General features: G+C 45.6%; 56 protein-coding genes and 1 other annotated feature (2 of these 57 cut by a window edge). Of the genes, 21 read left to right on the top strand and 35 right to left on the bottom strand.

The annotated features are described in order from the left end of the window. A protein-coding gene (locus P403_RS0103845) for a DRTGG domain-containing protein (RefSeq protein WP_029331154.1) crosses the window boundary here: on the bottom strand, positions 1–1235 show its 5' portion. Its footprint begins 76 nt before the window's first position; the window shows 1235 of its 1311 coding nt (coding positions 1–1235); it begins with the start codon at positions 1233–1235; its stop codon lies off the left edge, out of view. Between the two features lie 155 nt (positions 1236–1390). On the opposite strand from P403_RS0103845, the gene P403_RS0103850 reads away from it, so the two are divergent. Next, the gene (locus tag P403_RS0103850) at positions 1391–2494 is read left to right on the top strand and encodes a M24 family metallopeptidase (RefSeq protein ID WP_029331155.1); all 1104 of its coding nucleotides are present in this window, start codon (positions 1391–1393) and stop codon (positions 2492–2494) included. Positions 2495–2561: 67 nt separating this feature from the next. On the opposite strand, the gene P403_RS0103855 is transcribed toward P403_RS0103850, so the two are convergent. Further along, positions 2562–3287, bottom strand: coding sequence for an SDR family oxidoreductase (locus tag P403_RS0103855; protein WP_029331156.1), 726 nt, complete (start codon positions 3285–3287; stop codon positions 2562–2564). A 152-nt stretch (positions 3288–3439) separates the two neighbouring features. On the opposite strand from P403_RS0103855, the gene P403_RS0103860 reads away from it, so the two are divergent. Further along, positions 3440–3877 carry a universal stress protein gene (locus P403_RS0103860; protein ID WP_029331157.1) on the top strand — a complete coding sequence of 146 codons (438 nt, stop codon included), beginning with the start codon at positions 3440–3442 and terminating at the stop codon, positions 3875–3877. A 91-nt stretch (positions 3878–3968) separates the two neighbouring features. Here the strand turns inward: P403_RS0103860 and P403_RS0103865 are convergent, their stop codons facing one another. From P403_RS0103865 to tpx, 4 genes are all read right to left on the bottom strand, one after another. Next, entirely contained in the window at positions 3969–4574 is a 606-nt protein-coding gene (locus P403_RS0103865; protein ID WP_029331158.1) for a 3D domain-containing protein, read from the bottom strand. Between the two features lie 522 nt (positions 4575–5096). Next, positions 5097–6308, bottom strand: a complete 1212-nt coding sequence (locus tag P403_RS0103870) for an acetate kinase (RefSeq protein WP_029331159.1) — start codon at positions 6306–6308, stop codon at positions 5097–5099. A 122-nt stretch (positions 6309–6430) separates the two neighbouring features. Beyond that, positions 6431–7339: a class I SAM-dependent methyltransferase gene (locus P403_RS0103875; protein ID WP_029331160.1), complete on the bottom strand. Its 909-nt coding sequence runs from the start codon at positions 7337–7339 to the stop codon at positions 6431–6433. Positions 7340–7442: 103 nt separating this feature from the next. Then, a complete protein-coding gene (gene tpx / locus P403_RS0103880; RefSeq protein ID WP_152638935.1) occupies positions 7443–7940 on the bottom strand; it encodes a thiol peroxidase in 498 nt (165 codons plus the stop codon). A gap of 167 nt (positions 7941–8107) precedes the next feature. On the opposite strand from tpx, the gene P403_RS0103885 reads away from it, so the two are divergent. After that, positions 8108–8923 carry an NAD kinase gene (locus tag P403_RS0103885; RefSeq protein WP_029331162.1) on the top strand — a complete coding sequence of 272 codons (816 nt, stop codon included), beginning with the start codon at positions 8108–8110 and terminating at the stop codon, positions 8921–8923. A gap of 248 nt (positions 8924–9171) precedes the next feature. Here the strand turns inward: P403_RS0103885 and P403_RS0103890 are convergent, their stop codons facing one another. Beyond that, the gene (locus tag P403_RS0103890; protein ID WP_029331163.1) at positions 9172–10737 is read right to left on the bottom strand and encodes an amidohydrolase; all 1566 of its coding nucleotides are present in this window, start codon (positions 10735–10737) and stop codon (positions 9172–9174) included. 67 nt (positions 10738–10804) lie between these two features. Beyond that, positions 10805–12511 (bottom strand): septation ring formation regulator EzrA, encoded by a 1707-nt coding sequence (gene ezrA / locus P403_RS0103895; protein ID WP_029331164.1) that lies wholly within the window; start codon positions 12509–12511, stop codon positions 10805–10807. A gap of 221 nt (positions 12512–12732) precedes the next feature. Here ezrA and P403_RS0103900 point away from each other — a divergent pair, with 221 nt between their 5' ends. From P403_RS0103900 to P403_RS0103910, 3 genes are all read left to right on the top strand, one after another. After that, complete coding sequence (locus P403_RS0103900; RefSeq protein ID WP_029331165.1) at positions 12733–13218, top strand: GAF domain-containing protein; 486 nt, start codon at positions 12733–12735, stop codon at positions 13216–13218. 225 nt (positions 13219–13443) lie between these two features. Beyond that, positions 13444–14043, top strand: a complete 600-nt coding sequence (gene rpsD / locus P403_RS0103905; protein ID WP_026827721.1) for a 30S ribosomal protein S4 — start codon at positions 13444–13446, stop codon at positions 14041–14043. A 146-nt stretch (positions 14044–14189) separates the two neighbouring features. Continuing rightward, positions 14190–14717 carry a biotin transporter BioY gene (locus tag P403_RS0103910; RefSeq protein ID WP_029331166.1) on the top strand — a complete coding sequence of 176 codons (528 nt, stop codon included), beginning with the start codon at positions 14190–14192 and terminating at the stop codon, positions 14715–14717. Between the two features lie 50 nt (positions 14718–14767). Here P403_RS0103910 and tyrS read toward each other — a convergent pair whose 3' ends face one another. Further along, positions 14768–16015 carry a tyrosine--tRNA ligase gene (gene tyrS, locus P403_RS0103915; protein ID WP_029331167.1) on the bottom strand — a complete coding sequence of 416 codons (1248 nt, stop codon included), beginning with the start codon at positions 16013–16015 and terminating at the stop codon, positions 14768–14770. A gap of 50 nt (positions 16016–16065) precedes the next feature. Beyond that, positions 16066–16268 (bottom strand) — a binding site (T-box leader). A 150-nt stretch (positions 16269–16418) separates the two neighbouring features. On the opposite strand from tyrS, the gene P403_RS0103920 reads away from it, so the two are divergent. After that, the gene (locus P403_RS0103920; protein ID WP_029331168.1) at positions 16419–18968 is read left to right on the top strand and encodes a transglycosylase domain-containing protein; all 2550 of its coding nucleotides are present in this window, start codon (positions 16419–16421) and stop codon (positions 18966–18968) included. Between the two features lie 527 nt (positions 18969–19495). On the opposite strand, the gene acsA is transcribed toward P403_RS0103920, so the two are convergent. Beyond that, the gene (gene acsA, locus P403_RS0103930) at positions 19496–21199 is read right to left on the bottom strand and encodes an acetate--CoA ligase (protein WP_029331170.1); all 1704 of its coding nucleotides are present in this window, start codon (positions 21197–21199) and stop codon (positions 19496–19498) included. Between the two features lie 145 nt (positions 21200–21344). Between acsA and P403_RS0103935 the strand changes: the two genes are divergently transcribed. The 4 genes from P403_RS0103935 (at position 21345) to P403_RS0103950 (ending at position 24687) form a co-directional block, all read left to right on the top strand. Further along, positions 21345–21977, top strand: a complete 633-nt coding sequence (locus tag P403_RS0103935) for a GNAT family N-acetyltransferase (protein ID WP_029331171.1) — start codon at positions 21345–21347, stop codon at positions 21975–21977. 12 nt (positions 21978–21989) lie between these two features. Beyond that, a complete protein-coding gene (locus P403_RS0103940; protein WP_029331172.1) occupies positions 21990–22622 on the top strand; it encodes an acetoin utilization AcuB family protein in 633 nt (210 codons plus the stop codon). Further along, on the top strand, positions 22619–23812 hold the full coding sequence (locus tag P403_RS0103945; RefSeq protein WP_029331173.1) for an acetoin utilization protein AcuC: 1194 nt from the start codon (positions 22619–22621) through the stop codon (positions 23810–23812). The genes P403_RS0103940 and P403_RS0103945 overlap by 4 nt, the downstream gene beginning before the upstream one ends. A 110-nt stretch (positions 23813–23922) precedes the next feature. Continuing rightward, on the top strand, positions 23923–24687 hold the full coding sequence (locus tag P403_RS0103950) for a FixH family protein (RefSeq protein ID WP_029331174.1): 765 nt from the start codon (positions 23923–23925) through the stop codon (positions 24685–24687). Between the two features lie 74 nt (positions 24688–24761). Here the strand turns inward: P403_RS0103950 and ccpA are convergent, their stop codons facing one another. The 4 genes from ccpA to P403_RS0103970 form a co-directional block, all read right to left on the bottom strand. After that, positions 24762–25772: a catabolite control protein A gene (ccpA, locus tag P403_RS0103955; RefSeq protein ID WP_029331175.1), complete on the bottom strand. Its 1011-nt coding sequence runs from the start codon at positions 25770–25772 to the stop codon at positions 24762–24764. Positions 25773–25928: 156 nt separating this feature from the next. Further along, positions 25929–27014 (bottom strand): bifunctional 3-deoxy-7-phosphoheptulonate synthase/chorismate mutase, encoded by a 1086-nt coding sequence (locus tag P403_RS0103960; RefSeq protein WP_029331176.1) that lies wholly within the window; start codon positions 27012–27014, stop codon positions 25929–25931. A gap of 185 nt (positions 27015–27199) precedes the next feature. Next, on the bottom strand, positions 27200–27763 hold the full coding sequence (locus P403_RS0103965) for a YtxH domain-containing protein (protein ID WP_029331177.1): 564 nt from the start codon (positions 27761–27763) through the stop codon (positions 27200–27202). Further along, entirely contained in the window at positions 27760–28332 is a 573-nt protein-coding gene (locus P403_RS0103970) for a DUF948 domain-containing protein (RefSeq protein WP_029331178.1), read from the bottom strand. The genes P403_RS0103965 and P403_RS0103970 overlap by 4 nt, the downstream gene beginning before the upstream one ends. A 140-nt stretch (positions 28333–28472) precedes the next feature. On the opposite strand from P403_RS0103970, the gene P403_RS0103975 reads away from it, so the two are divergent. Next, complete coding sequence (locus P403_RS0103975) at positions 28473–29585, top strand: aminopeptidase (RefSeq protein WP_029331179.1); 1113 nt, start codon at positions 28473–28475, stop codon at positions 29583–29585. 55 nt (positions 29586–29640) lie between these two features. Here the strand turns inward: P403_RS0103975 and P403_RS0103980 are convergent, their stop codons facing one another. From P403_RS0103980 to P403_RS0104010, 7 genes are all read right to left on the bottom strand, one after another. Continuing rightward, entirely contained in the window at positions 29641–30081 is a 441-nt protein-coding gene (locus tag P403_RS0103980) for a Dps family protein (protein ID WP_029331180.1), read from the bottom strand. A 114-nt stretch (positions 30082–30195) separates the two neighbouring features. Further along, positions 30196–30711 carry a DUF5698 domain-containing protein gene (locus tag P403_RS0103985; RefSeq protein WP_029331181.1) on the bottom strand — a complete coding sequence of 172 codons (516 nt, stop codon included), beginning with the start codon at positions 30709–30711 and terminating at the stop codon, positions 30196–30198. 163 nt (positions 30712–30874) lie between these two features. Continuing rightward, positions 30875–32170, bottom strand: coding sequence for a UDP-N-acetylmuramate--L-alanine ligase (murC, locus tag P403_RS0103990; protein WP_029331182.1), 1296 nt, complete (start codon positions 32168–32170; stop codon positions 30875–30877). Between the two features lie 78 nt (positions 32171–32248). Beyond that, positions 32249–33040, bottom strand: a complete 792-nt coding sequence (locus P403_RS0103995; RefSeq protein ID WP_029331183.1) for a hypothetical protein — start codon at positions 33038–33040, stop codon at positions 32249–32251. A gap of 37 nt (positions 33041–33077) precedes the next feature. Beyond that, positions 33078–33686, bottom strand: a complete 609-nt coding sequence (gene ytpR / locus P403_RS0104000) for a YtpR family tRNA-binding protein (RefSeq protein WP_029331184.1) — start codon at positions 33684–33686, stop codon at positions 33078–33080. 53 nt (positions 33687–33739) lie between these two features. Beyond that, complete coding sequence (locus P403_RS0104005) at positions 33740–34537, bottom strand: DUF1444 domain-containing protein (protein ID WP_029331185.1); 798 nt, start codon at positions 34535–34537, stop codon at positions 33740–33742. Between the two features lie 55 nt (positions 34538–34592). Beyond that, complete coding sequence (locus P403_RS0104010; RefSeq protein ID WP_029331186.1) at positions 34593–34901, bottom strand: thioredoxin family protein; 309 nt, start codon at positions 34899–34901, stop codon at positions 34593–34595. 126 nt (positions 34902–35027) lie between these two features. On the opposite strand from P403_RS0104010, the gene P403_RS0104015 reads away from it, so the two are divergent. Beyond that, positions 35028–35318: a hypothetical protein gene (locus P403_RS0104015; protein WP_029331187.1), complete on the top strand. Its 291-nt coding sequence runs from the start codon at positions 35028–35030 to the stop codon at positions 35316–35318. A 161-nt stretch (positions 35319–35479) separates the two neighbouring features. Here the strand turns inward: P403_RS0104015 and P403_RS0104020 are convergent, their stop codons facing one another. Next, entirely contained in the window at positions 35480–36493 is a 1014-nt protein-coding gene (locus P403_RS0104020; RefSeq protein ID WP_029331188.1) for a PTS sugar transporter subunit IIC, read from the bottom strand. A gap of 146 nt (positions 36494–36639) precedes the next feature. Further along, on the bottom strand, positions 36640–37710 hold the full coding sequence (locus tag P403_RS0104025; RefSeq protein ID WP_029331189.1) for a M42 family metallopeptidase: 1071 nt from the start codon (positions 37708–37710) through the stop codon (positions 36640–36642). A 123-nt stretch (positions 37711–37833) separates the two neighbouring features. Here P403_RS0104025 and P403_RS0104030 point away from each other — a divergent pair, with 123 nt between their 5' ends. Then, positions 37834–38136, top strand: coding sequence for a PepSY domain-containing protein (locus P403_RS0104030; RefSeq protein WP_029331190.1), 303 nt, complete (start codon positions 37834–37836; stop codon positions 38134–38136). Between the two features lie 57 nt (positions 38137–38193). Beyond that, the gene (locus P403_RS0104035) at positions 38194–38550 is read left to right on the top strand and encodes a DUF1304 domain-containing protein (RefSeq protein WP_029331191.1); all 357 of its coding nucleotides are present in this window, start codon (positions 38194–38196) and stop codon (positions 38548–38550) included. A 71-nt stretch (positions 38551–38621) separates the two neighbouring features. Here the strand turns inward: P403_RS0104035 and P403_RS0104040 are convergent, their stop codons facing one another. Both P403_RS0104040 and trmB read right to left on the bottom strand, forming a co-directional pair. Next, entirely contained in the window at positions 38622–39137 is a 516-nt protein-coding gene (locus P403_RS0104040; protein ID WP_029331192.1) for a hypothetical protein, read from the bottom strand. A 116-nt stretch (positions 39138–39253) separates the two neighbouring features. After that, positions 39254–39895 carry a tRNA (guanosine(46)-N7)-methyltransferase TrmB gene (gene trmB / locus P403_RS0104045; RefSeq protein ID WP_029331193.1) on the bottom strand — a complete coding sequence of 214 codons (642 nt, stop codon included), beginning with the start codon at positions 39893–39895 and terminating at the stop codon, positions 39254–39256. A 175-nt stretch (positions 39896–40070) separates the two neighbouring features. Between trmB and cydS the strand changes: the two genes are divergently transcribed. From cydS to budA, 3 genes are all read left to right on the top strand, one after another. Further along, a complete protein-coding gene (cydS, locus tag P403_RS16995; RefSeq protein WP_371816015.1) occupies positions 40071–40172 on the top strand; it encodes a cytochrome bd oxidase small subunit CydS family protein in 102 nt (33 codons plus the stop codon). Positions 40173–40336: 164 nt separating this feature from the next. Then, a complete protein-coding gene (gene alsS / locus P403_RS0104055) occupies positions 40337–42031 on the top strand; it encodes an acetolactate synthase AlsS (protein ID WP_029331194.1) in 1695 nt (564 codons plus the stop codon). Positions 42032–42046: 15 nt separating this feature from the next. Continuing rightward, entirely contained in the window at positions 42047–42760 is a 714-nt protein-coding gene (gene budA / locus P403_RS0104060; RefSeq protein ID WP_029331195.1) for an acetolactate decarboxylase, read from the top strand. Between the two features lie 163 nt (positions 42761–42923). On the opposite strand, the gene P403_RS0104065 is transcribed toward budA, so the two are convergent. The 6 genes from P403_RS0104065 to pepV form a co-directional block, all read right to left on the bottom strand. Beyond that, a complete protein-coding gene (locus P403_RS0104065) occupies positions 42924–43721 on the bottom strand; it encodes a phosphotransferase (protein ID WP_029331196.1) in 798 nt (265 codons plus the stop codon). Between the two features lie 51 nt (positions 43722–43772). Continuing rightward, positions 43773–45941 (bottom strand): type I pullulanase, encoded by a 2169-nt coding sequence (pulA, locus tag P403_RS0104070; RefSeq protein ID WP_235195167.1) that lies wholly within the window; start codon positions 45939–45941, stop codon positions 43773–43775. A gap of 38 nt (positions 45942–45979) precedes the next feature. Continuing rightward, complete coding sequence (locus P403_RS0104075) at positions 45980–46846, bottom strand: hypothetical protein (protein WP_029331198.1); 867 nt, start codon at positions 46844–46846, stop codon at positions 45980–45982. A 9-nt stretch (positions 46847–46855) separates the two neighbouring features. Further along, positions 46856–47371 carry an RNA 2',3'-cyclic phosphodiesterase gene (thpR, locus tag P403_RS0104080; RefSeq protein WP_029331199.1) on the bottom strand — a complete coding sequence of 172 codons (516 nt, stop codon included), beginning with the start codon at positions 47369–47371 and terminating at the stop codon, positions 46856–46858. Between the two features lie 6 nt (positions 47372–47377). Continuing rightward, complete coding sequence (locus tag P403_RS0104085; protein ID WP_029331200.1) at positions 47378–48523, bottom strand: MFS transporter; 1146 nt, start codon at positions 48521–48523, stop codon at positions 47378–47380. A 64-nt stretch (positions 48524–48587) separates the two neighbouring features. After that, positions 48588–49985: a dipeptidase PepV gene (gene pepV / locus P403_RS0104090; protein WP_029331201.1), complete on the bottom strand. Its 1398-nt coding sequence runs from the start codon at positions 49983–49985 to the stop codon at positions 48588–48590. A gap of 307 nt (positions 49986–50292) precedes the next feature. Here pepV and P403_RS0104095 point away from each other — a divergent pair, with 307 nt between their 5' ends. Together P403_RS0104095 and P403_RS0104100 are read left to right on the top strand one after the other, a co-directional pair. Beyond that, complete coding sequence (locus P403_RS0104095; RefSeq protein WP_029331202.1) at positions 50293–50511, top strand: DeoR family transcriptional regulator; 219 nt, start codon at positions 50293–50295, stop codon at positions 50509–50511. A gap of 110 nt (positions 50512–50621) precedes the next feature. Then, on the top strand, positions 50622–51254 hold the full coding sequence (locus tag P403_RS0104100) for an SDR family oxidoreductase (protein ID WP_029331203.1): 633 nt from the start codon (positions 50622–50624) through the stop codon (positions 51252–51254). Positions 51255–51329: 75 nt separating this feature from the next. Here the strand turns inward: P403_RS0104100 and P403_RS0104105 are convergent, their stop codons facing one another. Beyond that, entirely contained in the window at positions 51330–52049 is a 720-nt protein-coding gene (locus P403_RS0104105) for a pseudouridine synthase (protein ID WP_029331204.1), read from the bottom strand. After that, a complete protein-coding gene (locus tag P403_RS0104110) occupies positions 52036–53700 on the bottom strand; it encodes a putative polysaccharide biosynthesis protein (protein ID WP_029331205.1) in 1665 nt (554 codons plus the stop codon). The genes P403_RS0104105 and P403_RS0104110 overlap by 14 nt, the downstream gene beginning before the upstream one ends. A gap of 379 nt (positions 53701–54079) precedes the next feature. Between P403_RS0104110 and P403_RS0104115 the strand changes: the two genes are divergently transcribed. After that, positions 54080–55345: a BaiN/RdsA family NAD(P)/FAD-dependent oxidoreductase gene (locus P403_RS0104115; protein ID WP_029331206.1), complete on the top strand. Its 1266-nt coding sequence runs from the start codon at positions 54080–54082 to the stop codon at positions 55343–55345. Between the two features lie 61 nt (positions 55346–55406). On the opposite strand, the gene P403_RS0104120 is transcribed toward P403_RS0104115, so the two are convergent. Both P403_RS0104120 and leuS read right to left on the bottom strand, forming a co-directional pair. Next, on the bottom strand, positions 55407–56387 hold the full coding sequence (locus P403_RS0104120) for a hypothetical protein (RefSeq protein WP_029331207.1): 981 nt from the start codon (positions 56385–56387) through the stop codon (positions 55407–55409). Positions 56388–56519: 132 nt separating this feature from the next. Beyond that, positions 56520–57671, bottom strand: partial view of a leucine--tRNA ligase gene (gene leuS / locus P403_RS0104125; RefSeq protein WP_029331208.1) — the 3' portion only. Its footprint extends 1254 nt past the window's final position; only the last 1152 of its 2406 coding nucleotides appear in the window; its start codon lies beyond the right edge, outside the window — the gene reads right to left on this strand; it ends in the stop codon at positions 56520–56522.

Raw genomic sequence — 57671 nt, forward strand, 5'->3', positions numbered from 1 at the left:
TTACCGAACTTCCGGCCAACATCAAATACATTCGCCCGAATCGTAATCGTACTCTCAATCTGGACTGGCTTGATGAAATAGATGCTGACATTTTCGATGACGAGGTCACCCTTCTTCATATGCCGTAACATCCGTGTCGCCCCTTCGACGAGCAGCGTCGTCAAGACGCCACTCGACGCCGTCCCCATGAAATTCGTCATCTGGGGTGAGACTTCAAGCGACAGATACTGCCCACGATCATCTTCGGCCGTCTTGATTTGTCCGGTAATTAAATCGTCGAATGTTTCACCGACTTGCGGCTGGCGGTTAGCAAGCTGGAGCGCCTTCAAGACATCCTGCCGACTGATAATGCCGAGCAACCGCCCATACTGGTCGATGACGGGTAACATCTCAATCCCTTCCCAGACCATCTGATGTGCCGAGTTCGTCACGCTCGTCCGGATACCGACCGTGATCGGATGCCGTGTCATGACTTTTTCGACCGGCCAGTCGTGCGGTCGGTCGATGATGTCTTTCGCCGTGACCACGCCGACGACCTTCATTTGCTCGTCGATGACAGGGTACCGATTGTGTTTCGTCTGTTCGTTCAACTCATGCCATCTTGAGATCGGGTCGTTCGTCTGTAAATAAAACGTATCATGCAACGGAATCAAAATATCGGAAACAAGCAGAATTTCCTTTTTAATCAGGCGATCATAAATCGCCCGGTTAATCATCGTCGCAACCGTAAACGTATCGTACGACGTCGAAATGATAGGAAGTTCCATTTCGTCCGCCAAACGCTTCGCATCTTCCGTCGTATCGAAACCACCTGTAATTAAGACTGCCGCTCCCGCCTCGAGGACCAGTTCATGCGCCTTCTCTCGGTTACCGATGATGACGAGACTATCGACGTCGATGTAGCGCATCATCGCCTCTAACTTCATCGCACCGATGACAAATTTCGTTAACGTCTTGTGTAGACCGTTCCGTCCACCGAGAACTTGTCCATCCACGATGTTGACAACTTCCGCGAACGTCAATTTTTCAATGTTTTCCTTCTGTTTCTTTTTAATCCGGATCGTTCCAACCCGTTCAATCGTCGAAACAAACCCTAAATTTTCCGCTTCTTTAATCGCACGGTATGCCGTACCTTCCGATACCGTTAAGTCTTTCGCAATCTGCCGGACGGATATTTTGGCGCCAACATCGAGATCTTCAATGTGCCGGATGATCTGTTCGTGTTTCGTAGGCATGCTGTATCCCTTCTTTTTCCTATATTCTACTCTTCTGTCATTATACTGTACTACTCGAAAGAATGAAAAGTGTACTAGTCCGATTTGCGAGAAATGTTTTCAAAAAGCAACGGTGTTATACTAAAACGTGACTAGATTAGAGAGGTGGTAATCAGATGGTAGAACGTACGAATCAAATTAGCCATGTATTAAAGGAATCAGGGGTCGATGTGGCCTTGATTACTTCAAAAGCCGGCGTCTTTTATTTTTCCGGTGTTTACGCTGAACCACATGAACGTGTCATGGCAGTCATTGTTGACGCAGATGGAAAACGCGCACTCTTTTGCCCTGCACTCGAAGCAAGCATCGTAGCCGCAAGTCCATGGGACGGAGAAGTCGTCACCTACGCGGATCATGAAAATCCATTTGATAAAATCACGGAATTGCTTGCATCGTTCGCCGTATCAAACAACCGCATCGGTATTGAAGGAGAGCACATGACGTTCAGCCGCTTCAAGGAACTCGAGTCTCGTTTAGAGAATGCGGCGATTCTTGATGTCGGAGATAAACTTCAGGCGTTACGCCTGAAAAAAGCACCGGAAGAAATCGCGATTTTGCGTGAAGCCGCTCAACTTGCCGACGAAGCGATCGAAATCGGTAAAAATGCCATTCGTCCCGGTATTACGGAAATCGAAGTCATCGCTGAAATTGAATTCGAGATGAAGAAAAAAGGTGTCCGGGAAATGTCTTTCGACACCCTGGTCTTATTCGGAGCAAACAGTGCCGACCCACACGGTGTGCCGGGTGACCGCGTCATCAATGAAGGCGACTTCGTCTTATTCGATCTCGGTGTCGTCTGGAAAGGCTACTGCTCGGATATTACACGCACATTCATTTACGGTTCAGCCAGTGAAGAACAAGAAAAAATTTACCAAACTGTTTTAACGGCACTTGAAACTGCGACAGACGCAAGTCGCGTCGGCATCACACTCGGTTCACTCGACGAAGCGGCACGGAACGTCATCGACCAGGCTGGTTATGGCGAATACTTCACACACCGCGTCGGGCATGGTCTCGGAATCGACGTCCATGAATTCCCGTCGCTTGCGTCAAACAATCTCCTGACAGCTGAAGCCGGTATCGTCTATACACTCGAACCCGGGATTTACGTTCCTAACGTCGGCGGCGTTCGAATCGAAGATGACATCCATCTCACAACAGACGGTCCTGAATCCTTGACACGCTATCCGAAACACTTACAATCAATCAAAGTAAATTAAACGTGTTACTAAAAAGAGTTGTCGCATCCGAAGTCTCATTCGGAAGCGGCAACTCTTTTTTTGATGATTATTTTCGTGACTGGTGAACGACATTAACGCCACCTGTCACATCGAGAATCGCACCCGTAATCAGGCTCGCATCCTCCGCAAGTAAAAATGAAATCGCGCGGGCGATGTCACCACCGACACCGGTCCGGCCGACAGGCGTTTGATCGTCTGCGACTGCTTCATCAATCCACTTTGTTTTATTGTCGCCGACGATATTTCCGGGATTGACCATATTTGCGGTAATCCCATGCTCCGCTTCTTCTAACGCAACACTTTTCGTCAAACTGACCATTCCACTTTTCGCAGCAGCAAAGGCAGCCCGGTAGACCCAGCCTGGCGCCGTCGCACTTTCAGGAAAACCGTATGTGATGACTCGTCCATAATGTTGGTCGCGCATGATTGGAATGACTTTTCGCAGCAACCAAAAGCTTGCCGTCAAATTGCCGCCGACCACTTCGTTCCATTCATCATCGGAATAATCGACGAGTGCTTTCCGTTCGAAAACATAAGGTCCCGCATTAAGTATCAACGCATCGATTCGTCCATGCTTCTCCATCGCCCGATCAACTGCTTTAAGCAATTCCGCTTGTTCCGTCACATCCGCCTGGATCGTGTCTAAGCGTTCATGGGTAAACTCCGGTTTCGATCGGTGCAATGCCGTCACATACCATCCTTCATCTAACAGACGACGTGTCACCATTTCGCCGAGTCCTTTCGTTCCTGCCGTAATTAACGCGTGCCTCATCTTAGCATCGCCTCCTTTTATCTTGTTCTATCTTACGATGTTCACGATTGAAGAACAATTTTTACAACTCCATCAATGTTCAACACTTTCCTTTTATGGGAATGGTATAATAAGGACGTAGCATTAGTCGAATACGAAGGGATGGATTCATCATGGCAATCGTATATCATAACGTACTAGTAGCAGTAGACGGATCAAAAGAAGCAGAACGTGCATTTGAGACCGCAATCGACGTCTCACTTCGAAATGATGCGAAACTAATCATCGCCCATGTCATCGACACACGGACATTTGCAACCGTCGAAGCGTACGACCGGACAATTACTGAACGGGCCGAATCGTATGCAAAAGAATTATTAGACGAGTATGTCAAAACGGCGCAAGAACGTGGAGTCAAAGATGTCGAAGTCGCAATCGAGTACGGTTCACCGAAAGTCACGATCGCGAAGAAACTCGCTCCAAATCATGATGTCGATCTAATCATTTGTGGTGCGACCGGCCTGAACGCCGTCGAACGTTTCTTCATCGGTAGTGTCTCTGAAAGCATCACACGTTACGCCAAATGTGATGTTTTGATCGTCCGTCTGTAATTGAATTCATTATTTTCTCCGCACCTTCTCACGAGGGTGCTTTTTTTCGTAAAAAAAATCCATCGAGCCGATGCCCGATGGATAGATGTGCTTATTTAAATTTAACGGTGACGTTACGACGTCCCCAGCTGAATGCTTCTGAGCGCGAGTAGTACAAGATATCAAGTTTTTTTCCTTTGATGGCTCCACCTGTATCCGCTGCCGTGTACGTACCTTTTAATTTCCCTTTGTAATACACTTTAACCGTCGAACGAAGCGGGATGACACGTGGGTCGACCGCGACGACTTTCTTCTTCGAACTCTTGATGTTCCAACCAATCGCTGTCAAGTTGCCGCTGCCTGGATCGTACGGCGTGTAAGCTGTCGCACTGACGTTTGTTAGTGTTTTCCAACCGCTTGACGATTGTTTTTTAGAAGACGAGCTCTTGACGACCTTTGAGTAACGTGCGCTTAAGTATGCTGTTTTTCCTTTATAGCTTACTTTGTACCAGTTACCTGTTTTTGCTTTGTACGGTAATGTTTGATTTTTATAAAGAAGACCTAATTTTTTCGATGACGTGGTTGCTTTTTGACGAACAACTAGGCTATTGACCGACGATTTAACATTCTTTTTAGTAGCAGCTTCTGCTTGAAGACCTGCAAACGAACTGAGTGCTAACAACATTGCTAAAACACTAGCGAGTATTCGTTTCATCATGTAATCTCTCCTCCATAATTGTTCCCGATTTGTTAACTGAGATTAATATACATGACAAAAAGGGGCAGTGCCGTTACATATAGACCACAAAAAAATGTCGTTACTATTACTATTGTGTTACAAAAGGCTCATATTTATGTTTTCAAACCTTATTTACGACTTATTTTTGAAATGAAGACAGATTTCAGAACGTTATATGACAAAGACTGTAACATAAATAAAAAACAAGAACAAAAGTTCCCGTTAAAAAATCATTGTCTTAGCTTTATCAATACAAAAAAAGACCAGACATAACGTCCGGTCTTCAGGCTGGAAACAAAGTGCTATCGGGAGATAATGCGTCTTTATTCGTTGCTTTCCTCGGGCGAGGCGCGACGCTATTTAGGTAACATTGTGACGAAAAGCCGGGCATGCTGAGGTTTTAGAGCGCAATCCGTCTCGATATCGCATTTTACCGCTTCATAAGAGTTTATCTACGCGCAGAAGGCCGGACATGACGTCCGGCCTTCTGCATGTTAGTACTTACGCATTTTGTTCAATCAATCCACCGACACGAACTGTATCACGTGCAATCATCAATTCTTCATTCGTTGGAATGATGATGACTTTGACTGGTGAGTGCGGGTAGTTGATGAAGAGTTCTTCTCCACGCGCTCCGTTGTTAAGCGATGGATCCCAGTAGACGCCCATGAACTCGAGTCCACGGAGAACACGCTCACGAATCGAGTCAGAGTTTTCACCGACACCTGCCGTGAAGATGATGGCATCGACGCCGTTCATCTCTGCCGCATATTGTCCGATGTATCCATGAATCCGGTTCGCGAAAATACGAAGAGCCATTTCAGAACGGTGGTTTCCTTCCGTTGCTGCCGATTCAACGTCACGTAGGTCACTTGAAAGACCAGATAATCCGTAGATTCCTGATTCTTTGTTCATGACGTTCAAGACTTCTTCTGCCGACTTCCCTGTTTTCTCCATCAGGAACGGAATCAAGGCCGGGTCAAGCGAACCAGAACGTGTTCCCATCGTAATTCCTTCGAGTGGCGTGAAGCCCATCGTCGTATCGAGTGATTCACCGCCAGCGACTGCTGCGATCGATGCCCCACTACCGAGGTGACAAGAAATCAAACGAAGGTCTTTAAGCGGACGTCCGAGCAACTCAGATGCACGTTCCGTAACATATTTGTGACTTGTACCATGGAAGCCATATTTCCGAATGCCGTATTCCGTATAGTATTCGTACGGAAGGCTGTAAAGGAAGTTTTCTTCTGGCATCGTTTGGTGGAAGGCCGTATCGAAGACAGCCACTTGCTCGACTTCCGGCAAGATTGCTTGGAACGCACGAATCCCGATCAAGTTTGGTGGGATGTGGAGTGGACCGAGCTCTGTATAGGAATCGATATCTTTAATGACATCTTCCGTAATCACGACAGAATCCGCATACTTTTCTTTACCATGAAGGACACGGTGTCCAACACCTTTGATTTCATCGTAAGAAGAAATGATGCCAAACTCCATCAACTTTTCAAGTGAGAGTTCTACTGCTTCTTTATGTGTTGCAAGCGGAAGGACGTCTGTATACTTTTGCCCTTCACCATATTTAATTGTAAAGATTGCATCGTCTTTCCCGACACGCTCTACTAAACCGATTGCTACTAACGTTTCACTCGGCATCTCAAGTAGTTGGAACTTAAGCGACGAACTACCAGCATTTACCGCCATAATTTTTGCCATGATCTATTTTCCCCTTTTCCATTCAAAATCAGTAGACATTCACATCTGTGTGGGTGTTCTATTTTTTCTGTCTTACACTAGAATAGTCAAATTAACAATAGAATTCAATTACTTTTCACTTTTCATTTTAATTCTGTATTAATCCATTCATCAATCTGTTTCACCATTCCACCAAATGCACGTGCATCGGTGAATGACGGGAGTTCAGCAAGTAATGCTTGTTTTGGCATCGTCATTCCCGCTAGGTGATTTCGGACGATTAAATAACTTTTTGCTGCCTGTTCTTGCTTGAACATCGTTAATGGCAATTGCAAGATGCCGACGACATGTGCTTTCGTCTCAAAATACTGCTTCAATTTCCCATCTGTATCATGCTCAAATAATCCATTCGGAATGACGAAAACACCGAACCCGCCTGGTTTAACATAATTCATCGCCTGTTCAATCAAAAGAAAGTGGCTGTAACTCATTCCTTCTTCTCGTTTTAACACATACTCTTTTGATACTTCTTCGTCCGGATAATAACCAACCGGCAAGTCTGCCATCGCGAGATCAACCGGATCTAACAATAGAGGACGGAGTGCATCTTGATGCGTGTACGTGACGGGATAATTGAGTAATTCCGTGATTGAAGCCGATAACCGGACTAACGTTTCATCGACTTCGACTGCTTCTGCTGCCGTTCCCGTTGGAAGTTGACTCATGACGGCGTGAAGCATCCCACCCGTTCCACTACCAAGATCAAGTAGTCGAGCGTCGTCCTTCTTGATTAGTTTCCCGATTAAATAACCTGCAAACAATGCAACGCTGTCTGGTGTCGGCAAATGATTCGGTTGTGCCTGTTTCATTCCTTCAAGAACAGCAAGCGAAACAGCTTTCCGAACGACTTCCGGGTCGACTTTTTCAGTATGGCGGTCATTTAGGCGATCAATGACCTCCGTCAGCGCCTCTAAATATGGCATATCGAGGTCGCGTTCTAATTTTCTCGTTTGTTGCGTTAGTTCCTTATATAATTTTTCTAATGCTTCCATCGTCAGTTCATCCTTTCAAAACGAAACGGCCCCCCATATTTCCTGGGAGCCGTTCTTCTCATTACATCCATTGTATCTGTTTTACGTCGTTTGTAAACTATTCTTACTTCGCAGCTTTTGCCGCAGCGATCGCCGCATCAAAATTCACTTCGTCTGTCGATTCTGGCATGTATTCGACGTAGACGACTTGATTTGCTGAATCGATAACGAATACCGAACGAGCTAGTAAACGAAGTTCTTCAATCGCGACGCCATAGCTATGTCCAAACGATAAATCACGGTGATCTGATAAAGTCACGACATTATCAAGCCCGCTTGCGGCGCACCAGCGGCGTTGGGCGAACGGAAGGTCATTTGAGATTGTCAATACTGTTACGCCATCGATTTGTGCAGCTTCTTCATTGAACTTACGTGTTTGAGCGTCACAGACACCTGTATCGATTGATGGAACGACGCTAATCATACGAATTCCTTTGTATGTATCGCGCGAAACCGGCGAAAGATCGTTAGCGAGTACCTCGAAGTCTGGTGCTTGTTGTCCAACTTCAACTTGTGTACCAAGCAATGTAATATTATTTCCTTTAAACGTTGCCATGTGTATTCCCCATTTCCCCATGTTGTCTTTCAAATGCATTTCCAATCTTACTATAGGAATGTTCGACTTATAACGCAAGCTTTCTGACGAACTTCCTAGCTATCGGTTCCCGATTTCTGAAAAAACAGTTATAATGAAAGAGTACATGAAACGCTTTCAAGGGGGAATTGACCATGGCTCGAAACAATGTCTACCTGTATTACCGAAATAAACAAAGACACGAGACGCAGGTACGTAAACTAGTTGAAGTCGGCAAGCGATACGGATTGAATGTCGTCCAGGATCATAAACAAGCAAATATCATCGTTTCAATCGGTGGTGACGGCGCGTTTCTTCAAGCAGCTCGTTTTACAGGCTTCCGTGACGATGCCATCTATGTCGGTTTCGCAGAAGGTCCAAATTCCTTTTACTGTGACTTCGACATTAATGACCTGTCCTCCGTCGAGGCCATTTTCAAAGAAACAGGCGATCGCGTCTCGAATGGCGAAATTGAAGTCCGACGTTATCCATTGCTTGAAGCATCAATCAATGGCGGACCAGGTATGCTTTGCCTCAATGAATGTTCCGTTAAATCGAGCATCATTAAATCACTCGCAATTGAAGTCTACATTGATGGATTCTTATTTGAAACGTTCCGTGGCGATGGTATGGTCATTTCGACGCCAACCGGATCGACCGCTTATAACAAGTCCTTGTCTGGTGCAATCGTCGATCCATTGATTCACTGCCTCCAAGTTAGTGAAATCGCTTCCGTCAACAATAACCGTTACCGGACGCTCGGATCGGCTTTTCTCTTGAACCGTGGTCGTAAATTATCACTTCGCATCATCGAAGACGGAAACGACTATCCGATCATCGGGATGGACAATGAAGCGTTAAGCTTAAAACGAACGGACTCCGTCGACATCCAATTGTCCGATAAAGAATTAAAAACCGTTAAATTAACAAACAATACATTTTGGCATAAAATCCAACGGTCATTCTTATAAAACAAACAAAAACTTCCCTGTCCACTAAGGACAAGGAAGTTTTTTTATCACCTAAGGAACGTACAGAAAAGAGCATCTTGAATCGCTTTAAACCGCGAAAAGTGGTATCATCGGTCATTTGATTGATAGACGACGGAAACGTTCATCCTCGACTCCGAGGGGAAAGGAAGCGCGTCCGTCACAAGGGGTGGTGTTCATCTGACTATGAGTCATCCCCTTTTGAGGATTTACGGAACGAACACAACCTCTTAATTCGTTGTCAAAGATGCTTCCAAGCGATAGACCGTTTTTCCTTGTTGTACCGTTTCGACTAGTCGATTCGTAAGAATCTGTTCATCTGCAAGACGATAAAAATCTTCTTCGAAGATGACGAAGTCTGCATCATATCCAGGCAATAACATTCCTTTTCGTCCATGTGTCTCTGTTGCGACATGTGGATTTTTTGTGAATAACAATAAGGCTTCGTACATCGAAAGAACTTCGTTCGATTTATCAATCCGTCCTGCTTTCCCCACGGTCGCTGCATAGAGCGCTCGGCGAACATCGGGACTTGAAATCGGTGCGTCAGAGCCGCCACACATTAAGGCTCCTGTGCCCGCTAGCGACTTCAAGCGATAGGCTGAGTCGAGACGCTTCAAACCGAGACGTGCTTCAGCAAAATCAGCATCATCTAACAAGAAGACTGGTTGCACATCAATCAAGACGGGCAACTTCCGAACCCGTGCCAATAATTCAGGTCGTACGACCGTTGCGTGAATAATACGATCGCGCGTCCCTTTCGGAGCCGGATACTTTTCAAGCACATCCACAAAACGTTCGATTGCGAGATCTCCGATGACGTGTGCCGCGACCGTGAAACCGTAACTTCGTGCACGCTTCACGAGTTGTTCGAGTTGATCCTGCGAGTGAACTTCAATGCCACGCGTCGTCGGATCGTCCGAATAGCCACGATGCAATAATGCCGTTCTTCCACCGAGGGCACCATCGACAAATAATTTCATCGCTCCAATTGAGAGTGTGTCAGGGAGAACAGGATTTGCTTGAATGAATTCATCAAGGACGAGATGATGCACGAGAAGATGGGCATGGAAACCCGTTTCTTCCGTCACTTCTTTATAAGCTGATAAGACTTCGTTTAATTCACCGTGATAAGATAAATCCTCTGTATGTGCTGCTACGATCCCATGACGATGTAAGTCTTTGATCGCTGCACGTAATGATGATTTGTTTCGTTCCGTCGATCCTGCTTGCAACGCATAGAGCGGTTCCATTGCTGCATCATAAAGAAAACCATCTGCTTCTCCTGAATCAAGCAAACCGATTTTCCCGCCCTCGATGACCGTTGATGCTTTATATCCCAATTGTTCAAACAGCACGTCATTGACGAGTACCGTATGCCGATCCGTCCGCTTTAGTAAAGCTGGTTCTGTCGGGAACAGTTGATTCAACCAAGCTTTTGTTGGCGCTTGATCTAGCTTTGTCTCGTCGTAGCCTTCTGCGACATGAATTCCATTGATCGCTTCCGCTTTCAAAAAGGCCTGTCCGAGTTCTTCTAGCGTCATGTAACGCGAAGCATCGACACGACCTATCGCTTCACCATATCCAATGAGGTGGATGTGCGCATCGGTAAAGGCAGGATAGACGGCTTTGCCATTCAGATTCTCAATCGACTCGACGCGTTTTCCGAACCGGCGACGTAATTTGCCTTCGTCCCCCATACCGACGATCCGTCCGTTCTCGATAAACATCGCTGGATGAACATCATGTTCATGCGCCATCGTTCGAATGATTCCGTTTACATAAAGTGTTCCCATCTCAATCGCTCCTTTTTTTTACGAAAACAGGGTGACCGCAGCGGCCACCCTGAGTTGTCAGTGATGATTACATATGAATCGTTTCTTGCTTGGCACATGCTTGTTTGATTCGTTCAATTGATTGTGGATCAAATTGTTCGAGGACCCGTTCCCCTAGTAAAATCGCACGTTCGTAATCGCCAGCGAGGAACTTCGTCTCAGCAATCGTCAACGACATATGTATCTCATTATCATTGCGACGGAAACGATTCGCATACTGGACAAGTCGTTCTGCATAAGTGACTTCGAACACTAATGTATCTATCCGTTCTTGCAATTGTTTAAACGTCAACTTAACATCTTCGCTTTGCGAAACGATGTATCCGACATTAAACGGAATTTCCTCAAAACGTGCTTCGAGCGTCTGTAACGAACGACTCGCTGTCTGAAGTGCTTCTTCGACATCTTGCGGCATCTTCGGTAATCCGAGCCGCTTCAATCGTAACCGGGCACTAGAGAGCGCCTGACGCCATTCATTGATGCGTTCACGTACTTCCAGTTCTTCTTTGCGTAGCGCTTGAAGTTCGATACTGAACCGTTCATATTGAATCGTCAATTGTTCTTCCAGTCGAATCGCATCGCGCATCTGATCTTCTAACATGCTGAACGGAATGATTCGGCTAGCGATGGATTCGTCTAAATCCTTCGCTGCCCCAAACAGCATCTCTTCATCGCGCTGAATCGACTCGTAATGCTCTCCTAAGTCAGCTGAAATCTCATACTGCTCCCGGAGCGAACTAAATTCTTGCGCCAACTGATGAACTTTTTCACGCATCCGTAGTGCTTTTTGTTTCAAGACTTGATTTTCTTTTTTCACATGATGACGCGCATCAACTTCACGACGGAACGTATCGTACATTTGGTCGACGTCAGCCGAAAGTTGCTGGACGCGTTCCTCTAAATCGTCCATCTCTAGAAATTCAAGTTTTTTAACTAAGTTGAGACGTGTTTCCTCAAATCGTTTTATATCCGACTGCATTCCAAGCGGTTCAAGCGGATAACCATCCAGCGTCATTTCATTGTATCCGGCGCTCAATTGATCGATTCGTTGACGCAACTCATGTGCGAGGACTTTCCAATGATTCGGAATCACTTCGACGAGTTGACGCGTCTGTGTGACTTGTTCTTCCAGTTGAAGGCTCGTTTCATATGCTTTCGTCACTTCACCCGCTTCCTCAAAAGCAGACATTTCTGTACATAACTGATCGATTTCTTCACTGCGTTCTTCCAGTTTCGCTAATGCCGGACCAAACGACGTTGCTTGTAGGAGCAACGATTTTCGGACTTGACCTGAACCTGTCTCGCCTTGCGCCTTCAATGAGGTCAATGCAGATTGATTATTTTTAAATGTCTCCATCTCATGCAACATCTCATCGATTAACCCTTCAAGCTCTCCGATTAATTGTTCCGTTACTTCTAAATCATTCTTGACGGCAAGGAAATGATATTTATCGAGCCCTTCTTCCGCTCGATACAATGTTTCATCGATTTGCGCGACGTGGACTGTCAATAGTTCCTCCCAAGCCTGATGCCAGGAAGTGAATTTCGTCTCCGTCTCGCCCGCCATCGGAAGCTGCTTTAATTCTTGTAGCTCCTTCGGAATTGATGCGCTAATAATCCCCTGTTTGCGCATATCTAGCTCGTCAATTTTTGTATAATATTTTTTTCGACTAATCATGCTAAATAACATGACGAGTAATACGATGACGATGACACCAATCACCCATGCCCACATTTGTCACGACCTCCACCCTATCAAGCGATTCCATTTTTCAACAATTTCGCTTTTAATCTTATCCTTATAATAGTATAGCGCAACCGATTTGCATAGATTTACTAAGGCTTTTCCTGATTTCTTCCACAGATTACAGCGTCTCGTCGAGAAATCAATTGTTTGGCAGCATCTTTAAAACTCAGTTAAGATAGATTAAATATGATTTTCTAGGAGGAATCTTAATGTTTGAGACAACGACGTATGATGGTGACCGAACAAAACAATATGACATGCTGAATAAGCAACTGGATGCTTTACTGACCGGAGAAACGAATCAAATTGCCAATCTTTCAAATGCGAGTGCGTTACTTGGTCAATTTCTCGAACGAACGAACTGGGTCGGCTTCTACTTAACGGACGCGGAACAAAATCAACTCGTCCTCGGACCATTCCAAGGCTTACCTGCTTGTGTCCGGATTCCATTCGGTCGTGGTGTCTGTGGTACAGCGGCAGAAGATCAAACGACGCAACTCGTAATGGATGTCCATGCTTTCCCAGGACATATCGCGTGTGATGCGGCAACGAATTCCGAAATCGTCATTCCATTGATTAAAGATGGAAAAACGATTGGTGTCCTCGATATCGACAGTCCTGAACTGAATCGTTTTGACGAAACCGACCAAGCCGGCCTTGAAGCCTTTAGCGAAATTCTTCTTCGTCATATTTGATTGACAGCAGGAATAAGCAGACGTATACTTGTAAAAGTGCAGAAATGATAACGATAGCGGTCAAATCGCTTGCGTATCACATTTCATGACTCGGCTTTGCCGGAGGGGCATCGTGTAACTTTGCTATCAAGCGAGGGTGCCACACCATGAAATGGGCGTAACGTGGGTTTGATGGCGTTATTATTTTTATGCAAATAATAACGAACACTAAGGAGGAGTCTTATTATGGCTCGCTATACAGGTCCAGCTTGGAAACTTTCACGTCGTCTCGGTATCTCTCTTACTGAAACAGGAAAAGAAATCGCAAAACGTCCGTACGCTCCAGGACAACACGGTAACAGCCGTCGCAAAATGTCTGAGTACGGTCTTCAACTTCAAGCGAAGCAAACGCTTCGTCACATGTACGGAGTAAACGAACGCCAATTCAACCGTATCTTCAACGATGCTGGCAAAATGCCTGGTATCCACGGTGAGAACTTCATGTTCTTACTTGAAGCACGTCTTGACAACGTCGTTTACCGTATGGGTATGGCTCGTACACGTCGTGCTGCTCGTCAGCTCGTCAACCACGGTCACATCCAAGTTGAAGGCGCTCGCGTCGACATTCCTTCATTCCGCGTGAAACCAGGTCAAACGATCTCAGTTCGCGAAAAATCGAAGAACTTTGTCGTTATCAAAGAAGCACTCGAAGTTGCACCAGCAACTAAAGACTTCGTTACTTTCGATGCTGAGAAGCTCGAAGGAACGTTCGTCCGTCTTCCAGAGCGTTCTGAATTGAACGATCAAATCCAAGAACAACTCGTCGTTGAGTACTACTCACGTTAATCAGTTGTTTTTAGCACTCACTTCGGTGGGTGCTTTTTTTGTGCCTTTTTAACGTTTTTTTTAAATAGTAGTTGCATCATCCTCTTTTTGTGTTAACCTTTTATTTATATTGGTTAACACAAAAAGAAAAGAGGCTCTCATCCATCATGAAAACAAAAGATCTTACGTTTACAGCGCTCGGTGCCGCGATCATCTCGGCGGTCAGTCTACTCCCGCAACTTCAACTTGTCGGACCTGTCCCAATTACACTCCAGATGCTTGCCATCATGACCGTCAGCGCCATCCTCGGTGCGAAGCGTGGCGGTCTAGCCGTCTTGATTTTTTTATTACTTGCCGCTGCCGGTTTACCACTCCTCGGTGGAAAAGGTGGTCTTGCCCCGTTCGTCGGACCGACTGTAGGGTATTTAATCGCCTTCCCGATTGCCGGCTTCTTCATCGGCTATGTCGCCGAACGAACGAATCGCTTCATCCCATTGTTTTTTGGAATGGTCGTTTTCGGACTTGGTCTCGTTTACTTGCTCGGGACATTCGGTTTAATGCTCGTCCTACATTTATCATTCATGGATGCCCTCGTCATTAATGTCCCGTTCATCATCGGTGATACGCTAAAAGCGCTACTTGCCACGACGATTGCCGTCCGTTTGTTACCACTCCGTATTTTTAGAACAGCCTAAACAAAAAGAACGCTGACGAATGTTCGTCAGCGTTCTTTTTGTTATATCACTTACGCATGTTCAAGTACGAAGTATTTCTTTTTCCCACGGCGGATGATCGTGAAGTCACCAATCGCATCTTGCTTCGTGATCTCTTTCGTCAACTCTTGTTCACGGTCTCCATTGATGTAGATTGCGCCGTTCGTCACGTCTTCTCGTGCTTGACGCTTGGACGGACTGATTTTCGCTTCGACGAGTACGTCGACAAGGTTCGTTGCTTCACCAAGCGTAAAACGTGGCATCCCTTTGAACGCATCCGCGATATCAGCCGCCTGCAATGTTTTGACGTCGCCACTGAAGAGTGCTTTCGTAATTCGTTCTGCTTGTTCAAGTGCGTCGCTGCCATGGACAAGTTTCGTCATCTCTTCTGCCAGACGACGCTGGGCAATCCGTTTTTCAGGTGCCGTTTCTACTTCCGTTTGCAATCCTTCGAGTTCTTCGTGTGTCAAGAACGTAAAGTATTTCAAGAATTTGACGACATCAAGATCATCAACGTTGAACCAAAACTGGTAAAACTCGTATGGTGTCGTTTTTTCGGCATCGAGCCACACTGCCCCGCCCGCTGTTTTCCCGAATTTTTGCCCGTCTGATTTCGTAACGAGTGGCACGGTAATCCCGAATGCTTTCTCTTCGTGACCAACGCGTCGGATGAGTTCCATTCCCGCCGTGATGTTTCCCCACTGATCACTTCCGCCGACTTGGAGGCGGCATCCTTCGTTTTCGTATAGCTTCAAGAAATCAAATGATTGTAATAACATGTAGGAAAACTCTGTGAAAGAAATTCCGTTTTGAAGGCGTGAATCAACAGAGTCTTTCGCTAACATGTAGCTGATTGGGAAGTGTTTTCCGATATCGCGTAAGAAATCGATAATCGTTAAATCTTTTGTCCAATCCAGGTTGTTCGCAATCGTCACCGGGTTTTCACCATCGAGCGGTAAAAAGCGTGACAATTGTCCTTTGATGCGGTTCGCAAATTCTTCGACGATATCCGACGTGTTGAGTGAACGTTCTGTCGAACGCCCACTCGGATCGCCAATCATCCCGGTTGCGCCGCCGACAAGACCGACCACGTGGTGCCCCGCTTCTTGGAAGCGACGTAGCACGAGAATTGGTAACAGGTGTCCGATATGCAATGAATCTGCTGTCGGGTCGAATCCTGTGTACAGCGTTGTCGGACTTGCTAGGAGTTCTTTAATTCCTTCCTCATCTGTCATTTGGCTGATTAAGCCACGAAACTCTAAATCTTCAAGTAACGTCATCTGTTTTCCCCCTAAAAAAATTGTATAAAAAAACCGCCCCTTCGACTGAACGAAGGGACGGAATATTCCGTGGTACCACCCTAATTGCATGCAAGAACACGCCACTTAGATCGTCGATAACGGGACGGTCCGCCTGATTTCTCAAGAAGCTCCTGGAGACGTAATTCATGAACACGCTATGTCCTAGTTCGCAGCACCACTAGGTCTCTGATACAGGGAGCGTCCCATTACTAATTCCAATCACAGCAAAGGTTTTATATATTCTTCATAAGATGTTTCCATGATACGTCGAAGCAGAATCGACTGTCAAGTGTCATCGTATTCTTTCAGTTATGGTATAATACGTCTATCTGTGATTTAATGTTATTTCACACCTAAGTTTAAGATGTAAAGGAGATCATTTATGCGCGAGAACTGGTCCAAGTTTTGGAATCACCCCCGAACGAAAGCCGTTCGGCACTGGTCGAATATCACATATGACGTATCTTGGAATATCATTTTATTCCTCATCATTGCTGTCCTACTGATTGGGAGTTTTTCTGTCGGTGCAGCAGGCGGCTATTTTGCTTCGCTCGTCAAAGATACAAAAGCACCAGAATTAACGGAAATGAAGCAACAAGTCAATAGCTATGCCATCACGAGTGAAATTTACTGGGGCAGTGGCGAAAAGTTGACGAACATTTCAACAGATGAAGAACGTCAACCGGTCAACATCAAAGAAATTTCACCTTACCTGCTAGACGCTGTTCTTTCGACGGAAGATGTCGATTTTTATGAACATGATGGCGTCGTACCGAAAGCAACACTCCGGGCAGTCTTACAGGAGTTAACGAACTCGTCTTCTCGGACGGGTGGTAGTACGTTGACACAACAATTGATCAAAAACCAAATTCTAACGAATGAAGTCTCATTTGAACGAAAAGCAAAAGAAATCATCTTAGCACTTCGCCTCGAAAATGCGATGACGAAGGATGAAATTCTACAAGCCTATTTGAATGTCGTCTCATTCGGACGGAACTCACTTGGACGGAACATCGCCGGGATTGAAGCAGCCTCTCGTGGTGTCTTCAATAAATCAGCCAAAAAGCTGACATTGCCGCAAGCTGCCTTCTTAGCAGGGATTCCTAAAAACCCCTACTACTATACGCCGTACCTTCAGGGTGGCGTCGTCAAAGAAGATTTGACAGCAAGCACGAATCGGATGAAAACCGTCCTAAAACGGATGTATGTCGCAAAAAACATTACGAAAAAGCAATATGAGAAAGCAATCAAACATGATATCACAAAAGATTTCGCTAAAAGATCAACTCGGTCACGCGATACGTATCCTTACGTCTATGACCTTGCTGAAAAAGAAGCCTTGAAAATCATGACGAGCTATTTCATGAAAAAAGATGGTGTCAAAGAAGATGAAGTAAAACCGTCTGAGCTCGCAGAAGTCAAAGCGAACTACCGCGATCAGGCATTAGTCGCCATGCGCCAAGGCGGATATAAGATTCACCTGACGCTTGATAAGAAAATCCATGAAGCGATGCAAGTACCGGCAAAAAATAATGCTAACTTCCCTGCTTCGCCACAATACAAGCAAGTCGTTAATCCGAAAACGAAAAAGACGGTCTCGAAAAAAGACCCAGAAGAAACGGCTGCTGTCATGATTCAAAATGAGACAGGTCGTATCTTAGGCTTCGTCGGTGGACGTTACACAGATGGAACGGCGGATGATTTCAACCGTGCCTTCCAGGCAAAACGTCAAATCGGATCAACTGCCAAACCAATTCTTGTTTATTCGAACGGTATCGAAAACGGTTTGATTACACCGGCTTCGACCGTTAATGATGAAAAGTATTATTATCAAACAGTTCCACGTCAACCAGGTGACAACCCAATCAACAATGAAGGCGGACGTTACCGAGGTAATGTGACGGTCCGTGAGGCATTGGAACTTTCACTCAACGTTCCAGCCGTGAAGATTTACGAAAAAATGAATATGTCGAACTCGATTCAAAAACTAGTCGACATGGGTATTAAAGTTCCGGACAGCATCCGGTACGCACCATCTGCTGCTCTTGGAACGATGGAAATCACACCCGTTGAGCTTGCTGGTGCTTATGCGATGCTCGCGAACTACGGTGAATACGTCGAACCGTATGTCATCTCGAAGATTACGAAAGACGGGAAAAGCATCTATAAAGCTAAATCGAAAAAAGAACAAATCTACGAAGAACGTACGGCTTATTTAACGCTTGATATGATGCGTGGTGTCTTTGATAACGGGACAGCTCGTTATGCGAACTCGTTATTAAAAGTACCTGGTGATTGGGCCGGTAAGACCGGAACGACGAACGAAATTAAGGACTCTTACCTCGTTGCTTCAACACCAGGGGTTACACTCGCGGTTTGGACGGGGCATGATCAAAACAACTCATTGATGGGTGCAACGACATATTACCAACGTACCCAAAACCTGTGGGCACAGATGGCAAATGCAACGTATGCTGCGAACAACAGTTACTTCAAGTCAGGTGCCCGCTTCAATCAACCGGCTTCAGTAGACGCAGATGACTTCAAGAACTCAGGTTCATTCAAAGAAGAAGACAAAAAGAAAAAAGAAGCGGAAGCGAAGAAAAAAGCCGCTGAAGAAAAGAAAAAAGAGGCTGAGGCAAAAGCGAAAGAAGCTGACGCGAAGAAGAAAGACGACGCTGAAGCGCAGGCAAAAGCTGACGCTGAAAAGAAAGCTGCTGAAGATAAAGCAAAAGCTGATGCAGACGCGAAAAAAGCGGCTGACGACAAGGCGAAAGCCGATGCGGAGGCTAAGAAAAAAGCGGCTGACGACAAGGCGAAAGCCGATGCAGAGGCTAAGAAAAAAGCGGCTGACGACAAGGCGAAAGCCGATGCAGAGGCGAAGGCTGATGCTGAAAAGAAAGCAAAAGAAGACGACAAAAAAACTGAATGAAGCCATTCAAAAAAACGAAGTTCACGTAACAGTGAGCTTCGTTTTAGCGTATAGACAAACTCTTATGAAGCGTGAACATGATGTAACGAGAAGCAATCCGTCCGCGCTTTCCTGTTTCGCCTTGTCTTCAAAGCGGCAAGGTCGCGACCGATTTTTCGCGCTTCTAATACGATTCAAGACGGATTGCGCTCTAAACCGTCTGCGTGCCTGGATTTCTGTCACGGTATTACCTGAAAAGTGTCATGTTTCGTTGACTCCTACGGGAAAAAGTGCGTTTTTCAACGCACTTTCAGAGGCAGGCAAGACCCTGCTCGTTGTCCGCTAGGATCCAAGGAGCAATGGCTTGCGCCTCGCCCGAGGAAAGCAACGAAAACAGACGCTTTCTCTCCCGATAGCCCTTTGTCTACAGTCTGAAACGAAGTTCACGTAACAGTGAACTTCGTTTTTTTGTTCGTATTAAAAAACTACCAACGAAGCATCGTTGGTAGTTCAAGAACAGTCAATCCTATACATCACTTACTCTGACATCATTCTTCCATCGTCGAGAGGTCACCCGTTTCAAGATTTAGTTCCCACGCCTTCAAGACACGGCGCATGATTTTACCACTCCGGGTTTTCGGAAGCTTGTCTCGGAAGTCGATCTCACGTGGCGCCGCATGTGCTGCAAGCCCTTCTTTGACGAACGCCTGAATTTCTTGTTTCAATTCTTCAGTCGGTTCATAGCCGTCTCGTAACGAAATGAAGGCTTTGATGATTTCACCACGTACTGGATCCGGTTTCCCGATGACACCGGCTTCTGCAACTGCCGGGTGCTCGACAAGACGACTTTCAACTTCGAACGGTCCCACCCGTTCTCCTGCCGTCATGATGACATCATCGACGCGTCCTTGGAACCAGAAGTATCCTTCATCATCCATATATGCAGAATCTCCTGAAACGTACCATCCTTTGAAGAAGTACGATTCATACTTTTGTGGATTATTCCAGATTTGCCGCATCATGGATGGCCACGGTGTTTTTAAAGCTAAATTGCCCATTCTAAACGGAGGTAACTCATTCCCTTGATCATCGATGATTGCAGCTTTTGTCCCAGGAATCGGTTTCCCCATCGACCCTGGTTTGATGTCCATCGATTTATAGTTGCAAATCATCATTGCCCCTGTTTCCGTCATCCACCACGTATCATGGATGCGTTGGTCGAATGCTTCTTTTCCCCAACGAACGACTTCTGGGTTGAGCGGTTCTCCGACGGATAACACGTGCCGTAAGCTCGACAAGTCATGCTTTTGTGCGACGTCTGCGCCGGCACCCATCAGCATCCGGAAGGCGGTCGGTGCACTATACCAAACCGTTACCTTGTATTTTTCAATGACACTGTACCAAAACTCCGGATTGAACCGACCACCGACGATGACATTCGTCGCACCATTTAAGAACGGTGCAAAAATCCCATAACTCGTTCCCGTCACCCAGCCTGGATCTGCTGTACACCAATAGATATCATCTTCCTGAAGGTCAAGAACCCAACGTCCGGTCATCATGTGTTGAATCATAGCATTCTGAGCGTGTAAGACCCCTTTTGGTTTTCCCGTCGATCCCGACGTATAATGTAAGATGAGACCGTCTTCCCGGTCGAGCCAAACCGGTTCGAACACATCTGACGCGGACTCGAATGCTGCGCGGAAATCCAGTAGCCGATCCGTCGTCTCAATGTCTTCATCGACTAAAAAGACCGATTCGAGTGTCGATAACTCTTCAAGCGGAACACGTGGTAATAATGCTTTCGTCGTAATCAACATCTTTGCTTCAGAATCAAGCAAGCGGTCGCGTACAGCTTGTTCCATGAAGGCTTCAAACAACGGACCGACGATTGCTCCGACTTTCAAGGCACCGAGCAACGCAAAATAAAGTTCTGGCGAACGGGGCATGAAGATAAAAATTCGGTCTCCTGCTTTGATTCCAGCATCCGTCAAAACGTTTGCCGCTTTGTTCGTCAAACGTTTCATGTCAGCATACGTAAAAGTTTGCTCCGTCGTTCCATCAAAGTAAATCAGAGCTTTTTTGTTCGCTCGTTCACCTTCAGCATGACGGTCAATTGCTTCATGGGCCATATTGACTTTCCCCGTCGTTGCCCATGAAAAATATTGTTCCGCTTCTTGCCAATCGTATGACGCCGATTCATTATAGTCGGATAACCAATGCTTACCCGGAAGCGCTTTCAAAACTTTCATCTCTCGTTCCTCCCCTTCTCTATACTCCTCTCCATTATAAGCTAGTTATGGTGTAGTTCAATCGATTGCCGTTAATTTGTTAAAAAATCCCTCTCTTTCCGCAACTCGCTTCGGCTATAATAAAGAGAAAGGTGGTGACGCTTACATGTTTGAAAAACAATTCAATCATCGTACTCATGAAACATCGCTCGGTCCAGTTGAAATCGAAGGACCTGTCGCGAGTAAACAACTCGCCACTTACCTCCTCGATGACGGTTTAACTGCCTTCAGGCAACCGAAAGAGCAGCATCAAGCGCTCCTTGAAATCGCGGATTTAGATGAAGGACGGATCATTATCGCTAGGCAAAATAAAGAAATCATCGGCTATGTCACATTCCTTTACCCTGACCCCTATGAGACATGGAGCGAAGGAAATAATCCATATATTTTAGAGTTAGGTGCGATTGAAGTGTCTGCTCGTTTTCGCGGTCAACAGATTGGTAAAAAGCTTCTCGAAGTACCGATGCTCGATCCGGCCATGGAAAACTACTTAATCTTGACGACCGAGTATTACTGGCATTGGGATTTAAAAGGCAGTGGACTGTCTGTTTGGGATTATCGAAAAATCATGGAGAAGATGATGAACCACGGGGGTCTCGTTTTTTTCCCGACCGATGATCCAGAGATTGCATCGCATCCGGCTAATTGTTTAATGGCACGTATCGGGAAACATGTCGCACCAGAAGTCGTCGCTCATTTCGATGCTTTACGGCTCCGCCGTCGCTTCATGTACGATTAAAGGAGGAATAGCATGTTAATCGAACAAATCATGAAGACGAAGTGTATTACGATTCAACCAACAAATTCTATTGCGCATGCCGCAGAATTGATGCAACGTCATGAGATTCGCCATATTCCCGTGACAAACGCCCGTCATGAACTTGTCGGTCTCATCGGTCTAAAAGAGCTCCAAAGTGCAAGTAGTGTCTTTCATCCAGATACCCTTCACGTTGATCAACAAAATTCCGTTTCTAGTATCATGCAACAAACTCCTATCACGGCACACCCACTTGATTTCATCGAAGACGCCGCGATTTTATTTTATGAGCATCGCTTATCTTGCTTACCGATTGTTCGGGGACGGCGTCTCGTCGGTTTAATGACAGAAACCGATTTGCTTCGGACATTCGTTCAATTAACAGGAGCGCTCGAACCGAGCTCACAAATCGAAGTCCGCGTTGAAAATACAGCGGGTACATTAGCAAAGATTGCGAATTTACTCGCCAAAACGAATATCAATATCTTAAATGTCCTCGTTTATCCTACACCTGATCCGTATGTCCGCATCGTCGCTTTTCGTGTCCAGACGATGAATCCGATTCGAATCATCGAAAAGTTACGAAAGGAAGGATTCGATGTACTCGGTCCCGACGTCAGCCGATGAAAGAGTTTGCTTATATTTACAGTGAGGAAGAAACGAACTATCGTTTTTCCGATATACATCCCTTCAACCCAATTCGACTGGACTTGACCGTCTCTCTCTTAGAGACGATGGGGGCACTCAAGGACGTCGACTGTATCGCACCACGTCGCGCAACGGATGAGGAGTTACGACTCGTACATGATGCCGATTATATTCAAGCCGTCAAGCTGGCGGGTCAAGGTGAACTGACACCAATGAAGGCACAGATGTATGGGCTAGGAACAGAAGATACACCCGTCTTCCCTGACATGCATGAAGGTGCCGCACTACTCGTCGGTGGAACAATTGAGGCTTGTGAACTTGTCTTGTCCGGACGGTATAAACGGACGTTTCATATCGCGGGTGGTCTGCACCATGGTTTTCGTGGTCGTGCTTCAGGATTTTGTATCTACAACGATACAGCAGTCGCCATGGCGGCGATGATTGAAAAATATGCGTGTCGTATTCTTTATGTCGATACCGATGCGCACCATGGCGATGGTGTCCAGTGGGCTTTTTATAATCGCTCCGATGCCATGACGCTGTCACTACATGAAACAGGACGTTACCTCTTCCCGGGGACAGGTATGGTGACAGAACGCGGATCTGAAGAGGGTTACGGCTTCAGTTGGAACATTCCATTTGATGCCTTTACGGAGGACGCTTCGTTTTTACTCGCCTATCGGACTGCCTTGTTCGAAGCCTGTGAGTTGTTCCAACCTGACTTGATCATTACGCAAAATGGTGCCGATGCCCACGCGCTCGATCCATTGACTCACTTGTCGCTCACAATGAAAAGTTATGAACAGATTCCGCAAATCGCTGTCGAAGCAGCAAACCGTTATACGAAAGGCCGGATTGTCGCCTTAGGCGGAGGTGGGTACGATTGGTACCGGGTCGTTCCCCGCGCCTGGAGTCAAGTCTTCGCAGCACTGACAAATCGTGCACCATTTAGTGGCGACCTCCCGAAAGACTGGATCGAGCGATGGACAAAACAGAGCACGACGGTTCCGACCACGTGGGCAGATCAAATGCCACTGTATCCTTCGATTCCCCGTCGACCTGAAATCGAAGAAAAAAACTGGGAGACCGTCAAGCGACTCCTTTGGCCGTTTGTCGATGATGTGAAAAAGGAACAGTTATCAGACGTTTCACCCTACTCAATCGATTAAAAAATGTTTTATTCTTTTCACATATACTTCGTTCCGATTTCACAAGTTATTGGTATACTAATTAAGGTTTCGATACTTTATATAGTAAATGAATAATTGGGGGATCCGACATGAAGAAAAAAACGTTAGGAATGAGCGCCGCACTGATGGCAACCGGCATCTTTTTGGCAGGGTGTAACCATAGCGACGAAAAGGCGATGGACCATGACGCGATGCAAGGTAGTGGGAAGCCGAGCGTCGACGTCAAAGTAGACGTACCTGCGAAGACGATGGAAGATGACAAGGTCATCTTCCAAGCAACTGCTGTCGAAGATAAAAAAGCAGTGAACTTAGAGGATGTCACGTTCGAGATTTGGAAAGCCGATGAAAAAGACGCAGCGCATAAGAAGATTAAAGCTACTTTGAAAAAAACCGGCTCGTACCAAGCAGAAGCAACACTCGCTGAGGGCGAATATGAAGGTCTCTATCATATTAATGATAAAAAAGGTCTACATCATATGGATAAAATTTCTTTCACTGTGATGGATCATTCGCATGAAGAAGCTTCACATACTGATACTGATGCTGAGCATGATCATGCTTCGAGCGAAAACCTTGCAGTCCACTATATGGGGGCAACGAAAGTCACGGCTGGTGCGACGCTCCCTGTCTCGTTTCATATCTTTGAAGATGGAAAAGTCTTAAAAGCAGACGTTCAAGTCGAAGTCATCGAAGAAGGCGTCGAAAAACATACCTACATCCCGTTGACGCTGAAAGACGACATGTACGTCGGCCAAGTCAAGTTAGCACATGCTGGTCAAACGACGGTCCGACTCCACGTCGAGAATGATCAGTTGCATCACCATCAAGATCAACTTATTACCGTGACACCTTAAATAATTTAGAACAAAACAAAAATCGTCTTTTTTCCTAGAATCGACTAGGAAAGAGGACGATTTTTGCTTGAACATCATGAACGTGTAGAATCCCGATGCTCAATCCGGTGCGGTAATGTTACATCATTTGTTTCAATTTCTTCTTGATTCAAGATTTTAGTCAACAGACGCATCGAAACTGCTCCGATATCATACATCGGTTGCACGACTGTCGTCAGCTTCGGACGAATCATTGTCGCGAGACGTGTATTATCATGTCCGATGACTTCGAAGTCTTCAGGAACACGGTGACCTGCGTCCTGTAAGGCATGAATGACACCGAGGGCCATTTCATCCGTCCCAGCGAAGATTGCACGTGGGCACTCCTCACCGAGTTCAAGCAGTTGGTTCATTGCCTTCATGCCTGAATCATACGTGTAGTTTCCTAAAACGACATTTTGTTCGTTAAATGGAAGATTGGCTTCTTCCAAGGCATGTCGGTACCCGGCAAATTTCTTTTCACCATTAATCTGTTGCTCGAGTGGACCGGTAATGAAACCAATCCGTTTATGTCCATGATCAATCAATGATTTGACGGCGTCATATGCCGCACTCTCGTAATCGATGTTGACGGCAGGAAGGTCATAGTCCTGATTGAGCGTCGCTGCTAATACGATCGGCACAGGGGATGTTTTGAATTCACGGACTAAATCTTCATGAAGGCGTCCACCCATGAAAATGATGCCATCGACTTGTTTTCCGAGTAACGTATTCAAGAGATGGATTTCTTTTTCACGATTTTGATCGGAGTTACATAAAATGATGTTGTATTTGTACATCGTCGCGACATCTTCAATCCCACGCGCTAAATCGGCAAAGAAAATATTTGAGATATCCGGTACGATGACTCCGACCGTCGTCGTTTTTTTACTTGCGAGTCCACGTGCGACGGCATTTGGGCGATACCCGAGTTGATCGATTGCATCCTGGACTTTCTTGCGCGTTGATGGCTTGACGTTCGGATTTCCGTTAACTACCCGGGAGACAGTCGCCATCGAAACAGCGGCTTCGCGTGCTACATCATAAATCGTAATATTACTGTTCAAAGCAAATTCCTCCTTATTTAAACAATCATTTCGTTTTCATTCTCATTTTCATTTTTAGACAACACGAAAGGAAGACAGGAAAAGATATCTTTCTTTTCCCATTCTTCCTTCATTGTAAAACGTTTTCATTCGCTATAGGTTACCCTTTTTACAAAATCATTGAACGTTTAGTGCCGGAAAAGTTGACGTTAAGTTTTCGACGAACGCATCGAATTCTTTAAAATCAAGTTGTTGATTCGCATCAGACAGTGCCAATGCAGGGAATGGATGAACTTCGACCATGACGGCATCCGCCCCAACAGCATATGCAGCTTTCGCCGTTGGTAAAAGAATATCTTTTCGTCCTGTCGAGTGTGTGACATCGACCATGACAGGAAGATGCGTTTCTTGCTTCAGGATGGGAACAGCAGAAATATCAAGTGTATTCCGTGTCGCGCGTTCGTAAGTACGAATACCGCGCTCGCATAGGATGACTTGATCGTTCCCGCTCGCCATGATGTATTCAGCTGCGTACATGAACTCTTCGAGTGTTGCTGAAAGACCACGTTTTAGAAGAACGGGTTTGTTCGTACGCCCGACTTCTTTTAACAAATCGAAGTTTTGCATGTTACGTGCACCGACTTGAATGATATCAACATATGGTAAAGCAGATTCAACGGCACTCGGCGTCATAATTTCAGTGATGACATGTAAGTTATGCGCATCTGCTGCTTTTTTTAACATCTTCAATCCTTCTAAACCGAGCCCTTGGAAATCGTAAGGCGATGTCCGTGGTTTGTATGCCCCACCACGCATGAAGCGAACACCATGCTTTGCAAGCTGTGCGGCTACTTCAAAGACTTGTTCCTCACTTTCAACGGCACAAGGTCCAGCAATCAGTTGTTGGGATCCGTCACCGATGACATCATCTCCAACACGGATAATCGTATTCGTTGGCTTTTGTTTACGTGACACCAGCAATTTACGTGTCCGGTCTTCCCCCTGTAATTCAAGTGACGCTTTAAAAATCTCTTTGAACATATGCTGAAGGCGTCCTGTTTCGAACGGACCATGGTTATTTTCGGCAATCGATTCAAGCATCTGACGTTCACGAACCGGGTCGTAACGGTCGAGCCCTTGCGCACGTTTTACTTTACCGATTTCGACGGCGATTTCGCCCCGCTTATTAATTAATTCTAGTAAATCAGCGTTTACTAAATCAAGTTCATCGCGTAAACGTTTTAGTTCTGCTTGTTGATCCATCTGTCTACCACTCCCTAATCAGCATATAGCTCGTAATAGCAACTAATTATAGCCGACTTCATTCTGATTGTACATGATAGAACTACCTGAACCCACGCTTTTTTTTAACATCCTTTTTTTTAATAGAATTTAATCAAAAAAATAAAGCGTATCAGCTACTAAAAGTAGCTAATACGCTCAGTAAATTACTTCTTCGGCTTTTTCTCGTTTGCCATGTTTGCTTGCGGATCGTTTTCCTCAGCCTCATCTTCTTGATCTTCTTCTAAACCTTCACGCAGTTCTGAAAGATCAGCGACAGTCTCTGTATCAAGTTGTTCCGCAACAGCAGCTCCGTCGACTTCTTCACCGATTTCTCGTTCGATGTCTCGCACGAGTTGTTCTGCTTCTGCAAGTGCTGCGTCAATGCTTGCCTGGTCTTTTTCAAAACCAGCGTATTGCGCCGCTTCTTGAACAGTTGAATTTTTTTTCGCTTTTTCGATGACAGGTGCTGCTTTATCTTTTGCCAGTTGAATCCATTCGCCGACGAGCGGCTCCGCTTTTTCACGGACCACTTGTGTTTGTTCATTCAAGCGTTGGCGTGCAGGAGCTGTACGCTCGTCGAGCATGCCACGCATCTCGCTTCCTGACTTTGGGCTTGAAAGTAATGCAGCGGCTGCACCAATCAATCCTCCAACGATGATGCCTGCTAAGAAGCCGCCACCTTTTGAAGAATTTTGGTCCTGGGCTTGGTATGGGTGTTGTTTTGTCATGATTTACGATCTCCCTTCAATTCATCTGGAATACTTTCAACATCTGGCACTGACACGACTTCTGGTGTCACCGGTGTATCTGCCTGTTTACGGAAACGGCGGCGTTGTTTTTTCTCCACCGTTGTTGTAGCCGTACTAGAAGATGAAACAGGTTGACCTGATTCCGGTTTATTCTTTTTAAAGAGTTCAACAGCGACTGAGCCCCAACGAACCGCTTGAGCAATCTGTTCTTTGTTCGTATCTGCTGCCCCTGCTACTGTATCAGAAACAGTTCGAACAGAATCCGTCACTTTGTTTAGCGATGTTCCTAACTCTTCAATCGAGTTCGCGACCGGTGCAAGGAGCTCTGTTTTTTCTTCGATCGTATCGACAAGACGATTCGTTTTATGTAGCAACGCCGTCGTCTCCATCATAATTCCGTCCAGCTGGCGTTCTAGCCCTGCTGTTGTGTCTGCGACATTATTTAGTGTCTTGCTTGCTGCACCAAGTACGCGCGCTAGAAAGATAACGAGCACTACGAATGCGATTGCAGCGACTAGTCCGGCGATACCGCCTAATGTGATTTCCATGATTCATGCCTCCAATTTCTTTTGCTAGTGTCTTGTTGGTAGTTCGACGTATCTCGAGTCGTTCCTGCTACTCCAATTGGTTTATTTCCGTTACAATGATAGATGAAACCTACATACGCAAATTAGAGGGGGAACTATTCATGCGCGATCCACGTCTTACACAACTTGCAACGAACTTAATTAATTATTCTGTTGCACTGGCTCCTGGTGAAAAAGTTTTAATTGAAAATTTCGGAATTGAGCGCGAATTGGTCGAAGCACTCGTTGATGCTGCCTATGAAGCAGGCGGACTTCCATTCGTCCTGTTGAAGGATAATCGTATTCTACGAAAATTATACCGAAATGCATCAGAAGAGCAACTTCAATTGATGGCTGACATCGAGCAAAAGCAGATGCAAGCGATGGACGCTTATATCGGCTTGCGTGCCGGCGATAACATCAATGAATTATCTGACGTGCCATCGGACAAAATGAAGTTATACGGACAAACATTAGGGAAAATGCATACCCAAGATCGTGTCAAAGGAACGAAATGGGTCGTCCTCCGCTTCCCGACAGCTTCGATGGCTCAACTTGCCAATCAATCAACAGAAGCGTTTGAAGACTTCTACTTCGATGTCTGTACGCTGGATTATGAGAAAATGGGAACCGCGATGGAACCACTCGTCGAGCTCATGAATCGGACTGATCGTGTCCGCCTCGTCGGTGAAGGAACAGACTTGACCTTCTCCATCAAAGACATCGCCGCAATCAAGTGTGCCGGTAATGCGAACATTCCTGACGGTGAAGTCTTTACAGCACCAGTCAAAGATTCCGTCAATGGTGTCATTTCTTACAATACACCATCACCTTATCAAGGCTTTACGTTCGAAAACGTCAAACTGACATTCGAAAACGGAAAAATCGTTGAGGCAACTGCAAATGATACAGACCGCATCAATCAAGTGTTTGATACAGATGCCGGTGCACGTTTCGTCGGTGAATTCGCGATTGGCGTCAATCCATTCATCCAACATCCGATGAAAGACATTTTATTTGACGAAAAAATTGATGGCAGTTTCCACTTTACGCCGGGGCAAGCTTACGCTGAAGCCTATAACGGAAACGATTCTTCGGTCCATTGGGACTTGGTCAACATTCAACGCCCGGATTATGGCGGCGGTGAAATTTGGTTCGACGATGTGTTGATTCGTAAAGATGGACGATTCGTCCTTCCTGAACTCGAAGTCTTGAACCCGGAAAATCTAAAATAAGTAGAAAACGGATGGCCGAATCCTCTAAGGATGCAGTCATCCGTTTTTTGATTGCTTATTTTTTTAATGTCGCACGCAACATCCAAATTTGTTTTTCGATTTCTTTTGCTTGAGCGAGCAAATCATCTTCGACCGTCACATCTTGCGCTTCGAGATGTTCGATCGCTTCCAGCATTTCTTTACGTACTTGTTGGAAGTCGCTGATGACGGATTCAACCATCTGATCGGCAGATAATCCAGATTTAGCTTCTTCAAGCGTCGTCTGCTCTAAATATTCTTTCATCGTCGCTGACGGATTCCCATTGTTCATCAATAGTCGTTCCGCGACCACATCATACTGTTCAGAAACCCATGTATACAATTCTTCTAGTTTGACATGAAGCGTCAGGAATTCCGGTCCTTTAATATACCAATGGTAGTTATGGAGTTTGACGAACAACACACCATAGTTTGCGACCTGTTGGTTTAAAGCTGTCTTCGCGTGATTACTAATCATTTTCAATTTCCCCTCTCACAAAATGTAATCTGTCCTATATCATCTTTATCCTTAAATAACATAGAGTAAACATCTTTTTGTGGGGATTCCCGTGATGTTCTTCACAAACTCTCATTACTTTTGACGTTTTAACCCCTTCAGCATGTATCCCCCTTTAAAGTCGACTGAATCGAAAGCAACGAGGAATGCTTTCGGTTCATATTCTTCGACTAAACCACGCAATACTTTCATCCGCGTCCGTGCTGCAAGTACATCGAGACGGTACCGGACGCCGTCGCGTCCCTGTCCTTGGTAATGGGTGACACCAAATCCGTTATCGCGGATGACTTGAATCAGTTCAGCCGGAAATTCTTGTGTATGGACTTGAATCATGTTGTAGCCAATCGCAAGTTTTCTTTCGACGAAGCCTCCAATTAAAATACCGAGTCCGAATCCGAGTGCGTAGACGACCATCCCGAGTGTCGTCAAATCACGGAAGACGACGCCTAAAGCAAAGATATAAATTAACGTTTCGACCGTCCCGAAGATCCCGGCGATGACGGTCCGCCCTTTGACGAGCATGATTGTCCGGAGTGTCAGGACAGGCACATATATAAGTTGCAATAATAAAATCAAGAAAATTTGTCCCATGTGATTGATTCCTTCCTAAATTAACATACCCCCACTATTCCAAAATTCAATTCAAGATGCAACAAAAAATTATCCAGAGTACGTCATCTTTTTTTACCTTCACGAAACCGACAAAAAAGCATGGATGCCTGAATGCACCCATGCCTTTTACTGATGAAACATTTTATCTTTTTCCTTCATACTGCTGTTGGTATGTTTGGATATCCCCCGCGCCCATGAACAACAGAACGGCATTGTCATGTTTACTCAAAATCGAGACGTTATCTCGCGTCAAGATGTCAGCGTTCGGAATCTTCTCTTGAAGATCCTCAATCCGAACTTGCCCTTCTTGTTCTCGAGCCGATCCAAAGATTTCACACAGGTACGTAGCATCCGCTTCACGAAGCGATGTTGCAAAATCATCCATGAATGACTTTAAGCGCGTGTACGTGTGCGGTTGGAAAATCGCGATGACTTCCCGATCCGGATATTTTTTACGTGCCGATTCAATCGTTGCACTGATTTCTTTCGGATGGTGTGCATAATCATCGACTAAAACTTGTGATCCGAAATTCGTTTCACTAAAGCGACGCTTAACTCCTCCGAATGAAGACAGACGTGCTGCGACATCCTCTTTATTCAATCCTTCATATTGACAGATTGCGATGACCGATAAAGCATTCAAAACATGGTGTTGACCGAACCCTGGAATCAAGAACGTACCGTAAAAGTCGTCCCGTAAATAAACATCGAATGATGTTCCGTCTGGCGTCGACTTGACATTCTCTGCCCGGAAATCATTATTTTGTCCAAAACCATAATACAATACAGGCACATTCGCTTGAATGTTTTGAAGATGTTCATCGTCTCCACATGCAATGATGGCTTGCTTGACTTGCATCGCCATCTCCTGGAATGCTGAAACAACGTCATCAATCCCCGTAAAGTAATCCGAGTGATCAAAATCGATGTTCGTCATGATCGCATAATCCGGCTTGTAGTATAAAAAGTGACGCTTATATTCACATGCTTCAAATACAAAAGCTTTCGCCTCTTCGACGCCAGCCCCTGTTCCGTCACCAATCAAAAATGCGGTCGGCGTGATTCCGCTTAAGACATGTGACAACAGACCTGTCGTCGATGTTTTACCATGTGACCCTGTGATTGCAACTGAACGATATTCGTCTGCTAGATGACCTAAAAAATCGTAGTAATGATAAATCGTTAAACCAAGTTCATTTGCCCGCGCGATTTCTGGGTGTTCATCACCAAACGCATTTCCTTGAATGATGATTTGATCTTCTTCGATGTTGTCAGCGTTAAACGGGAAAAACGGAATTCCTTTGGCCCGTAAAGCGTCCTCAGTAAAGATGTGTTTTTCGATATCTGAACCTTGTACTTGATGGTTCATCTCATGTAATACTTGGGCAAGTGCACTCATTCCAGTCCCTTTAATCCCAACAAAATGATACTTTGTCATATAAAAGCCCTCCAATTCACGTTCCGGTTCGTACCATCGGGCTTGGGTACAAAACCTGTACCATTATAGCAAACCGACTTATTTTTTACCATGTAAATTATTTTGTTCACGTCGTGCACGATACATCGCCATTAAGTCTTTAGTTGTCATCACAACGTTGACGGGCGGACCCACAGGTTTCTTGACTGCACTTGACTGTACTTGTGTTTTTTCTTCAGTTGCTTCTTCAGCATGCGTTTCCGTGAAGATCTGTCCGTCTTGTACAATTTCCGTCTCAAGGACATGTTCGACGGTGTTTTCCGAAGAAAGTGCATCCTCGTTATGGACAAGAGGTTGTACCGTGTCTTCACTTAAAGATGTCATTCCTAATGATTCATCTTGTTCTTTTAATTCAGTAACTGGTTCTTCTTCAACTGGCTCTTGTTCCGTTAGAGCTGAATCAAGAACTTCTACAGCAAATGCTTCAGTTGATGACTCGATTGATGGGTCAGGGTTGAGTAGTTCAGAATCCGTCACTGGAACAAGACCTGCGTCTACTTCGGTTAAATCCGTCTGTTCCATCGTCTCGATCCCTGACGCTTCAATTGTTTCATCTGTCATGTTCTCAAGCGCCTCATCGGTTTTTCCCTCTTCTGATTCACTTGAAACGTCCATTTCCGATTCAATCGAAGTTACATCTTCTTGGATCGACCGTTGCTTTTTAGGCCGTTGGAATCCGTAAATAGGCGATGGAACATCCGTCAACACGAAGCGATCTTCTCGCTCTTCCTTTTTCGGTCGTTCGACTGGAGTCGTCTCTTTTTCGCCCGCTAATTCCCGTCGAATCCGTGCCGCTTGTTCCTTCAATGACTGTTCGTAACGATTGCTCATTCCTTCACCCCTCCATCTTGTTAAAAAATCGGCCGAATCAACGGCCGATTAAGAATGCCTCTCCAGTATGTGCTGAATCCTCTAATACTAGAATTCCTTTTTCTTGTGATGCGTCTGGTAATGCGAGTTCACGGGCAGAACAAAGCATCCCGCTTGACGGTATACCACGAAGTGCAGAAGGTCGAATGATTAAACCGGATGGCATGACCGCCCCAGGCTTAGCAACGACAACTTTTTGTCCTTCTGCGACGTTCGGGGCGCCACAAACAATTTGAAGTGTGTCTCCATCCACTTCGACTTGGCAAATCGATAATTTATCTGCATCCGGATGTTTTTCACAAGAGTTAACGTATCCAACAACGAATTTAGGTGAGTAATCGATGTCATCGATTACAAGCTCTACGCCATTGTCCGCTAACACGGTTTGAATTTTTTTGACGAGTTCGGGTGTCAGTTCAACTGGTCCGACTGCACTCAATTCAAATTGCTGTGACGCTTCAAAAATATTGTATCCAATCACACGTTCATGATGGAAAATCGTCGCGACAGCACCTGCACGTTCAGCTGTAACTTCCGCTCGTGGTGCATCTGCTAGGATGACCATCAAGACGTCACCAACACCTTCTTTATTATAAAACACATTCATTCAATCCATGACTCCCTTCAGACTTTCTCACAATGCTTATTGTATCAGATTATTCAAGGTTTCGGATGCTTGTTTTTCGCAAGGACGAAGACCGGTTCAAGATTTCCGTCTTCATATAGGAACGGGAGTGCTGTAACTGGTACACGTCCATTTGTGAAGAAATCAAACATCAGCTGTTGCAAAACATCATAGCCTGCGTCATTTCGGATATCCGCAAAAATTAAGACGTCTTGATGCGGAATCCCAATCGAAAATTCGCCTGTCACTTTGTCTGCATAATCGGCTAACAATTGTTTGTTGAGGACGCGGCTGGCCTCATAACCATCTCCTGTACTCAAGAAATAAAAGACATTTCCTGCGACTTCATCGACTTTGAATGGTGCTTCGAGCGACTTCAAGTTGAAACGTGCTGCTTCAGACAAGTGTTCAGTCGTCCATCCCGCCTGTTCAACTAAATCTTCATCAATCAAGCGATAGGTCGCTCCTAAGTCAAGGGCATACATGATTTTTGTTTCACCCGTATGCGGCGTACTGATGATTCGTTTGCCATCTTTCGTTTCGTCAGCGAACGACTTCGCTCGAATGACTGGTAATACTTTTTGTTCATTTCCGACTAATGAGACAGGCCCCGTTTGTTCCAGCACCGCTTTGATGTACTCAATCGTCTCCTCTACAGCAATGACACCGCGGCGCTTTGCCTTTGCGACGAGTGGATTTAATCCAAGATCTACGCCCGTCCGGTCTTGTTTTCGTTCAATCCGAAGGACCGATTTTTCACGATCAAAGTACGTCGTATAATGTTCTTCTTCAAATGCTTCCGTCACCATGCGGCGAATTTGTTGCAATTCCATGAGTCATTTCCATCCTTTCTTAATGAAAAAAAGCGAGACAGCGCTCGCTTTCGTGTCAGACTGTTTCTAAAAATTCGGTCACTTGTTCAGGTGTTTTACGTTCTTTTCCGACGTAACGTCCTGTTTCTTCGTTTCCACGATAGGCAACGAAACTCGGAATGCCGAAGATGTCCATTTCCTGGGCAATTTCCATATGTTCATCACGGTCGACGTAATAAAATTCAAACTCACTGAATTTACTTTCGATTTCTGGCATGAACGGATCGAGAAAGCGGCAGTCCGGGCACCAGTTTGCTGAAAAGAGAAAAACAGCATTTCCTTGCTTCGCTGTTTCAAATAGTTGTTGAGAATCAAGTTTTTTCATGATAGTTCCTCCTTCGATTACTTCTTCATTTCATTGGGTACATCATAGCATATTCGAATGTTTCTGTGCGTTTTCACGCTCTGTTTGCTATACTTCAACTAGAAAATGCCTTGAAAGGAAATCACTATGACGGACCAACCTATTAAACATCCATTCGAACGTTTCGTCGGCTTCGTCGGAATGACGAGTTGCCTTCGCTACGGTTACTCTTTTATCGATTCTGAACGAGGATTACCTGAGATTTTAGCATTCTTAGTTATCGGGTTTGCGATCATCCTTGTCCTTGAAGCACTCGGGAAACGTGTCGCCCGAAAGTTACCAGTCGTCCGGATGCGTTACTTGACACCCCTCTATTTAATTTATCTCTACGTATTTCTGACGAGTTTCTACTCGAGTTCGTTCGGTTTTTCTTTATAATGACAAAAGGGACGGACTCAAAAGCGGGAACGACTCTCGATTAATTAGAAATGGCCGACGATCCCGTAAAAAGTGGGATCATCGGCCATTTGATTGATGGAGAACGGAAACGTCCGCCACAAGGATTGTTTTTTGACTTATGAGTCAGTCCTTTTTTAGATTCAATAGTCGATTTTTAAATCGCCGTCCTTAATACGTCCATACCGGTACAATACCCGGTAAATTAGATAACTGATGATTGCCGGAGCAACGAAACATAAGATGCCGACAGCAAGATAATATTCTGTCGTGAAGCCCATCGTCTTCAGTACCATCAATGGACCAACTAATCCGCTCGTCCCCATTCCAGAACCTGCCGGATTACTCTCGAGACTGAACAAGACTGTGGCGAATGGTGCCAACAATGCCCCGGCAAGCGTTGGTGGAATGATCGTCCACGGATTACGGATGATATTTCCGACTTGAAGCATCGATGTCCCTACCCCTTGTGCAATCAATCCACCAATCCCGTTATCACGATAACTGATGACACCAAAACCAATCATTTGGGCTGCACAACCGATCGTCGCTGCCCCTGCGGCTAATCCATCCAGTCCTAACATGATGCCTAAAGCAGCACTTGAAATGGGCGCCGTTAACGCGAGCCCCATGACCGTCGCAACAAAAATTCCCATCAGCAGCGGTTCGCGTTCCGTTCCCCAGCGAATAACTTCTCCGAGATCCGTCATCAACGTTCCAATCCAAGAACCGATATACTTCCCACTGAAAAAACCGATTAACAGTGTGACAAGTGGTGTGACGATGATATCAAGCCGCGTCGTTTTTGAAAACAGTTTTCCGAACTCTGTCGCAAGTAGTGCCGCGATGTAACTCCCGGCAGGCCCGCCTGCCTCATATCCGAATGCCCCGACTACGACAGCTGCGAATAAAATCAAGGGTGGCGCTTCTAGAGCAAAGGCAACAGCGACACCGATGGCAGGACCGGTCAATGCGATTGCTTGTTCACCGACTGTGACCAGCATCGTTGCCTCGATGCCCCGAGTCAGCAACCCCTCTCCAATCGTTTTTAGAATCAATCCCATAATCAACGAGCTAAATAATCCAAGCGCCATATAACTGAGCACTGTAATGAAATAAACCCGCGGGCTTAGTGAAATCCCTTTTTCCTTTAACAATTCGTCACGTTCCTTTCCTTAAACCAAAATTATTATAACAAATTTCTCAGAAAAGAAAACACAAATGTTATTTCATCTGACAAGACAGATGTTTCGTGAAAAAAAGGTGACTTTGCCTATAGAGACAAATCCACCTTCCGGATTACTTACTTCACTTGTAGTGTCGCGAGCGTCGTCGCATCCAATTGCGTGACGAGTTTTTTCAATAATTCTTTTGCTGCATCGTAGTCATCCGTGTGCATGATTGAAGCATGCGTATGGATATAACGAGCCGGTAGGCCCACGACCGTCGTCGGAATCCCGTTGTTCGAACGATGGATAACGCCACCATCCGTCCCGCCTGCCCCGACGTAATACTGATACGGAATCTTGTTCGACTCTGCCGTATCGAGGACGTAATCCGTCATCTCTTTCGAAAGAATCATGACGCTATCCTTGATGCGGAGCAATGGTCCTTGTCCGAGCTGACCGAATTCGGTTTTGTCACCAGAAGCATCGTTCGCTGGTGAAGCGTCGACAACAAATGCGACATCCGGATCAATCATATTCGTCGCCGTCTGTGCTCCGCGTAATCCCACTTCTTCTTGGACCGTCGCACCTGAGAATAAGACATTCGGATGATCGGCTGCCTTCGTCTCTTCCAACAACTCAATCGCCATACCGACCCCGTACCGGTTGTCCCAGGCTTTCGCCATGATTTTTTTCGGATTCGCCATCGGTGTGAACGGGAAAAATGGAACAGCCGGAATTCCTGGTCGGACGCCAAACGATTCTGCTTCTTCTTTTGAGTCCGCCCCGATATCGATGAACATGTCTTTGATCGCCATTGGTTTATTCCGCACTTCCTCTGTTAAGAGATGCGGCGGCGTCGATGCGATGATTCCTGGAATGATTCCATGATCGCCACAAATCGAAAAGCGTTGTGCAAGTAAAACTTGACTCCACCAACCACCGAGCGGCTGAATCCGAAGCATCCCGTTCTTCGTGATTTGTGTGACCATGAAGGCAACTTCGTCCATATGACCTGCGACCATCACTTTCGGACCATCGGCCTGACCCGTCCGTTTACCGAAAATCGATCCGATACCATCTGTAACGATTTCATCCGTCACCGGTGTAATCCGCTCCCGGACGAACTGTCTGACTTCATGCTCAAACCCCGGAGCACCGTTCAATTCCGTCAATGTTTTAAATAGATCTTTTGTCTTTTCATTCACTATGTATCGCCTCCTATTTTTCTATTATACAAAAAAATGCTTCAATCACTTAAGCTTTTGTTTCTATCTTGACGAATTATTTGGTACAGTAGGTATAGAAACCTGTAAGGAGGGGAAATTTTAATGAAAAAACGCTATTGGATTATCGGTTTGGCAGCAGCTGTCGTTGCAACTTTCGCAGTTAAGAAGGCTGTCGACAACAAACAACTATCTGCCGAGGAAGCTCTCGAAATCACGAAACGCACATTTTCAGCAAAAGGACGTGTCCAAGGTGCATGGATCTCTGCAACACCAGAGGCGTACGCATATGAGTCACGTGACTACCAAAGCTACAAAGGTGGCATCTCGGTTCTTGAAGGTGACGATGAAAAAACGTATCAATTCACAGTTGATGCAGAAACAGGCGCTTTACTCGAATACGCATAATACCGGGACCATACTTCGTCAGTCGAAGTATGGTCTTTTTTTAAGGAGCGAACTTTCATGAACCTACTGGGAACAATTCTTGTTTTACTTGTTGCCCTTGAACATTTCTATATTTTAGCTCTTGAAATGTTTTTCTTATCTTCAAAACCGGCGCTTCGTACGTTTGGACTAACGAAAGAAATCGCAGCAGATCCACGCATCAAGACATTGTTTGCCAATCAAGGATTATACAATGGCTTTCTTGCTGCCGGATTGATTTTCGGTCTCGTCCTTGATTCGTCTGTCATTCAACTGTTTTTCTTAAGTTGTGTCATCATCGCCGCCCTGTACGGTGCAGCGACAGCAAATGTCTCGATTCTCTATAAACAAGGACTGCCTGCCATTCTGGCATTTCTCGTCGTATTATTTTTTTAGTTCAAAAAAACACCCACCTCTTCGGAATCTTACTTCCTCTTAGGCGGGTGTTTCGTTTTGTCCGACAACGATTAACGTGGGTTATCGTTACGTTCGTAGATCGGGTTCATGTATTCACTTGTCGAATAAAGACGTGGTACGACGACATAAAGTACGATTGCTGGTACGGCAATCAACAAGATCATCAATAACATCGGTAACCAGTAGACTACTTTCTGCTGTAAGTTGTTCGAGTTTTTGTCGATGTATTCTTTGACGCCATCTACTTTCGCAGCATCTGCATTCGTCAACATCTCTTTACTCTCCGTGTTATAGAAGTGGATTTCACGTTTGATTGTGATAAAGATGCCATCACGGACTGTCTCGATAACAGCGATTCCGCCGATGATTTCTTCACCTTTTTCACCAGTGAATGTTTTCGGGTCCTCGATTTCTACAGAACCTTTTTTATAATCGTAATGCGAACTCTTTAATTCCTCGTCGAGAGCCTTTTCCATTGCTGACGTATCAATCGCAGCGAATACCGATTGACCGATACTCAGCGCGAGAAAGAGTGCTGTTACGAAGGCTAAGCTTTTTTGCCACATCCCCAAATTCCCCCTTTACCTGTAAGTACAAGTTCTTCAGTCAACAACATTGTACCAATTAATAAGAAAAAAGTGTGAAAGAAATACCAGGAAAATAAGAAAACTTTTTGTCTAAATCATTTTCCGTACGTTGCTTCCATCCGATAAATCGGTTGACCAAGTGCTGAAAAACGTTCTTCGTACTCCGTTCTGACGTTATCTTCCGGCTCATTGACGTGTAAATCAAGCGACATCCAATCGAATGTCATACCGTAAGCTGACATCGTCATCAGGCTCGATTCAAATAGTTTACGGTTATCCGTCTTAAAGTGAATCTGACCTTGCTCCGGCAAAATGTCTTCGTACGTCGCGAGGAACGTCTTATATGTGAGACGTCGTTTCGCATGACGCGACTTCGGCCACGGATCGGAGAAGTTCAAGTAGACACGAGTGACTTCTCCCTTTTCAAAGAAGTCACGTAAGTCTTTTGCATCGACCGTTAAGACACGGACGTTAGGGAGTGGCTCTTCGACCAATTTTTGAACGATCGCAACCGCAACACTTTCAAATAATTCAATCGCGATGAAGTTGATATCCGGGTGTTGCTTTGCCATACCCGTGATGAATGCTCCTTTTCCGGAACCTACCTCAATGTATAGTGGATGTTCATTTTTAAATTCTTCTGCCCAGTTTCCTTTTAAGGTCGCCGGGTCCGCGATATAGATGGATGCCTGTTCTTTCATATAATCCAGCGCCCAAGGCTTGTGGCGTAAACGCATATTGTTCATCCTTTCAATTCTTAAATTATCCGCAGATAAGTTTATCATGATTCGGGTAATTATATAAGATGTTATTCGTTTAGCAGAGTCGAATGTTCAGCAGATCGTCACTTGAGAATTACTGAGCAATCTACTACACTTACTATACGGACTATCCCTAAAGGAGGTTTTGACATTGGAAAATTTCTTAATCATGTGGGCATCACCGATCGTTCTCGTCATGGGTGTGACTGCTCTTTTCGTTTGGGCGACATTCGGTAAAGTTGACGCTAAATAATCGCGATTCAGTAGGCATCTTGTGTTCTGTCACAAGATGCCTTTTTTACTTTCTAAAGGATTATGGTTGGTTTCTGACTAAAACAGATGTATAATTTCGATGAAACAGTTTTTATATTACAGCTATCAATCGACAAAATACGTTGATAAAGAAGGAGAATTGTAATGAACAAAAACGAAAACAGCGAAAACGAAAATTTAGTACAGAAAAAAACAGGAGCTGATTTGGTCGTTGATACGTTAATCGAGCAAGGGGTCGAATACATCTTTGGAATTCCCGGAGCAAAAATCGATTCTGTTTTCAACGTCTTACAAGATCGTGGTCCTGAATTAATCGTCGCACGTCACGAACAAAATGCCGCCTTCATGGCTCAAGCAATCGGACGTTTGACAGATAAACCAGGGGTCGTCCTCGTTACGTCTGGTCCGGGCGCATCAAATCTCGCAACAGGTCTCGTGACAGCTAACTCGGAAGGCGATCCGGTCGTCGCGATTGCTGGTGCCGTCTCACGTGCCGATCGACTCAAACGGACGCACCAATCGATGGACAACCAAGCACTCTTTACACCAATCACGAACTTCAGCGCGGAAGTTCAAGATGCGGATAATATCCCAGAAGTCCTCTCGAATGCTTTCCGGACAGCGGAGACGACGTCCGGTGCTGCTTTCGTCAGTATTCCGCAAGATGTCGGTTTGAACGAATCAAACGTCACGTCCTTTAAAGCCGTCCCGACACCAAAACTCGGGATTGCTCCAGAAGAATGGGTCGAAGAGACGGCCACACTGATCGAACAAGCGAAACTCCCTGTTCTCTTGCTCGGTATGCGTTCCAGTCAACCGGACGTCGTCAAAGCGATTCGCGCTTTATTGAACCGTGTTTCGATTCCCGTCGTCCAAACGTTCCAAGCTGCGGGGACGTTGTCACGTGACTTAGAATCTAATTTTTATGGTCGTGTCGGTCTATTCCGCAACCAACCAGGTGACGCGTTGCTCGCTGAAGCGGATCTCGTCTTATCCATTGGTTATGACCCGATCGGCTATGATCCGAAGTTTTGGAACAAACCAACGAATGAACGGACATTAATTCATATCGACCAAATGCGGGCTGAAATTGATCACTTCTATCGTCCTGATCGCGAGCTTGTCGGTGACGTCGCGAAAACGATTGATGCGTTATCCGATCGTCTGAAACCACTCGCCTTGTCAACAAGCACGGATACATTCTTGAACGGTCTTCAACAACGGCTCGTCGAGCGGGACGTCCCACCGGTCGTCGAAGACTCGCTATTGACGCATCCACTTTATTTCATGAAGACATTACGCGAACAGATTGCAGATGACGTTACCGTAACGGTTGATGTCGGTTCACATTATATCTGGATGGCGCGTCATTTCCGTTCATACGAACCACGTCACCTCTTGTTCAGTAACGGGATGCAGACGCTTGGTGTTGCATTACCTTGGGCCATCGCAGCGACACTCGTCCGTCCTGGTAAAAAAGCCGTCTCGATTTCAGGTGACGGCGGGTTCCTTTTCTCAGCGATGGAACTTGAGACAGCCGTCCGCTTGAATGCTCCGATCGTCCATTTCGTTTGGCGTGACAGCGGCTTTGATATGGTCGCGTTCCAACAAGAAATGAAATATAAACGAAAATCAGGCACATCATTCGGCGATGTCGATCTTGTGAAGTATGCAGAAAGTTTCGGTGCAAAAGGTTTACGCGTCAATCATCCGTCTGAACTCGTTGCTGTCATGGAAGAAGCTTGGAAAACAGAAGGACCTGTCATCATTGATGTTCCAATCGATTACAGCGATAATGCTGCGCTCGGAAAAGAAGTACACTTGGATCAATTAAACTGATAAGGAGATGAGCAGATGACGAACGATGATACGTTACTTCAAATCTCGACGATGATGGCGTTACTTGACGGCGTCTTCGAAAGCGAGGTCAGTTATGCGTCCGTTCTTGACGGGCGCGACTTCGGAATCGGCACCTTCGACCATCTCGACGGAGAAATGATTGGTTTTGATAATACCTTTTATCAATTGCGTTCTGACGGGAGCGCCCGCCCGCTCGACCCTGAAACGACGACACCGTTTTGTACGTTGACTCGATTTACTCCGACACAGTCGATTCAAATCGATCAAGAAATGACGAAACAAGACTTCGAGCATTGGCTAAGCACGCAACTCGCAACCATCAACAGCTTTTATGCCGTGCGAATCGATGGAGAGTTCACGGAAGTCAAGACACGGACGGTCGCGCGCCAAGAACAACCATTCGTCCCGATCACGGAAGCCGTTGCGACACAAAGTGCACGGACGTTCGAACAGACGGAAGGGACACTTGCCGGCTACTATACACCACGCTTCGGTCACGGGATTGCCGTCGCCGGATACCATCTACACTTCATCGATCAAGCCCGCGAAGGTGGCGGGCACGTCTTCGATTACACGGTCAAGAACGTCACCGTCTCATTCGAAGAAAAACCACGCCTTGATTTACGTCTACCGACGACAGCTGCTTACCGAGAAGCAGATCTTGAAAGTCATGACATCGAACAAGAGATAAAAATTGCCGAAGGTTGATGCCTTTTTCCTAATAAAAACCGCCAAAGCGCTTCATGCGCCTTGGCGGTTTTTCTATAAAGCCATTTTGAACAACTAATCTGCAGTAACAAAAAAAGATGGAGCATCACAGATACCTGTGACCTCCACCTCACTTGGTTAATTCTTTAAGCAACCACTATTACTAAAATTCATTCTCAAGTAATTGCGTAAGGAACACATAACTTTCTGGCGCATCCGGATGCTGTGCATCTTCATACCAGTAAATCGACAAAATCGCTTGTGCCACCACGTACCAATGCATGCGCTGTTTTAATTCAAGGGTCAACGGATGACCGTAACTCGCAAACCATTCTGGCCAGTATTCCTCGTCAACATAACTATAGAGCATCATCCCTAAGTCATAAGCACGATCGGCGATGATCGCATCATCCCAATCATTTAAATAGAGATGACCATCCGCCCCCGTCAACCAATTGTTGTGATTTAAATCTGAATGACAAACGACTTGCTCATCCGTTCGGACAAGCGCTAAATGCGTCTCTAAATAACCAATCGCCTGTTCAATCAACTTTGGTTCACGTAGTTCTGCCGGTTGAAAATAGAGCCGGCATTGACGCAATAGCTCATCTGGTTCAATTGGTCGTTGATCAAGTTGTTGTAACATGAACAACAACTCTTTTGAATCATGTATTTTCCCTAGTAATCGGGCCACCTCTGGACGCTCCATCATTTCCGGTTCGAGTTCGTTTCCTTCAATGAATTGTTGCGCACTGATGACATCCCCACTGTAAATTCGTTTAGTCCAAAGCAACTTCGGAACGATTCCATCCGCCGATAAAATGGCTAAGAACGGAGAAGAGTTCCGCTTCAAAAATAATTTCGACTGCCCAGTCGAAGCGACGTACGCTTCACCTGTAATGCCGCCTGCTGGCGTAAGCGTCCAGCCTTCGCCAAGCGCATCTAAAATATCTAATTCCATCATAATCCGCTCAACTTTTTAATAGATTTGCCATAAGGCACAATGAATATCTTAACATGTCGCAATCGTCGTTGACAACGGAAGCACTTTAATCTTGGCGACGCCTTTTTCGATTGGGGTGACGGATGCTTCATCACCTTGAACATGAAGATTCCACATCGGATGATCGAGCGCAATCTCGATTGTTTCATCCGTCACATTATGCACGACGAGTGTTCGCTGCCAGGCATCATAAGAGTGAATTGCATCCACTTCGTAAGCGATGACACCCGGTCGCATCGGTAAAAAATGAAGCGATTCTTGAATCTGATTCGCCCGGTGCAAACGGAAACCACCGTGCATCCGTCTAATCTGTAAAATATTTTTAATATAGTCGACCATCTCAAAATGACGATCCCGTAATGTCCAATCCAATCGATTGATGGCGTCCGGAGCATTATAACTGTTTTCGACACCTTGTTTCGTCCGACCAAATTCTTGCCCGGCATGAAGAAATGGAATTCCCTCTGCTAAAATCACGATCGTTTGTGCAAGGCGACTCATGTGCAGAAGTTGTTTTTCATCAAGATCCGGTCTAGCAAGGCTCAATTTATCAAACAGCGTATGATTGTCGTGTGCTTCGACGTAGTTAATCGAGTAGGTCGGCTCTGGGAAGCGACCGTACGTTTGATTCTCAAGCGTCACACTTCCGGCTATTCCGTTTCGAACCTCTCCTTCTTTCCAAAGATCGCCCGACACAAATCCACGGTCATGTTCATTAAACGTTGATCCCTTCAGTGCATCACGGAAGACATCGTTAAAATGACCAATCCCAGGCATCCGTGCAGCAGATGCACTGGTAGCTTTCCGTCGATCCGGTAGCGGTGTCGAAAGATCCCATCCTTCCCCATAGATAAGGATTGTCGGATCAATCCCATCAAACGCTGTCCGAAGGCTGTTCATCGTCTCCACGTCGTGAATTCCCATCAAATCAAATCGGAAGGCATCAATTTGGAGTACCTCCGCAAAATAGGTCACACAGTCAACAATCAATCGTTTCATCATAAAACGTTCTGATGCTGTATCATTCCCGACGCCCGTTCCATTCGCTAGCGTCCCGTCGAGTTCATAACGGAAGTAGTAACCAGGAACAAGATGTTCGAGTGCAGCCTGCTCACGAATATAGACATGATTCATGACGACATCAAACGTGACCCGGATTCCCGAAGCATGCAGCTGATCAATCATCTCGACGTACTCGAAAATCCGCGTCCGCGGATTTGTCGCATCACTCGCATAGCTACCCGCTAGTGCGAACCAATTTACAGGGTCGTACCCCCAATTGTATGGTGAACGTGTAATTTCATCCGTCGAACCGAAAAAATGTACCGGTAGAAGTTGAACGTGTGTCACGCCCAAGTCAAGCACATAATCGAGTCCTGTCTTCTTCCCAGCCGGAGAACGCGTCCCTCGCTCGGACACACCCAGGTATTGTCCCGGGTGCGTCGATCCTGATGTCGCATCAATCGTGAAGTCCCGGATATGTGCTTCATAAATTACTGCATCCGTTGGTTTCACGAGAATCGGACGTTTTTTCCGCTTCGGAAATCGCTGCCTGATTTCTTGGTCGACATCTGACAGGACGCCGAACTGCCCGTTCGCCGTCACTGCTTTCGCATATGGATCGACGATTTCGGTCGTCCCTAAGTACGTTGTCACGCGATAACGGTATCGGGTGTGTTCATATTCACGAGCTAACGTAATTTGATAAACACCACGATCGCCCCGTTTCATCTCGCTCGTTTTCAGAACTGATTCTGTTGAATCGTAGACGACACATTCGATACGTTCCGCAATTGGTGACCAGACAAAAAGTGATAACATCCCATCATCCATCATGACGCCCAGCGGCCCTTCGTAACTATATTTACGATCGAACAACGATGTTTGAACAACACGCCCCGGAAAGATTCGAATCCGGCCTTGTGTCGCACTCACTAATTCATACACACTCTCTAACTCAATCGCTCCCTCTACTTCCAAAATGAGACGTTCGACTCCACCGTCTTGTTGTTGCGAAATGACAGCATAATCGATGATTGTCTGATTTGAAACTAACTGCACGTCTTCTTTAGTGAATGACTGTTTCGATTCGACCAAAATCGTTTGAAACGTCAAAAATTCCGCTGAAATTAATTGTGGGTGCATCAGCGCTAGTTCGCTACTTTTCATTTTCGTCATATTTGCGCGACAACATCAAAATTTTTGCCGCTCCCTCCTCACGTCTGAATCCGCTCATTCTCTTGATCATTGACCGCCATTTGAAACGTGATCGATGACGTTTCTTTTAGTATCTTTTCACAAACGCGCATTTGAAAAGCTTTTGTATAGGGGGCGGATGTATTCATTTTGTGTAACCAGTGTGCAAAATCGACTTTACTTACATAAGTAGTTTTCGACTCTTTCGGCAGTTGATCAAAATAACCTTTCGACGCGATGACGACTCGTTCGATTGGTAGTTCAAGTTCATTTCCTAAAACAAGCCGTAAAATATCTTCTGTCCGTTTCAAACTGATCAACGGATTCAGAATGTTTTTTGTCGGTGCCTTAAATGGCTGTTCACGCCATAATTTCTCTCGTTTAATATGATAGATGCTCTCTTCTCCATCCAACCAATCGAGTAGATAAATCGCGGATGGGCCGACGACAAAGGAACTTAACTCGACTTCTCCTTGTTGATAATGAATGACAGCACGATAAAACAAACCGTATTGATCATTTAACAGATGGACCATTTGATAAAAGTCGAGGTGTCGCCGAAGCGGCAATTTCCATATCTCATCTTCAGTTGCCCCGCCCGCTACATAAAGCAGCTTTTGAATCTCGACTCGTTTTTTATACCATTTATCAAACGCTGGCTTTGAGATTTGTTTCCCTGGTAACTGGACGACGACAGGAGATTTGAAGAATTGCCACCATTTCTTAGGACGGACGATTGTCTCGCCCGGGAACAATTCCCCAGCTTCCCACTTATGAAATAGATTCTCATAGTCTAACTGCCGTTGCTCTTTGTAGCGTTTTGAGACTTCGAGCGGGTTCTTCTCATACTTACTCTCTAAATCATATAATTTCATCAATAACGCCATGAGATCACCTCACTGTTCTTTCCCGCATCTAGCTAAGGTATTGATTCGATATCTCGGACGATCAGCTGGATGGATTTCATATAAAATAAGTTCCGTGACATTAATTTTCGCTTGTAGTGTCATGTCTGGCAATGGTTCTTCACAGTCTGCATTCCAGCGTTTCGCAAGTGTGATATGAGGAACAAACGGTTTATGTCGTTCCGGAGCCAGTTGATTCGCGAGTCGTAATAAAGAAGTCGTCTCTTCCACCCCCGCAGCGAAAACGCGTGGACGGTCCTCGTTACCGAACGTAACGAGATGATTGATTGTCAAAGTGAATGGCTGAACAGTAGCTGCAATTTCTTTAAGACGACATTGCCACTCATTCAATTCGCGCTCCGTCAACCCACCTAAGAAATGTAATGTCAGGTGAAAGTCTTCCTGGCCGTAGACCTGTTGATAGTAATGGTTAAGATTAACCGCTTCAGATAACTGCTTCAACTCGAGGAGCGGTACAGGAATCGCGATAAAATAATGTCGTTCCAAAATCAATCACTCCTTGATTTTCCCACTGATCACATAGAGCACTGCCCCAATCAGGCTACTACCTGTATATACCCAAAAGACAGCATAGATTGTCCAATGTTGAAGGACAAATCCACTCATTAAGTTAAAAGCTGCTGTTGCCAGACCGGTTGTCGTCGCCATGTATGTACTGACGGCAGTCGCCACAATCGATGCTGGGACAAGCGAACGAACATAATCTAATGCAACGGGAATCAACAAACCGACGATCCCCCCTTGAAGTGCTGCTAATAACCAAAGCATAAAGATGGGTGGCTCTAATGCTAACATACCTGTCCGGACGGCAGATAAAATCGATACAAGAACGAGCACGGGAATCGCGCCAAATCGCATCAACATCCGCGTCGCAATCCGCATGAACGGGATCTCGCAGAGGACAGCTACAAAAAATAAGGTTCCGACGAGTGCCGTCGATTCGCCTCGAATCGTAACATAACTTCCGAAATAATAATTGTTCGCAAAAATCGGACCAAAGACGAGACTTCCACCTGCTAAAAATAATAAGAAACGTTTGTTTGAAAACAGACGGGAAATCGGCACACGATCCATGACCGTAACGCTTACAGGTGATTCTTCAACACCAATCAAGACGATGAAAGCAAGCACGAGAGCGGCACCACTCGCAAAAAATATCGCTCCGAGTGCTCCACCTTCTGTCACCTGTCCAAGTATGAAAACAGCAAGTGCGAAACCAGCCGAGCCAAATAGACGTAACGCACCATAATCGACTGACTTCCGTTTCGAAAATTCGATGGCGAGTGTATCGACTAACGGAATATGCGCACACTGGAACAATGCCCAGAGACAAGCAATCAGTAGTAACAATAAATAAACGGATGTTACTAAATAACTGACCGTGAACCCTGCTGCCGCGAGGAGCGCAACGAGCAACAGCCGTTTCGGTCGTCCAATCCGGTCGGCAGCGATTCCCCATAACGGTTGGAGTAAAATCGATAAAATCGGACCAATCGAAACAATCGTTCCAATTTCAGTACCAGATAATCGAAAGGCATCATTTGAAAAATAAAGCGTTAAATACGGAATGAGTGCACCTTGCCCGAAGAAGATAAAAAAGTAGAGCGCCTGAAAATGATATTTTTGACGGTTAATCACGCAAGATACTTCCTTTCAAGAATCAATCCCCCGTCATCACTGCGCCGGGGGATTCATGTCCTTATTATTTGGCTAGTTCATAAATCGCTTCCGCATAAATCGCGACAGCTAACAATAACTCTTCAAAATCAACGTATTCATCGACTTGGTGCGCGACTTCCGGACCACCCGGGAAAACTGGACCGAATGCAACACCTGCTGTTAATGAACGGGCGTACGTGCCCCCACCAATTGCAATCAAGTCCGCTTTTTGATTCGTGTGACGTTCATAGACAGCACTGAGCGTCTGAATTAATTCATGTTCTGGATCAACATGGTGCGGTGGCATGTGCGTCCGCGTCTGAAGGTCGAAACCATAGGCCAAAGCCGCTTCCTTAATCAACTGTAGACGCTCCGTGAAATCAGCGCTGTGCGGATAACGAATATTGAGTGACGTCGTCCCTTGCCCCTCTTCATAACGGAAGACACCACCATTGATCGTTAAATCTCCCGTTTCATCTGATGCCGCTACACCCAATGCAACCCCGCGTGAATCACGGAACATATGCATGACGAGTTCAATGTAACGCCGTCCATTGTAGTCAAGGTGAAGCGTACTTAAGAAACGAGCAAGGTGTAATGCCGCGTTTTTACCATTATCCGGCTCCATCGCATGCGCTGCTACTCCGAAGACGTCAAAGACAAGACCTTCTGCCGTTTGCTTCACTGTCCCTGTCAATCCTTGCTCTTCCAGGTAGGCATGGAATGAAGATTCAATCGATCCGTGTTCAGCTACATGGACCGTCGCTGTCGCATGACCCGGTACCATGTTCGGACGTTCTCCGCCTACGAACGTTACAAGATGATAACCTGTGTCTGCAGTTCGTGCTGGTTTCCCTTGGATCAAGAGGCCATCATATAATCCTTTTTCAGCATTGATGATTGGAAAATCAGCGTCTGGTGCAAATCCAATCGTCGGCATCTCTTCATGCTTGAAGTAGTGATTGACACAACGCCATTCGCTCTCTTCATCTCCACCAGCAATTAAACGAATCCGTTTCGATAACGGTAACCCTAACTCTTTGACGATTTTTAACGCATAGTATGCCGCAATCGTCGGTCCTTTATCATCAATCGCACCACGTGCATATAGTTTCCCGTCCGCTAGCGTCGGATTGAACGGTCCATACGTCCAGCTGTCCCCACCAGCAGGAACAACGTCGAGATGGCAAAGAATCCCGAGCAGCTCTTCACCTTGACCATATTCAAGGTGCCCTGCGTAACCGTCGACATTTTTTGTTTTAAACCCATCGCGCTCCCCAGTCGCTAACATCCAATCAAGTGCACGTTTGACTTCTAAACCAAACGGCGCCCCTTCTTGAATCGTTGTTTCATCAAGTATACTCGGTATGCGTAACAACTCTTTTAAGTCCGTCAACAGTGCTTCGCGTCGCGCCAAAACTTCTTCTTTCCAATTTACCATATGACACCTCTCCCTTATCCGTTAATACGTTCACCTTTTTAGTATAGCGAATGTTCGGCAATTACGAACATCCAAAATCTTAATTCTTCCATTTCTCTTATTAAGACGAACATTAAAAAATAATAAAACGATTACATTCGTTATTCAATGTTCAATTTGTATGTTTTTTTCAATAACGTTCGGTTAAATTACTTGCATTCTATACTGAAAGAGTTATACTAAAGACGAAACAACTTGATATATCACCGTCTATTGTCACCCGAAGTTTTAGAACACTATTCTATCCATTGGGGGAGTGGTTATACCAATGAAAGATTCTACAGACCGTATGTTGACCCGAATTAAGTCGATCTATCTCTTTATCAACGAGAACGGAGCTACTACGACAGCAGAGTTGGTTGAAGAGTTTGGCATCACATCAAGGACCGTTCAACGGGATTTGAATGTGCTCGAATACAACAATCTCATTGTGAGCCCAAGACGCGGTACTTGGACATCAAGTAAAAAGCAACGACAAGCCGGTTAATCAAGCAGTTTCAACACTATTTTTCTTTTACGACGCGAATCTTTCGCGTCTTTTTTTGTTTTTTTTTTTAGCAGACGGGTATACCTACTTTAGAGAAGGAGATGATTTGAATGAATATCATTATTATTGGAGCAAACGGAACAACAGGTCGAAAAATGGTTGAATTGATTGCAAAACAAGGACAACATCAAGCGATTGCTGTGGTCCGAGAAGAAAATCAAATTAACGATCTAATCGCACTTGGTGCATCTGAAGTACGAATCGGTGATTTAACAGAGGACATGTCGAATGTCGTTAAAGATGCTGACGTTACGATTTTCGCAGCAGGTGCCGGTGGAGCATCGGACGAATTGACTCGCGCTGTCGATAAAGATGGAGCCATCAAAGTCATCGATGCATCAAAAGCAAATGGAATTGAACGCTTCATCATGCTCAGTTCTGTCGGTACGGATAATCCGCGTGGCGAACTAAAAGTTTACCTCGAGTCAAAAGCCGCTGCCGACGAACACTTAAGAGAGAGTGGACTCGATTACACGATCGTCCGCCCTGGTCCATTGAGTGATGAAGATGCAAGTGGTACAGTCGAAATCAAAGAACACTTTGAATCGTACGAAGATCGTAAAGTCCCACGTGCCGATGTCGCGACACTGCTCGTGACATTAGTCGATCACAAAACACAATCACGTCAATTCGAAGTATTGAGCGGTCCTTTCCCAATCGCGGAAGCACTCCGGAACGTTTAATCTACTCTTCAATTGATGGAATCTAAATAAAAAAACGCTTCTGCCAAGTGCAGGAGCGTTTTTTTGACACGTCACTTATTCCGGTGTCCAGTCGAACAGCGCTAACTCGCCACGCGTCAGTTCACGGTACTCACCTGGTTCGAGTGTTGAATCAAGCGGCAATTCACCAATCGATAGACGTTTTAAATACGTCACTTCTTTTCCTAACGCCAGCATCATCCGTTTGACTTGATGGAACTTGCCTTCTGTAATCGTCAGTTCCAGCGTCGATGTCTCATCCGTTGCCTCTAAGATCACGAGTTTCCCCGGTTTCGTTTTATATCCATCCTCCAACGTGACACCTTCTTGTACTTCAATCACGTCTTCTTCCGTCAACGTACCGATGACTTCTGCATAGTACGTTTTCGCAACATGTTTTTTCGGTGACATCAACGCATGATTAAATGAACCGTCGTTCGTTAACAGTAATAAACCTTCCGTGTCTTTATCCAATCGCCCGACCGGAAACGGTTTGAAGTACGTCACGTCCTCGAACAATAACTCAATCACTGTTTGGTCCCGCTTGTCTTCCGTCGCACTGATTACACCAGGCGGTTTGTTCATCATCAAGTAGATATACTTTTGGTAAACGACAGGTTCACCATACATGAGAATATCTTGTGTCTCGACATCGACATGCTGTTTCGGGTCGAGTACAATCTCCCCATCTACTTGAATCGCACCGGATTTTAAGAGTTGTTTTACTTCTTTACGGGAGCCTGCCCCCATATTGGATAACAATTTATCTAGCCGCATTGCCACGTCCTCGTTTCATTGAAAATTTTCTTCCTAATACTGCTTCTGCCAGTCCGGTCCAAATGGCTAATCCGGCAAAAATCACGATGCCGAGTCCCGCACCGACGATTAAAATCGCAAGTGACGCAAGTGTCGTTTCTGGCAAGAATGCAACCATTCCCCATTTCACGAGTCCAACACCGATGCCCATGATGGCACTGATGATCATGATTAACGATGTCCGGCGCAAGACACTACTAAACGGAAAATCGACCGTTTGGGTGATGCGGAAGAACATTAATCCTGTCGCGACGAGATAACCAAGAATCGTTGCATATCCAGCGCCCGTTCCGTCACCTGTCAAATGAATCAACGGTGCGTTCAACAAATACTTTGTCAGTAGCCCGGCAAGTGTCGCAATGATTGTAAAGTATTGGCGATTGATTCCTTGTAAGACGGCTGCTGTTACAGAGTAAAGCGCTAGGAACAGCGCACTTGGAGCATAACTTAAAAGATACACCCATGCCTCCTGGTCTTTCGGGAAGAGGACATGGAATGTCTCTTGACTCAATAAAATCATCCCGACGACGGCTGGAATCGTGACGAAAAATGCCAATTGATAAATTTGTGAAATTTGTTTTTTAACTTTTTTCATGTTGCCTTGCGTGAATGATGCTGTCAACAACGGCGTTGCCGACAACGACAATCCGGTTGCGACCGAAACAGGGATCAAGACGATTTTATGACTGTCGGCAATTAAATACGCTGTCGCGTTACCCGCTGCCTCAAGTGTATACCCGATACTTTGCAAGGCTGCGTTCATCGTATTTTGATCGATGACTTGATAAAGTGGCGTCGATAACCCGACCATGACGATCGGAATCGCATATGTCAAAAGTTCTTTGTAGAGATCTGTTAACGGCCGTTCCGGTGATTGAACCGTTTGACTGTCACGTAATTCTTGTAACCCGGGAGCACGCTTCCGGAAATAGTAAACGAGGATTGCCACACTGCCGATTGCTCCAATGAATGCACTGAAGGTCGCGATTGTCGCGGCCCATGCTGCATCCGCATCGAAGATATAAATCGCAATGCTAACACCTGCCAGTAAAAACACAATTCGAACGATTTGTTCAAGAATTTGCGAAATCGCTGTGGGTCCCATTGATTGGTGACCTTGAAAATATCCGCGCGTCATGCTCATCGGTGGGATGAGTAATAAAGCGAAACTGACCCCGCGAATCGTCATCGTCACGGCATCGATGTAAGAAGCCGAATTGACATCACCGCCAGGAATTGCCCGATGTGCAAGATAGGGGGCAAGTAAGAATAAGGCGATGAACGAAACGATACCGGTCAAAGACATGATCTTTAATCCAGAACGATACAGACGTTCACTCGTATCGTATTCGCCAAGTGCATTATATTTAGCGACGAATTTAGAGACGGCGACTGGAATACCCGCTGTCGCCAGCCCAATCATGATTGCATAGTAGTTATACGCATACGTATAAAACATGATGCCGGTCGCACCGACCATAAACTGAAAAGGAAACAGGTAAATCAGACCAAGGGCTCGTGAAATAAGTGATGCTCCAGACAAGAGCATCGTTCCACGAACGAATCCCGAGTTGCTGGATGAAGTCGATTGCTTTTTGTTAACAGTGGCCATGATAACTTCCCTCACGCTTTCTTTTTTTATTAAAATTAGACGAGAATACTCCCACTTTTAAACGTTCAGCGCGTAGTCCTAGTGTGAGTGGGAGATGAGTCGTCTTCGAGCAAGACGTGTCTTCCGACACGTCAATTGTCCGACACTCTTAGTTTGAAAACAACCAAGATCAGGAATCCTCTACCTCTAAGCGAAGCGGAAGTGGAGGTAGTTCAACGTTTGACAACCTATAATATATTGTCTCAATTAACAAGTTCTATGATGCACAATTGCAAATCATTATACCGCTCCCCTCTCATAAAAGAAAGAGACGGTTTGTTTACAGACCGAACTTCTGCTAAAGTGGAACAAGCAGAAGACTATTCAATGAGGTGACAGCATGTACGATGTAATCGTAATCGGAGGCGGACCGAGCGGCTTGATGGCAACGCTCGCCTCTTTACAAGCAGGCGCGAAAACACTCCTGCTCGATAAAGGAAATAAATTAGGAAGAAAGCTTGCGATTTCCGGTGGTGGGCGTTGTAACGTCACGAATCGTAAACCGCTCGACGAACTCGTCCAGTCGATCCCAGGAAATGGCCGCTTCTTATACAGCGCCTTTTCACAATTCAGTAACGAATCGATCATCGACCTGTTCGAAGGATTCGGCGTGGCGTTAAAAGAAGAAGATAACGGGCGGATGTTCCCTGTCTCGGATAAAGCAGCTGACGTCGTCCGTGTCTTGATTGATCAAATCCGAGCGCACGGTGCCGAGATTCAAACGAATGCAGAAGTCGCGTCACTCGAGTTTCACGCGGATGGTTCATTTGCAGCCGTTCTCATGCAAGACGGCACACGCCTTGAAGCGAACAGTTGTGTCGTTGCAGTCGGTGGACAATCCGTGCCCCATACGGGTTCGACCGGTGACGGGTACCCCTGGGCTGAAAAAGCCGGTCATACGATTACCGAACTTTTCCCGACCGAAGTCCCGATCTTACTAAACGATGCCTTTATTCAAGCGAAATCGCTTCAAGGCTTATCGCTCCGCGACGTCGCATTGACGGTTCACGGAAAAAAAGATAAAGCCATTAAAACACACACGGGTGATTTGCTCTTTACGCATTTCGGGCTGAGTGGTCCGATCGCACTACGTTGCAGCCAATATACGATCAAGGAACGCAAACGCTCCGGCGAACGAATCGTTCATTTATCGGTCGACTTATTCCCAGAAGAATCAATCGGAGCATTGACGGAACGTTTTCAGGCTGCGCTTGCAGCCAATCCGAAAAAAACCGTCCGAAACGCCTTAAAGGGATTCGTACCGGAACGTTTGCTTGAATTACTCTTCACACAAATCGGTTTTGGTGACGAAGTGTGTACGCAAGTGAAGAAACAAGATTTCACGCAACTGCTGACAACATTAAAACGTTTCCCACTTCATGCGACCGGGACACTTGATTTTGATAAAGCCTTCGTCACGGGCGGAGGGGTGTCAATCAAAGAAATCCATCCAAAAACGATGATGTCGAAAAAAGCAGACGGTCTGTTCTTTGCCGGAGAAATTTTAGACATTCATGGTTATACCGGCGGCTACAACATTACAGCTGCTTTTGTAACGGGACACTGTGCCGGAACGAATGCTGCTCTACTCAATCAAACGACGTAATTAAAAAAAGGTGTTCGTTCGTGATTTTTTTCACGAATGAACACCTTTTTAATTTTTTTGATCAATCGATCGGGGTAAACGAACGGCTCGAAAATTTATCGGTTTCGACCAAAGCAAACAGTTCATTGTCTTGAACAAAGATTCCTTCTGCCCCATATACTTTCGGACTTGCAGATTCTCCCGTGATCGTCTTATCCTTCGCATCAATCGAATAAAGATACAAGGAGTCGGAGTCCAACGTATAGATGCGCCCTTGTCGTTCTGCGAGTCCAATCGGACGGAACTTTTCTTCAAATGCTTTTTTTGCATCTGCCCGCATACCATCTGCAGCATCGATTCGATCTCGCGTAACAACCGTCAAATACGGCGGTTTCTGCTTTTTCTTGAGTTTCTTTTTCTCTTTTGCTGTCGCATCAGGATCAATTTTAATTTCATCTTGCTTCATTTTAAAATACGTCAATTCGATGCGCCCTAACGACCGGATGTTATTGATCGTGTAAAATTCTTTTTCTTCAGCATCGTACCCAAGCCCATGAAAATTATCTCGAATGGTCGTGCCTTTGATTTTTTTACGCGTTTCTTCCGACCATGCACCATCTTTTCGTGTAATCGTCACAAGAATTTGATTTGATGTCAGTAATGCGACCGTTTCGCCATCAACGAGTGCCATTCCGTCAAGTCCTGCGAGTAACAGCTTGCCATCATTCTTCAATTGGAAGGAAGCATTGATTCGCTCGCCCGTCCCACTGACTTCAAAGAAATGATAGTCTTCCGTCACAACAAGATAGGAACCAATCGAATCATCATATAACATCTGTTGAACATCCTTGATTAATGGTTCTTCCGGATTCGGAATCGAAGAAGGAAGGCTTGGCGGCACTTGTTTGACAGCCGCTTGGTGTTTTGATTGCGTCTCGATTTTTGTGAAGGTCTCTTGAATTTGCGCTAACGTCTCTGGTTTTGAGAAGACGAGTAGAATACAAAGGATCAGGCCGGAGACGACGGCAAAAATCGTTGTATAGACTATATAGGATCGTTTCATTTACACAAATCGCCTTTCTCTCTCGGTTTCTGATTCAGTGTAGCAGAAGGCGCACTAAAAAAAAAGCGGACGTGAGACTGAATTCAAAAACAATCCCCTTCCCCCATGACTGCATGGGCAAGGGGATTCGTATTAGTTTGCTACGATATTGATGAGTTTTTTCGGTACGACGATGACTTTACGAACCGTCTTGTCGCCAATCCACTCTTTTGTTTTTTCATCTGCAAACGCGAGTGCTTCGATTTCTTCTTTTGTTGCGTCGATACTGATCGTCAATTTCGAGCGGACTTTTCCGTTGACTTGAATGACGAACTCCATCGTATCACTGACGAGTTTCGTTTCATCATATGTCGGCCATGCCGCATATGTTAATGTCTCTTCAAACCCAAGTTGCTCCCATAACTCTTCCCCGAGGTGAGGCGCGACTGGTGTCAACAACTGGATGAATCCACGAAGGAAGTGACGCGGTAAGACTTGCTGTTTGTTCGCTTCGTTGACGAAGACCATCAACTGGGAAATCCCTGTGTTGAATTGAATGTTCGAGAAGTCTTCCGTGACTTTCTTGACGGTCTGGTGATAGACACGTTCAAAGTCGGCGTCAACCGTCTCGACATCTTGAATGTCTGCAGTCCGTTCGAACAAACGCCAGACGCGGTCAAGGAAGCGACGTGCCCCGTCGAGCCCATTTTCTGACCAGGACACAGAAGCATCGAGTGGTCCCATGAACATTTCGTACAGGCGAAGCGTATCTGCTCCGTGTGATTTGACGATTTCATCCGGATTGATGACGTTCCCACGTGATTTCGACATCTTTTCGTTGTTTTCGCCAAGAATCATCCCTTGGTTATATAGCTTTTGGAATGGCTCTTTTGTCGGAACAACACCGATGTCGTATAACACTTTGTGCCAGAAACGCGCGTACAGTAAGTGAAGGACCGCATGTTCTGCCCCACCGATATAAATATCGACCGGAAGCCAGTATTTTAATTTCTCCGGATCCGCGAGCGCCTCTTCATTATGCGGATCGATGAAACGAAGGTAGTACCAGCAGCTACCGCCCCATTGTGGCATCGTGTTCGTTTCGCGGCGTCCTTTCATCCCTGTCACAGGATCCGTATAGTCGAGCCACTCTTCTGCAAGAGCAAGCGGCGACTCTCCTGTTCCCGACGGTTTGATTTCAGGAATCATCGGAAGTTCAAGTGGTAACTCTTGTTTATCCAGCGTCTTCATCGTTCCGTCTTCCATATGGACGACTGGAATCGGCTCGCCCCAATAGCGTTGGCG

This window comes from Exiguobacterium oxidotolerans JCM 12280, assembly GCF_000702625.1.
GTDB classification, from domain to species: Bacteria; Bacillota; Bacilli; order Exiguobacteriales; family Exiguobacteriaceae; genus Exiguobacterium_A; species Exiguobacterium_A oxidotolerans.

Excerpts from the sequence above, each read along its gene's own strand:
- P403_RS0103850 (WP_029331155.1), top strand. The coding sequence starts at position 1,391 with ATGGTAGAACGTACGAATCAAATTAGCCATGTATTAAAGGAATCAGGG.
- P403_RS0103855 (WP_029331156.1), bottom strand. The coding sequence starts at position 3,287 with ATGAGGCACGCGTTAATTACGGCAGGAACGAAAGGACTCGGCGAAATG.
- P403_RS0103860 (WP_029331157.1), top strand. The coding sequence starts at position 3,440 with ATGGCAATCGTATATCATAACGTACTAGTAGCAGTAGACGGATCAAAA.
- P403_RS0103865 (WP_029331158.1), bottom strand. The coding sequence starts at position 4,574 with ATGATGAAACGAATACTCGCTAGTGTTTTAGCAATGTTGTTAGCACTC.
- P403_RS0103870 (WP_029331159.1), bottom strand. The coding sequence starts at position 6,308 with ATGGCAAAAATTATGGCGGTAAATGCTGGTAGTTCGTCGCTTAAGTTC.
- P403_RS0103875 (WP_029331160.1), bottom strand. The coding sequence starts at position 7,339 with ATGGAAGCATTAGAAAAATTATATAAGGAACTAACGCAACAAACGAGA.
- P403_RS0103885 (WP_029331162.1), top strand. The coding sequence starts at position 8,108 with ATGGCTCGAAACAATGTCTACCTGTATTACCGAAATAAACAAAGACAC.
- P403_RS0103890 (WP_029331163.1), bottom strand. The coding sequence starts at position 10,737 with ATGGGAACACTTTATGTAAACGGAATCATTCGAACGATGGCGCATGAA.
- ezrA (WP_029331164.1), bottom strand. The coding sequence starts at position 12,511 with ATGTGGGCATGGGTGATTGGTGTCATCGTCATCGTATTACTCGTCATG.
- P403_RS0103900 (WP_029331165.1), top strand. The coding sequence starts at position 12,733 with ATGTTTGAGACAACGACGTATGATGGTGACCGAACAAAACAATATGAC.
- rpsD (WP_026827721.1), top strand. The coding sequence starts at position 13,444 with ATGGCTCGCTATACAGGTCCAGCTTGGAAACTTTCACGTCGTCTCGGT.
- P403_RS0103910 (WP_029331166.1), top strand. The coding sequence starts at position 14,190 with ATGAAAACAAAAGATCTTACGTTTACAGCGCTCGGTGCCGCGATCATC.
- tyrS (WP_029331167.1), bottom strand. The coding sequence starts at position 16,015 with ATGACGTTACTTGAAGATTTAGAGTTTCGTGGCTTAATCAGCCAAATG.
- P403_RS0103920 (WP_029331168.1), top strand. The coding sequence starts at position 16,419 with ATGCGCGAGAACTGGTCCAAGTTTTGGAATCACCCCCGAACGAAAGCC.
- acsA (WP_029331170.1), bottom strand. The coding sequence starts at position 21,199 with ATGAAAGTTTTGAAAGCGCTTCCGGGTAAGCATTGGTTATCCGACTAT.
- P403_RS0103935 (WP_029331171.1), top strand. The coding sequence starts at position 21,345 with ATGTTTGAAAAACAATTCAATCATCGTACTCATGAAACATCGCTCGGT.
- P403_RS0103940 (WP_029331172.1), top strand. The coding sequence starts at position 21,990 with ATGTTAATCGAACAAATCATGAAGACGAAGTGTATTACGATTCAACCA.
- P403_RS0103945 (WP_029331173.1), top strand. The coding sequence starts at position 22,619 with ATGAAAGAGTTTGCTTATATTTACAGTGAGGAAGAAACGAACTATCGT.
- P403_RS0103950 (WP_029331174.1), top strand. The coding sequence starts at position 23,923 with ATGAAGAAAAAAACGTTAGGAATGAGCGCCGCACTGATGGCAACCGGC.
- P403_RS0103960 (WP_029331176.1), bottom strand. The coding sequence starts at position 27,014 with ATGGATCAACAAGCAGAACTAAAACGTTTACGCGATGAACTTGATTTA.
- P403_RS0103965 (WP_029331177.1), bottom strand. The coding sequence starts at position 27,763 with ATGACAAAACAACACCCATACCAAGCCCAGGACCAAAATTCTTCAAAA.
- P403_RS0103970 (WP_029331178.1), bottom strand. The coding sequence starts at position 28,332 with ATGGAAATCACATTAGGCGGTATCGCCGGACTAGTCGCTGCAATCGCA.
- P403_RS0103975 (WP_029331179.1), top strand. The coding sequence starts at position 28,473 with ATGCGCGATCCACGTCTTACACAACTTGCAACGAACTTAATTAATTAT.
- P403_RS0103980 (WP_029331180.1), bottom strand. The coding sequence starts at position 30,081 with ATGATTAGTAATCACGCGAAGACAGCTTTAAACCAACAGGTCGCAAAC.
- P403_RS0103985 (WP_029331181.1), bottom strand. The coding sequence starts at position 30,711 with ATGGGACAAATTTTCTTGATTTTATTATTGCAACTTATATATGTGCCT.
- murC (WP_029331182.1), bottom strand. The coding sequence starts at position 32,170 with ATGACAAAGTATCATTTTGTTGGGATTAAAGGGACTGGAATGAGTGCA.
- P403_RS0103995 (WP_029331183.1), bottom strand. The coding sequence starts at position 33,040 with ATGAGCAATCGTTACGAACAGTCATTGAAGGAACAAGCGGCACGGATT.
- ytpR (WP_029331184.1), bottom strand. The coding sequence starts at position 33,686 with ATGAATGTGTTTTATAATAAAGAAGGTGTTGGTGACGTCTTGATGGTC.
- P403_RS0104005 (WP_029331185.1), bottom strand. The coding sequence starts at position 34,537 with ATGGAATTGCAACAAATTCGCCGCATGGTGACGGAAGCATTTGAAGAA.
- P403_RS0104010 (WP_029331186.1), bottom strand. The coding sequence starts at position 34,901 with ATGAAAAAACTTGATTCTCAACAACTATTTGAAACAGCGAAGCAAGGA.
- P403_RS0104015 (WP_029331187.1), top strand. The coding sequence starts at position 35,028 with ATGACGGACCAACCTATTAAACATCCATTCGAACGTTTCGTCGGCTTC.
- P403_RS0104030 (WP_029331190.1), top strand. The coding sequence starts at position 37,834 with ATGAAAAAACGCTATTGGATTATCGGTTTGGCAGCAGCTGTCGTTGCA.
- P403_RS0104035 (WP_029331191.1), top strand. The coding sequence starts at position 38,194 with ATGAACCTACTGGGAACAATTCTTGTTTTACTTGTTGCCCTTGAACAT.
- P403_RS0104040 (WP_029331192.1), bottom strand. The coding sequence starts at position 39,137 with ATGTGGCAAAAAAGCTTAGCCTTCGTAACAGCACTCTTTCTCGCGCTG.
- trmB (WP_029331193.1), bottom strand. The coding sequence starts at position 39,895 with ATGCGTTTACGCCACAAGCCTTGGGCGCTGGATTATATGAAAGAACAG.
- alsS (WP_029331194.1), top strand. The coding sequence starts at position 40,337 with ATGAACAAAAACGAAAACAGCGAAAACGAAAATTTAGTACAGAAAAAA.
- budA (WP_029331195.1), top strand. The coding sequence starts at position 42,047 with ATGACGAACGATGATACGTTACTTCAAATCTCGACGATGATGGCGTTA.
- P403_RS0104065 (WP_029331196.1), bottom strand. The coding sequence starts at position 43,721 with ATGGAATTAGATATTTTAGATGCGCTTGGCGAAGGCTGGACGCTTACG.
- pulA (WP_235195167.1), bottom strand. The coding sequence starts at position 45,941 with ATGACGAAAATGAAAAGTAGCGAACTAGCGCTGATGCACCCACAATTA.
- P403_RS0104075 (WP_029331198.1), bottom strand. The coding sequence starts at position 46,846 with ATGGCGTTATTGATGAAATTATATGATTTAGAGAGTAAGTATGAGAAG.
- pepV (WP_029331201.1), bottom strand. The coding sequence starts at position 49,985 with ATGGTAAATTGGAAAGAAGAAGTTTTGGCGCGACGCGAAGCACTGTTG.
- P403_RS0104095 (WP_029331202.1), top strand. The coding sequence starts at position 50,293 with ATGAAAGATTCTACAGACCGTATGTTGACCCGAATTAAGTCGATCTAT.
- P403_RS0104100 (WP_029331203.1), top strand. The coding sequence starts at position 50,622 with ATGAATATCATTATTATTGGAGCAAACGGAACAACAGGTCGAAAAATG.
- P403_RS0104105 (WP_029331204.1), bottom strand. The coding sequence starts at position 52,049 with ATGCGGCTAGATAAATTGTTATCCAATATGGGGGCAGGCTCCCGTAAA.
- P403_RS0104110 (WP_029331205.1), bottom strand. The coding sequence starts at position 53,700 with ATGGCCACTGTTAACAAAAAGCAATCGACTTCATCCAGCAACTCGGGA.
- P403_RS0104115 (WP_029331206.1), top strand. The coding sequence starts at position 54,080 with ATGTACGATGTAATCGTAATCGGAGGCGGACCGAGCGGCTTGATGGCA.
- P403_RS0104120 (WP_029331207.1), bottom strand. The coding sequence starts at position 56,387 with ATGAAACGATCCTATATAGTCTATACAACGATTTTTGCCGTCGTCTCC.